At 35.3% G+C, this 54,610-nt stretch carries 54 protein-coding genes, 1 tRNA gene, 1 pseudogene and 2 other annotated features; of the genes and pseudogenes, 8 read left to right on the top strand and 48 right to left on the bottom strand.

Features of this window, described 5'->3' with window-relative positions; genetic code table 11:
- From CBF37_RS08985 to CBF37_RS09070, 19 genes and pseudogenes are all read right to left on the bottom strand, one after another.
- Positions 1–395: helix-turn-helix domain-containing protein (locus CBF37_RS08985; RefSeq protein ID WP_133306820.1), on the bottom strand; the 395-nt coding region annotated here is incomplete at its 3' end.
- Between the two features lie 84 nt (positions 396–479).
- A complete protein-coding gene (ileS, locus tag CBF37_RS08990; protein ID WP_125984417.1) occupies positions 480–3,263 on the bottom strand; it encodes an isoleucine--tRNA ligase in 2,784 nt (927 codons plus the stop codon).
- A gap of 259 nt (positions 3,264–3,522) precedes the next feature.
- Positions 3,523–4,338, bottom strand: coding sequence for a DivIVA domain-containing protein (locus CBF37_RS08995; protein ID WP_125984418.1), 816 nt, complete (start codon positions 4,336–4,338; stop codon positions 3,523–3,525).
- 15 nt (positions 4,339–4,353) lie between these two features.
- Positions 4,354–5,136 (bottom strand): YlmH family RNA-binding protein, encoded by a 783-nt coding sequence (locus tag CBF37_RS09000; protein WP_125984419.1) that lies wholly within the window; start codon positions 5,134–5,136, stop codon positions 4,354–4,356.
- 18 nt (positions 5,137–5,154) lie between these two features.
- Positions 5,155–5,454, bottom strand: a complete 300-nt coding sequence (locus CBF37_RS09005; RefSeq protein WP_240626695.1) for a YggT family protein — start codon at positions 5,452–5,454, stop codon at positions 5,155–5,157.
- Positions 5,455–5,469: 15 nt separating this feature from the next.
- On the bottom strand, positions 5,470–6,054 hold the full coding sequence (locus CBF37_RS11785; RefSeq protein WP_240626696.1) for a cell division protein SepF: 585 nt from the start codon (positions 6,052–6,054) through the stop codon (positions 5,470–5,472).
- A 19-nt stretch (positions 6,055–6,073) separates the two neighbouring features.
- Complete coding sequence (locus CBF37_RS09015; RefSeq protein WP_125984420.1) at positions 6,074–6,754, bottom strand: YggS family pyridoxal phosphate-dependent enzyme; 681 nt, start codon at positions 6,752–6,754, stop codon at positions 6,074–6,076.
- Between the two features lie 12 nt (positions 6,755–6,766).
- Positions 6,767–8,035, bottom strand: a complete 1,269-nt coding sequence (gene ftsZ / locus CBF37_RS09020) for a cell division protein FtsZ (protein ID WP_125984421.1) — start codon at positions 8,033–8,035, stop codon at positions 6,767–6,769.
- 24 nt (positions 8,036–8,059) lie between these two features.
- Entirely contained in the window at positions 8,060–8,248 is a 189-nt protein-coding gene (locus CBF37_RS11975; RefSeq protein ID WP_420824172.1) for a cell division protein FtsA C-terminal domain-containing protein, read from the bottom strand.
- A pseudogene (gene ftsA, locus CBF37_RS09025) lies at positions 8,239–9,385 on the bottom strand (cell division protein FtsA); the annotation flags it as partial. The pseudogene ftsA and the gene CBF37_RS11975, both read right to left, overlap by 10 nt.
- A 118-nt stretch (positions 9,386–9,503) precedes the next feature.
- On the bottom strand, positions 9,504–10,418 hold the full coding sequence (locus CBF37_RS09030) for a cell division protein FtsQ/DivIB (protein WP_125984423.1): 915 nt from the start codon (positions 10,416–10,418) through the stop codon (positions 9,504–9,506).
- Between the two features lie 2 nt (positions 10,419–10,420).
- The gene (murG, locus tag CBF37_RS09035) at positions 10,421–11,515 is read right to left on the bottom strand and encodes an undecaprenyldiphospho-muramoylpentapeptide beta-N-acetylglucosaminyltransferase (protein ID WP_125984424.1); all 1,095 of its coding nucleotides are present in this window, start codon (positions 11,513–11,515) and stop codon (positions 10,421–10,423) included.
- Positions 11,512–12,888 carry a UDP-N-acetylmuramoyl-L-alanine--D-glutamate ligase gene (gene murD, locus CBF37_RS09040; RefSeq protein ID WP_125984425.1) on the bottom strand — a complete coding sequence of 459 codons (1,377 nt, stop codon included), beginning with the start codon at positions 12,886–12,888 and terminating at the stop codon, positions 11,512–11,514. Before murD ends, murG begins: the two co-directional genes overlap by 4 nt.
- Before the next feature lie 24 nt (positions 12,889–12,912).
- Positions 12,913–13,881 carry a phospho-N-acetylmuramoyl-pentapeptide-transferase gene (gene mraY / locus CBF37_RS09045; RefSeq protein ID WP_125984426.1) on the bottom strand — a complete coding sequence of 323 codons (969 nt, stop codon included), beginning with the start codon at positions 13,879–13,881 and terminating at the stop codon, positions 12,913–12,915.
- A 20-nt stretch (positions 13,882–13,901) separates the two neighbouring features.
- Positions 13,902–15,797 (bottom strand): penicillin-binding transpeptidase domain-containing protein, encoded by a 1,896-nt coding sequence (locus CBF37_RS09050; protein ID WP_125984427.1) that lies wholly within the window; start codon positions 15,795–15,797, stop codon positions 13,902–13,904.
- A complete protein-coding gene (gene ftsL, locus CBF37_RS09055) occupies positions 15,797–16,183 on the bottom strand; it encodes a cell division protein FtsL (protein WP_125984428.1) in 387 nt (128 codons plus the stop codon). Before ftsL ends, CBF37_RS09050 begins: the two co-directional genes overlap by 1 nt.
- Position 16,184: 1 nt before the next feature.
- Positions 16,185–17,153 carry a 16S rRNA (cytosine(1402)-N(4))-methyltransferase RsmH gene (gene rsmH, locus CBF37_RS09060; RefSeq protein WP_125984429.1) on the bottom strand — a complete coding sequence of 323 codons (969 nt, stop codon included), beginning with the start codon at positions 17,151–17,153 and terminating at the stop codon, positions 16,185–16,187.
- 26 nt (positions 17,154–17,179) lie between these two features.
- Positions 17,180–17,611 carry a division/cell wall cluster transcriptional repressor MraZ gene (mraZ, locus tag CBF37_RS09065; protein WP_125984430.1) on the bottom strand — a complete coding sequence of 144 codons (432 nt, stop codon included), beginning with the start codon at positions 17,609–17,611 and terminating at the stop codon, positions 17,180–17,182.
- Positions 17,612–17,775: 164 nt separating this feature from the next.
- A complete protein-coding gene (locus CBF37_RS09070; protein WP_125984431.1) occupies positions 17,776–18,144 on the bottom strand; it encodes a DUF3397 domain-containing protein in 369 nt (122 codons plus the stop codon).
- Between the two features lie 178 nt (positions 18,145–18,322).
- Between CBF37_RS09070 and CBF37_RS09075 the strand changes: the two genes are divergently transcribed.
- Positions 18,323–18,436, top strand: a complete 114-nt coding sequence (locus tag CBF37_RS09075) for a DUF4044 domain-containing protein (RefSeq protein WP_125984432.1) — start codon at positions 18,323–18,325, stop codon at positions 18,434–18,436.
- 37 nt (positions 18,437–18,473) lie between these two features.
- Here the strand turns inward: CBF37_RS09075 and recN are convergent, their stop codons facing one another.
- The 13 genes from recN to CBF37_RS09140 form a co-directional block, all read right to left on the bottom strand.
- Entirely contained in the window at positions 18,474–20,156 is a 1,683-nt protein-coding gene (gene recN / locus CBF37_RS09080; RefSeq protein WP_125984433.1) for a DNA repair protein RecN, read from the bottom strand.
- Positions 20,157–20,185: 29 nt separating this feature from the next.
- Positions 20,186–21,004, bottom strand: a complete 819-nt coding sequence (locus CBF37_RS09085) for a TlyA family rRNA (cytidine-2'-O)-methyltransferase (RefSeq protein WP_206168062.1) — start codon at positions 21,002–21,004, stop codon at positions 20,186–20,188.
- 14 nt (positions 21,005–21,018) lie between these two features.
- The gene (locus CBF37_RS09090; protein WP_125984435.1) at positions 21,019–21,909 is read right to left on the bottom strand and encodes a polyprenyl synthetase family protein; all 891 of its coding nucleotides are present in this window, start codon (positions 21,907–21,909) and stop codon (positions 21,019–21,021) included.
- Positions 21,906–22,139: an exodeoxyribonuclease VII small subunit gene (locus tag CBF37_RS09095; protein WP_125984436.1), complete on the bottom strand. Its 234-nt coding sequence runs from the start codon at positions 22,137–22,139 to the stop codon at positions 21,906–21,908. Before CBF37_RS09095 ends, CBF37_RS09090 begins: the two co-directional genes overlap by 4 nt.
- Complete coding sequence (xseA, locus tag CBF37_RS09100; protein WP_125984467.1) at positions 22,129–23,493, bottom strand: exodeoxyribonuclease VII large subunit; 1,365 nt, start codon at positions 23,491–23,493, stop codon at positions 22,129–22,131. Before xseA ends, CBF37_RS09095 begins: the two co-directional genes overlap by 11 nt.
- A gap of 2 nt (positions 23,494–23,495) precedes the next feature.
- Positions 23,496–24,356, bottom strand: coding sequence for a bifunctional methylenetetrahydrofolate dehydrogenase/methenyltetrahydrofolate cyclohydrolase FolD (folD, locus tag CBF37_RS09105; RefSeq protein WP_125984437.1), 861 nt, complete (start codon positions 24,354–24,356; stop codon positions 23,496–23,498).
- A 121-nt stretch (positions 24,357–24,477) separates the two neighbouring features.
- The gene (nusB, locus tag CBF37_RS09110) at positions 24,478–24,924 is read right to left on the bottom strand and encodes a transcription antitermination factor NusB (protein WP_125984438.1); all 447 of its coding nucleotides are present in this window, start codon (positions 24,922–24,924) and stop codon (positions 24,478–24,480) included.
- The gene (locus tag CBF37_RS09115) at positions 24,911–25,339 is read right to left on the bottom strand and encodes an Asp23/Gls24 family envelope stress response protein (RefSeq protein ID WP_125984439.1); all 429 of its coding nucleotides are present in this window, start codon (positions 25,337–25,339) and stop codon (positions 24,911–24,913) included. Before CBF37_RS09115 ends, nusB begins: the two co-directional genes overlap by 14 nt.
- Positions 25,340–25,445: 106 nt before the next feature.
- A complete protein-coding gene (locus CBF37_RS09120; protein WP_206168060.1) occupies positions 25,446–26,510 on the bottom strand; it encodes a M24 family metallopeptidase in 1,065 nt (354 codons plus the stop codon).
- A gap of 282 nt (positions 26,511–26,792) precedes the next feature.
- Complete coding sequence (rpmA, locus tag CBF37_RS09125) at positions 26,793–27,077, bottom strand: 50S ribosomal protein L27 (protein WP_125984441.1); 285 nt, start codon at positions 27,075–27,077, stop codon at positions 26,793–26,795.
- Between the two features lie 13 nt (positions 27,078–27,090).
- Positions 27,091–27,417 carry a ribosomal-processing cysteine protease Prp gene (locus tag CBF37_RS09130; protein ID WP_125984442.1) on the bottom strand — a complete coding sequence of 109 codons (327 nt, stop codon included), beginning with the start codon at positions 27,415–27,417 and terminating at the stop codon, positions 27,091–27,093.
- Positions 27,418–27,440: 23 nt separating this feature from the next.
- Positions 27,441–27,749 carry a 50S ribosomal protein L21 gene (rplU, locus tag CBF37_RS09135; protein ID WP_125984443.1) on the bottom strand — a complete coding sequence of 103 codons (309 nt, stop codon included), beginning with the start codon at positions 27,747–27,749 and terminating at the stop codon, positions 27,441–27,443.
- A 19-nt stretch (positions 27,750–27,768) separates the two neighbouring features.
- Positions 27,769–27,841 (bottom strand) — a sequence feature (ribosomal protein L21 leader region).
- 82 nt (positions 27,842–27,923) lie between these two features.
- Entirely contained in the window at positions 27,924–28,535 is a 612-nt protein-coding gene (locus tag CBF37_RS09140; protein WP_165866681.1) for a TetR/AcrR family transcriptional regulator, read from the bottom strand.
- Positions 28,536–28,800: 265 nt separating this feature from the next.
- Here CBF37_RS09140 and CBF37_RS09145 point away from each other — a divergent pair.
- Positions 28,801–28,874: transfer RNA gene (locus CBF37_RS09145), tRNA-Arg, on the top strand.
- A gap of 330 nt (positions 28,875–29,204) precedes the next feature.
- Here CBF37_RS09145 and CBF37_RS09150 read toward each other — a convergent pair.
- The 4 genes from CBF37_RS09150 to CBF37_RS09165 all read right to left on the bottom strand — a co-directional run bounded on the left by CBF37_RS09150 (position 29,205) and on the right by CBF37_RS09165 (position 35,754).
- On the bottom strand, positions 29,205–31,355 hold the full coding sequence (locus CBF37_RS09150) for a PTS sugar transporter subunit IIABC (protein WP_125984445.1): 2,151 nt from the start codon (positions 31,353–31,355) through the stop codon (positions 29,205–29,207).
- Between the two features lie 450 nt (positions 31,356–31,805).
- Positions 31,806–32,519 carry an acetolactate decarboxylase gene (budA, locus tag CBF37_RS09155; RefSeq protein WP_125984446.1) on the bottom strand — a complete coding sequence of 238 codons (714 nt, stop codon included), beginning with the start codon at positions 32,517–32,519 and terminating at the stop codon, positions 31,806–31,808.
- Positions 32,520–32,535: 16 nt separating this feature from the next.
- Positions 32,536–34,200: an acetolactate synthase AlsS gene (gene alsS, locus CBF37_RS09160; RefSeq protein WP_125984447.1), complete on the bottom strand. Its 1,665-nt coding sequence runs from the start codon at positions 34,198–34,200 to the stop codon at positions 32,536–32,538.
- A 171-nt stretch (positions 34,201–34,371) separates the two neighbouring features.
- On the bottom strand, positions 34,372–35,754 hold the full coding sequence (locus tag CBF37_RS09165) for a TrkH family potassium uptake protein (protein ID WP_125984448.1): 1,383 nt from the start codon (positions 35,752–35,754) through the stop codon (positions 34,372–34,374).
- Between the two features lie 347 nt (positions 35,755–36,101).
- On the opposite strand from CBF37_RS09165, the gene CBF37_RS09170 reads away from it, so the two are divergent.
- From CBF37_RS09170 to CBF37_RS09175, 3 genes are all read left to right on the top strand, one after another.
- Complete coding sequence (locus tag CBF37_RS09170) at positions 36,102–36,293, top strand: alpha/beta hydrolase fold domain-containing protein (protein WP_125984449.1); 192 nt, start codon at positions 36,102–36,104, stop codon at positions 36,291–36,293.
- A complete protein-coding gene (locus tag CBF37_RS11790; RefSeq protein WP_165866682.1) occupies positions 36,286–36,420 on the top strand; it encodes an alpha/beta hydrolase in 135 nt (44 codons plus the stop codon). Before CBF37_RS09170 ends, CBF37_RS11790 begins: the two co-directional genes overlap by 8 nt.
- A gap of 292 nt (positions 36,421–36,712) precedes the next feature.
- Complete coding sequence (locus tag CBF37_RS09175) at positions 36,713–37,459, top strand: tyrosine-protein phosphatase (protein ID WP_125984450.1); 747 nt, start codon at positions 36,713–36,715, stop codon at positions 37,457–37,459.
- A 91-nt stretch (positions 37,460–37,550) separates the two neighbouring features.
- Here CBF37_RS09175 and CBF37_RS09180 read toward each other — a convergent pair whose 3' ends face one another.
- The 10 genes from CBF37_RS09180 to CBF37_RS09225 all read right to left on the bottom strand — a co-directional run bounded on the left by CBF37_RS09180 (position 37,551) and on the right by CBF37_RS09225 (position 49,886).
- The gene (locus CBF37_RS09180) at positions 37,551–37,751 is read right to left on the bottom strand and encodes a cold-shock protein (RefSeq protein ID WP_125984451.1); all 201 of its coding nucleotides are present in this window, start codon (positions 37,749–37,751) and stop codon (positions 37,551–37,553) included.
- A gap of 162 nt (positions 37,752–37,913) precedes the next feature.
- Complete coding sequence (radC, locus tag CBF37_RS09185; RefSeq protein ID WP_125984452.1) at positions 37,914–38,591, bottom strand: RadC family protein; 678 nt, start codon at positions 38,589–38,591, stop codon at positions 37,914–37,916.
- 57 nt (positions 38,592–38,648) lie between these two features.
- Positions 38,649–39,314 carry an HAD family hydrolase gene (locus CBF37_RS09190; RefSeq protein WP_125984453.1) on the bottom strand — a complete coding sequence of 222 codons (666 nt, stop codon included), beginning with the start codon at positions 39,312–39,314 and terminating at the stop codon, positions 38,649–38,651.
- Positions 39,301–40,605, bottom strand: coding sequence for a bifunctional folylpolyglutamate synthase/dihydrofolate synthase (locus tag CBF37_RS09195; protein WP_125984454.1), 1,305 nt, complete (start codon positions 40,603–40,605; stop codon positions 39,301–39,303). Before CBF37_RS09195 ends, CBF37_RS09190 begins: the two co-directional genes overlap by 14 nt.
- A 17-nt stretch (positions 40,606–40,622) precedes the next feature.
- Complete coding sequence (locus CBF37_RS09200) at positions 40,623–43,268, bottom strand: valine--tRNA ligase (protein ID WP_125984455.1); 2,646 nt, start codon at positions 43,266–43,268, stop codon at positions 40,623–40,625.
- A 56-nt stretch (positions 43,269–43,324) separates the two neighbouring features.
- Positions 43,325–43,536, bottom strand: a binding site (T-box leader).
- A gap of 641 nt (positions 43,537–44,177) precedes the next feature.
- Positions 44,178–44,660 (bottom strand): thiol peroxidase, encoded by a 483-nt coding sequence (tpx, locus tag CBF37_RS09205; RefSeq protein ID WP_125984456.1) that lies wholly within the window; start codon positions 44,658–44,660, stop codon positions 44,178–44,180.
- 71 nt (positions 44,661–44,731) lie between these two features.
- Positions 44,732–45,397, bottom strand: a complete 666-nt coding sequence (locus tag CBF37_RS09210) for a redox-sensing transcriptional repressor Rex (protein ID WP_125984457.1) — start codon at positions 45,395–45,397, stop codon at positions 44,732–44,734.
- A 279-nt stretch (positions 45,398–45,676) separates the two neighbouring features.
- On the bottom strand, positions 45,677–47,518 hold the full coding sequence (locus CBF37_RS09215) for an ABC transporter ATP-binding protein (RefSeq protein WP_125984458.1): 1,842 nt from the start codon (positions 47,516–47,518) through the stop codon (positions 45,677–45,679).
- Positions 47,515–49,233, bottom strand: a complete 1,719-nt coding sequence (locus tag CBF37_RS09220) for an ABC transporter ATP-binding protein (RefSeq protein WP_125984459.1) — start codon at positions 49,231–49,233, stop codon at positions 47,515–47,517. Before CBF37_RS09220 ends, CBF37_RS09215 begins: the two co-directional genes overlap by 4 nt.
- 2 nt (positions 49,234–49,235) lie before the next feature.
- Entirely contained in the window at positions 49,236–49,886 is a 651-nt protein-coding gene (locus CBF37_RS09225; protein WP_125984460.1) for a TetR/AcrR family transcriptional regulator, read from the bottom strand.
- Positions 49,887–50,061: 175 nt separating this feature from the next.
- On the opposite strand from CBF37_RS09225, the gene CBF37_RS09230 reads away from it, so the two are divergent.
- Positions 50,062–51,066 carry an NAD(P)/FAD-dependent oxidoreductase gene (locus CBF37_RS09230; protein WP_125984461.1) on the top strand — a complete coding sequence of 335 codons (1,005 nt, stop codon included), beginning with the start codon at positions 50,062–50,064 and terminating at the stop codon, positions 51,064–51,066.
- Between the two features lie 21 nt (positions 51,067–51,087).
- Entirely contained in the window at positions 51,088–51,576 is a 489-nt protein-coding gene (locus CBF37_RS09235) for a phosphatidylglycerophosphatase A family protein (RefSeq protein WP_125984462.1), read from the top strand.
- Between the two features lie 73 nt (positions 51,577–51,649).
- Here the strand turns inward: CBF37_RS09235 and thiI are convergent, their stop codons facing one another.
- Positions 51,650–52,867, bottom strand: coding sequence for a tRNA uracil 4-sulfurtransferase ThiI (thiI, locus tag CBF37_RS09240; RefSeq protein WP_125984463.1), 1,218 nt, complete (start codon positions 52,865–52,867; stop codon positions 51,650–51,652).
- 9 nt (positions 52,868–52,876) lie between these two features.
- Positions 52,877–54,031, bottom strand: a complete 1,155-nt coding sequence (locus tag CBF37_RS09245; protein ID WP_125984464.1) for a cysteine desulfurase family protein — start codon at positions 54,029–54,031, stop codon at positions 52,877–52,879.
- A gap of 176 nt (positions 54,032–54,207) precedes the next feature.
- On the opposite strand from CBF37_RS09245, the gene CBF37_RS11725 reads away from it, so the two are divergent.
- Positions 54,208–54,610, top strand: a 403-nt coding sequence (locus CBF37_RS11725; protein ID WP_206168061.1) for a hypothetical protein, incomplete at its 3' end; no start/stop codon positions are given.

Below are 54,610 nucleotides of genomic sequence, written 5' to 3' on the forward strand. Positions count from 1 at the left end.
ATTTTTTTCTTTACCACTTTATTTTTCTTAGCCATATTAGACGGACGTCCTTTCGGGTTTGAAAGTCCCTCAATACCATCATCACGAAACTTGCGCACCCAAGTAGCAATCATCGGAGAATTATTGACGCCTAAGACATTAGCCACCTCGCGATAGGACATTTCACTCGTTTGATGTAACTCTATCGCATCTAACTTGAATTGAACAGAGTATTTTTGATTTTGCCTCTTTCGAAAGAGTCCTTCGTCACCAAATTCTTTATAGGCGTTAACCCAATTTATTAGCTGTGATTCACTACCGACTCCATACTTTTTGGTTAGATATGCGTATCCTCCTTCTCCATCAAGGTATTTTTGAACAATTTTTATTTTAAATTCTAAATTATATTTTGCCATAAAAATAGCGACCTCTAAAAGTTAGATTTTTGGTCTAACTTTTGGGGGTCGCTTCAAAAATTAAATCGGCAACTCTTTTTTTATTTATTCTAAGCCTTCTTTAACAGCTTCAGGATAATATTTTTCAACAATAGTAGCACAGCGATGACATAACGTTGGAAATTCTTCATGACTTCCTACGTCTTCTTTAATCGCTCGACAACGTTGACATGTTTCACCTGATGCTTTTTCAACTACTATTGATACATCATCGAATGTCATTGCTTCATTCGGAGCATCGACACTAGCAGGTTTCATTTCAAATTGAGAAACAATTAAAATCTGCTCTAAATTGGCATTCAGTGATTTTAACAATGTACCTAGCGGTTCTGACGGATAAATAGTCACTTTTGCTTCAAAAGATTTTCCAATTAACTTATCTGTACGTGAAACTTCTAAAGCTTTAAGTACTTTGTCTCTGAAAGACATAAACTCATTCCACATATCTAAAATATCAGCTTCATCAGCATATGATTCATATCCTGGCAACTCAGATAATTGGACATACTCTTCTTCTTCTTGTAGATAAGACCAAATTTCTTCTGCTGTATGTGGTAAAATCGGCGTCATCAATTTTGTTAAAGCAACTAAGATATCATAAAATACTGTTTGCATGCAGCGACGATTATAATTATCTTCTGCTTCAATATAAACAACATCCTTCGCAAAATCTAAGTAAAATGCAGATAAATCAGATGTACAGAAATTAACTAACTCTTTATACACAGTTGAGAATGAATATTTTTCATAGCCATCTCTGATAGCCTTTATTTCTTGATTTAATCGGACCATCATGTACTTATCAACTGACCTTAAATCAGCATAGGCAACTCGATTAGCCACTGTATCAAAATCAGATGTGTTTGCTAATAAGAAGCGCATTGTATTTCTTATTTTACGGTAAACTTCTGAAATTTGTTTCAATGTATTCATGTCAACACGAACATCTGATTCATAATCTACACTAGCAACCCAAAGACGTAAAATATCAGCACCCATTTGATTAATGACTTTATTAGGTTCAATTGTATTGCCTAAAGATTTACTTTGTTTTCTTCCTTGAGGATCAAGTGTGAATCCTTGTGAAAGGACAGCTTTATATGGTGCTACACCATTAATTGCAACACTTGTTGTGATACTAGAGTTAAACCAGCCACGATATTGATCAGATCCTTCTAAATATAAATCAGCTGGAAACGTTAAATAATCTCTCCCTTTTAATACTGCTTCATGTGATGAACCAGAATCAAACCAAACATCCATAATATCTGTTTCCTTAGTGAACTCACCATTTGGACTACCTACGTGTGTAAATCCATCTGGTAATAAATCCTTAGCTTCCCATTCAAACCAAATTTTAGAGCCATGTTCTGCAAATAAATCGGCAATATGTTCAGTTACTTCACTTGTCAGAACAGCCTCTCCATTTTCTGCATAAAAAATCGGTAATGGTACTCCCCATTGCCGCTGACGTGAAATAACCCAATCACCGCGATCACGAATCATGTTATATAAACGAGTCTTACCCCATGGAATAATCCAGTCAACTCTTTCAACTTCAGATAATATATCTTCTCTAAACAAATCAATAGATGCAAACCATTGTGGTGTTGCTCTATAAATAACTGGTTTTTTTGTACGCCAATCATGTGGATAACTATGTGTGAAGAAATCAAGTTTTAACAACAAACCTTTTTCTTCTAATAAATCCGTCACCATAGGGTTTGCTTTATCATAGAAGATCCCTTCAAAACCTGGTGCTTCATCAGTCAAGCAGCCTCGACCATCAACAGGTGATAATACCTCTAAATTATATTTTTTCCCAACTATATAATCGTCTTCACCATGTCCAGGGGCTGTATGAACCAAACCAGTACCAGCATCTAATGTAACGTGATCTCCTAAAACAACACGCGAATCTCTATCATAGAATGGATGGCGAGCAGTCATATTCTCTAGCTCTGTACCTTTAAATGTCTTGATAATTTCTGGATTAGTCCACCCGATTGTCTCAGCAACTGTTTTTAATAATTCTTTTGCCAACACATATTTTTTTCCGTCTGCATCAACTAAAACATATTCAAAGTCAGGATTAGCTGAAATACCAGTATTTGCTGGTAAAGTCCATGGTGTAGTTGTCCAAATGACAAAACTCGTATCATTATCCAAGACTCCCATACCATCATTGACAGGGAAAGCAACAAAAATAGATGGCGATTTAACATCTTTATATTCGATTTCAGCTTCTGCTAAAGACGATTCACTTGATGGTGACCAGTAAATCGGTTTTAACCCTTTATAAATATAACCTTTCTCAGCCATTTTACCGAATACTCTGATTTGAGCAGCTTCATAATCCGGTGTTAACGTTATATAAGGATTGTTCCACTCACCGGCAACACCTAATCTTTTAAAATCTTCACGCTGCTTATCAACTTGACTTAAAGCATATTCTTTACACTTTTCTAAATAATCGGCACGACTCATTTCCTTACGTTTAATGCCTTTATTTGACAAAACCTGCTCAATAGGCAAGCCGTGAGTGTCCCAACCCGGTACGTAAGGTGAACGGAAGCCTGACATTGACTTAAAACGAACAATGATATCCTTACTAATTTTATTTAAGGCATGTCCCAAATGAATATTACCATTTGCATAAGGAGGCCCATCATGTAGTACAAAGGTTGGCTTGCCTTCGTTTAATTCTTGTCTTTTTTCATAAATCCTATTTTCTTCCCACTCTTTTTGCCACTCAACTTCTTTAACCGGTAGATTACCGCGCATCGGAAATTTAGTTTTACCTAAATGCAATGTTTCTTTTGTTTTCATAATAAACTCCTTTTCTTCTCTTCATAAATATAAAAAAAGACTTCTCCCTATATAAGGGACGAAGTCTTCGTGTTACCACCCAAGTTTAACTGTAGAAATAAACAGTTTTCTCTCTCATGATAACGGTATTTAACCGGAAAAACCTACTGATTTCAATTTTTCATAAATAACGAAGGATCTTTATGCTGTAAGTGTCTTGCCGCTTTTCACCATTGACGGCTCTCTGTAAAGAATTACAACATCTTTTCTGTTTCGTCTTTTAAACTCGACCACGAGAAGAACGTTCTGAACGTCCTTGAGGCTTCTTATTGCCTCGTGTTTCACCATTTTTTCCCGCTGATGTTTGCGACTGTGTTTTTGGTTTTGGAGCTTGCTTAGGTACAGCCTTAGTTTCAGAATTTTCATCTGATTCGCTAGGACCATTAGTAAAATTAGGCTTAACTTCGATTGCAACACTTGAACCTGGTTTTTTAGTGCCATCAGACAACTCGACAGCATCTAAAACTTCCTTAAATGCTTGGTGAGTATTATCCACATATGCACCAAATGGTTTCAATAGTTCATCCCATTCGTCGCTTTGAACAATTTGTAATTGTGATTCTAATAAAACCGAAAGATTTCTATGGAAAACACGTGTTTTTTTCTTTAAATCGTCTGTTTCAACAGCTAATTCACGTGCACGTTCACTTGAATCTGTTAAAATAGCGTTGGCTTTGTTTGTTGCTGCAGTAATTAATTCATCAGACATTTTATTAGCATGTGCTAAAATATCTTCAGCTTGTGCCTGTGCCTGCTGTACTGCTAAATCTGATTCTTTTGTCGCATTTTCTTTTAATTTATCGGCAGTATCTTGTGCGACTATAATTGATTGATTCAATGAATCTTTTAATTCACTGAAGTAACTTAATTTCTCGGTAACTTGCTTAACCTCTTTGTCTAAATCACGATTTTCTTGAATTAATTTTTCAAAATCAACTGCTAATTGATCTAAAAAATCATCTACTTCATCACGGTCATAACCTTTAAATTTTGAAGAAAAACTTTTATTTGTAATATCGATTGGTTTTAAACCCATTTCTCCACCCCACTATTACTTTCTTAAACATCTAATTGATAAACGAATTTTTTCTTTTTTCGTTTTACCTTCTAATTCTCTCAATTGAATCCGTCCAAAACCACGTACCGAGATAATATCGTTGTAGTCCAATACAATATCTGGACGTTCAATTGGACGCCAATTCAACTTGACTTTTCCGGATTCTATCATCTTTTTAGAACGCTGTCTAGATACATTATATACTGATGAAATAATATTATCAATTCTTAACGAACTTATGGTCAAACTTTCATCGTTCCAATCTTCTGTAGGTATGATAATATCAGATAAGTCTTTGATAAGCAACCTAACCCCAACATTACCGATTTTTATGACTTGCTGACAAACAAAATTTGCAATCGATTTTTTTAATAAAACTTGCCACATAGAACCATCCGTGATAATATCACCAATACACTCTCTTTCAATACCTGTACTTAAAATTGTCCCTAATACTTTTCCATGAGATATATCAGCAAATTTTTGTGGGTATTTTATTTCAACCAGTTCAATGCCGTAATCATCTTGTAAAACTGAATAATAATCAGGATACAAAACTGCACAGCACCTTTCAGAATTCAAGTACCCACCATAAAATGATAATTTAATATCCGTATTTTTGCCAACTAGTGATTCAACGATATACATCTGTCGCGGATCTAAAAAATCCGTTACATAAGGTGCATACTGTTCCTCTACTTGCTTCATCCAGTCAAGCACACTATTAATAAAAGGGTGCTCGTCCTTGCGAAAATGTTGATACACATTAGCTAGCAAAAACTCACACCCTTTCTTTTAATATAATAAAATAGTAACTAATTTGTTATAAATCAATTGTAATGCTTGAGTCGATAAATTCAAAGCAAGAATCGCCACTAGTATCGTGAAATCAATCATCCCAACATTTAATTTTAATCGACTGAATAAATTTAAATACGGATTAGAAATGTTAATAATAAACTGCCCAATTTTTGTATCATAAGCACCTGGAAACCATGACATAAGTGCATAGGCAACCAACACAAACGAATAAATCTCCGCAGCTTTAATAATTAATACTACAAGCTTACCTAAAATCACCAGTAATCCTATCAAATTAACAGCACATCCTTAATATCCACCTAAGTGTGTTTTTACCAAACTTTGCGCGATAGTTGATGTCACCTCAACATTTTCTGGAGTACATAAAAAAATCTCCTCACCAATGCGCTGTATATCACCATCTAACGCATAAACAGTCCCCGTCAAAAAATCAACAACACGCCGTGCCTGATACTCCTCCATCGAAGCAAATGTTAGTATAACTACTTCTTTTCTGAATAATGCCTGTGCAATCGTTCGACACTCGATATAATTACTTGGTTCAAACACGCTTACCTTTTTTGATAGTCTTTTATTTTCTACTCTTTTATTTCGTTCCAAAGGTGGTTGATAAGAATTCATCGCAACAACTTTCTTTTCATTAACTGGTTCCGATTTAATTGATGTATGAGTATTTTGAATCGTCTCATCAAAATACGGTGGTACCGAATCAATTTCTGACTCATAAATCGAGCGTTCAGCCAAATCATCAGAAACAACTGAGTCAACAGATGATACTTCATCTTCATAGTCGTCATTTTCTGTATTTTCATTATGATCATCATAACTATCCAGACCAAAAAATTCAGTAAAATTCTTCTTGAATTTGTTCATATAATCCACCTCATTCCTATCAGTTAAAAAAAGCTGTGCCTATTCTGACGAAAGTACTGCCCTCTTCAACAGCTATTTTATAATCTTGGGACATACCCATACTCAATTCTGTGCAAGGAGCATGACTCATTTCCCTTTTTTGAATGCTGTCTCGTAAATCTCTAAGTTCAGAGAAATAATGATGAAGTTCAGGAACAACCGCATCAATAGGAGCCATCGTCATCAAACCTACTACTTTAATATTTACCAGAGGCTGCACGTCTTTTAAAAACTGCACTGCTTCATTAGGCTTTATTCCACGCTTTGACTCCTCACCGGATACGTTAATTTGTAAAAAACACTTAATCGTATGATTTGCTCTTTTTTGAATCTCTTCAGCCAATCGTAAAGAATCCAATGCATGAAAATAATCTACTTCATTAATGACATTTTTCACTTTTCTTCGTTGTAAATTACCGATAAAATGCCAAACCAAATCTGTACGGTTCTTAAAGTAAGCTTTTTTTTCCAGAAAAGGTTCAATTCTGTTCTCAGCAAAGTTAGTAATACCGGACAACACAACCTCTTCAGTTGTCTCAATGCCGACTGACTTACTGACACAAATTAACGTAACATCCTCAGGATTTCTAGAACTTGCGCAACAAACATCACTAATTGACTTCTCAATTTTATGAACCCGCAACTCTACATTTTTATCCATTAGCTGATACTCTTATCTTTTTCTACGGAAAAACGGCGGTGTACTTAATTCATCACCTTCGTCAGCTGAATCAGTTTCTGGAGAAAAAGCTTCAAAATCTTTTTTCTCAATCGATTCAATTTGTGAATCATCAACAACGTTTCTTGTTGGAATTTCACGACGAATATCCCAATCACCAAATGCACTTGTTTCATTTGCAGCAGATTGCTGTTGCGGAACATTTTGGTCTAATGGTTCAGTAATATTTGTACGTCCAGTATTTTGATTCATTGTTTGTTGAGGTGTGTTGGTCATTGGACGTTGAGAACTGAAACGTTCTTTTTTGCCTGGATCAATACCTGTTGCAATAACTGTTACGATGATTTCATCGCCTAATTGTTCATTAACTGACGTTCCTAAAATAATATTCACATCGCCACCAGTTGCACTACCCACGATTTCTGAAGCATCTTGCGCTTCAAATAAAGTCATATCTAGACCACCAGTAATATTTAATAAGACTTGTTCTGCGCCTTCAATTGATGTTTCTAGTAATGGTGAAGCTATAGCTTTACGTGTTGCTTCAATTACACGGTCTTCACCGTTAGCTACACCGATACCCATTAAAGCAGTACCTTGATTTTCCATAACTGTCTTCACATCAGCAAAGTCCAAGTTAACATAACCAGGAGATGTAATTAAGTCTGAAATACCTTGAACACCTTGACGTAAAACGTTATCCGCCTCACGAAAGGCTTCTAACATTGGTGTCTTTTTATCAACTATTTCCAACAAGCGATTATTAGAGATAATAACAAGCGTGTCCACATTATCTTTTAGTTCTGAGATACCTTCTGATGCAAAGCGACTTCTTTTAGGACCTTCAAAACTAAATGGACGCGTAATAACACCCACCGTTAAAGCACCTTGTTCTTTAGCGATACCTGCTACGATTGGTGCTGCACCAGTACCTGTACCGCCACCCATTCCAGCAGTTATAAATACTAAATCAGCACCTTTTAGCGCTTCAGCAATTTGGTCTTCACTTTCGTTAGCTGCTTTCTCACCAATATCCGGTAAGGAGCCCGCACCTAAACCTTTTGTAAATTTTGGACCTAATTGAATAACTGTTTCAGCTTTTGAGTGTTGTAAGGCTTGAACATCTGTATTAGCTACGATAAATTCAACACCTTTAACACCCTCATCAATCATACGATTAACAGCATTACCGCCAGCACCGCCGACACCAATCACTTTAATGACAGCGCCGGTATTTACTGTGTTATCTAAAGAAAATTCCATTACGTAGTTCCTCCTACATTGATATTAGTCGAAGATATTTGATAAGAAACCTTTTATTTTCCCGCCAAAGCCTTCTTTTTCTGTTTCTTCTGGTTCAATTTCATTAACTGGTTCTTGTTGTGGTTGAATAGGTTCTTGCTCCACTTTAGGTAGTTCAACAATCTCGCGATTTTTTTTAGCCGGCTTATTTCCATAAATAGCTAATTTAGTCACGTGGTAAACTTCGTCAAGATGCGTCACATATTCAACTATTGCGATTGCATTAGCAAATACTGGATTACGCAACCCCATATGGTTTGGAACATATAATTTAACATTTGTTCCAAAAATATCTGCAGCTAATTCAACAACACCTGGTAAACTGGCTGCACCACCTGTTAAAATAACTCCACCAGGTAAATTTAAGCCATCAATATTATCTAAAACAAATTTAGATTTACTAAAAATCTGTTCGACACGTGCCTCAATAATTTCTGACAAATATCTTTCATCTATTTTTACTGGTTCATTCTGTCCAATCACATCTACAGGGAATTCTTCACTTGATGAAGCTTTTTCTGGATATGCATAACCATAATTAATTTTTAAAGCCTCGGCATTATTTAAGGATGTGTTCAGCACAACTGAAATATCCTTAGTAACAAACTCGCCACCTTCTTGCTCTACGTGAGAAAATTTTAATTCACGTTCATACATAACTGAAGTTGTTGTTTGTCCACCGCCCATATCGATAATAATCGTACCAAAGTCTTTTTCACCATCTGACAAAATTGAGTCAGCCAATGCTAAAGGTGTGATAACCATTTCCTCAATTGATAATCCAGCTTTTTCCACACACTTACGAATATTGTGAACAATCGTCTTAGGTCCTGTGAATAATAAACCTTTCATATCTAATCTAACGCCGATCATCCCACGTGGATCTTTAATTCCTTCAAAACCGTCTACTTTAAATTCTTGGGGAATTAACGTAATTACTTGTCGTTCAGGCGGAGTCGAACGAACAACGGCTGCAGCTGCAACGTTTTTCACATCATTTGAAGTGATTTCTTGCGACTCTGAATTAACCGCAATCATTCCCTCACACTTTTCTACTTCAAGTAGATTAGCTGGAATACCGACACTGACACTTCTGATCTGAACTCCAGATTTTTCTTCTGCTTGTTTTATTGCTCTTTGGATAGATTGAACAGCCTTATCAATATCAATGACAATTCCTCTGTCTAATCCTTTTGATTTTGCATTTCCTACACCGATAATATTAATTTGATTTTCTATGTATTCAGCAACAACAACCTTTACACTTGTCGTACCGATATCAAGACTCACATGTATTCCTGTTTTTGCCATGAAAGGTGTTCCCTCCTATTTTCTAACAGAGTCTTCCTCTATTATTGCATAATATCACACATCATTCTATCATAAAATAAGGTATGAAATAAAGAATATTCCTTTATTTCTTTTATTTTTATTGACCATTTTGATTATTTACAGAATCTTGACCTTGAGACTGACCTTCAATTTGACCAGATGTTGTAGAATTACTTGCGGTGTCCTCTGTCTTTTTATAAGGATATGAATAAATACCACTAGCTCCTGCTTCCATATCTATGACACCTTTTTCTTTCATTTCTTTAGCAATTTTCTCATAAAACGGCATCTTGCTTGCTAAAGTATTCGACAGACCTATAATTTCATTGCCGTCTTTTAATTTCATTTTTACTTTATACGGATTTTTTTTATTTCCTATCGTTTCTACTTGTTGAATCTTTAATTGAGTTTTCTTATCAAATTGATTATAAGCAGCAGTGAATTCCTTAAGTACTTTGTCCTTTTTAAAATTAATAAAAATCGGCAACTGACTATCTTTTTGTTTAGCCGGCTGGTCAATCACATTACCATCTGACAATACCTCATAAAATTGATTATTCTGTTTAAAATAGCCAATAGTTAGATACTCAGAAACAGTTACTTTTAATCTATCAATACCTGCCAAAGAAATACTTGCTGTTTTAATACGTTTATCATTTTTTAACATGTCTTTTTCTAGATCAGTTTTTTCAAAATACTGAGTCCATATTGATGTACCGATTTTAATTTTCGAATTTTTCAAGAGTTCTTCTTCAGTACTGTTTTTTTGTCCAGAAAAAATTACTTTTTGAACTTTACTTATCGGGGAAATAAAATAAAGATTAATAAAAACTGCCACTGTGAGTATCCCTAAAAACCAGGTTAATTTTCGATTTATTTTTTTTTGAGGATGGTTCTTATCTTTTTTTTGTTTCTTACTATCATTATCTTTTAATGTTTTTGTTTCTTTAACATCAGCAACTTCATTTTTTGTATTCGGAAATTGTTCACTAATCTTTTTGTTTTTTGCCAATGTTAATCCTCCTTAACCAAAGACTGTACTAACTCATAAAATCTGTCTGTCGCATCCTGTATCCCTTCCGATGCTGACGCTTGCGACATTTCTATTCTTAAACTATCATTTAACATGACCTTGTCTATTTCTTCAATCAGTTTGACCTCAGATGTATCTTTATCAGCCAACATAATTGCAGCTCCTTTATCCACTAAACTTTGCGCATTTTTGGTTTGATGATCGTTTGTAACATTTGGGCTAGGGATGAGTATAGATGGCAACCCTAATGAGGTAATTTCTGCCATTGACGTTGCTCCTGCGCGTCCTACAACTAAATCAATGTTTGCAAGAACATGTTCCATATCGTCAATATAAGGTACTACTTTTACGTTGTTACTTTGAGCATTATCCCAAACCTTTTCAATATCAGGGTAATAAATGCGTCCAGAGGCATATAGTACTTGATACGGTTTTTCCTTAAAATTCGATAAACTTTCCAACATAGCTTCATTAATTGTCAAAGCACCGCGGCTGCCACCAAAAATTAAAACAGTCGGTTTATCTGATTTAAGATCGTAATTTTCCAACACATCAGATGGAGCTATTCCGGCGACCTCTTGTGCACGCGGATTACCAATAAGTACAGTTTTATCTGCTGGAAAATCCTTAGCAACATCAGTAAAACAAATTGCAATTTTATCAACATAACGCGCTAAAAATTTATTAGTCATACCAGCAACACTATTTTGTTCATGAATGATAGTCGGTACACCTAATCGATGTGCTGCATACACAACTGAACCACAAACATAACCACCGGTACCAATAACTACGTCCGGCTTAAAATCCTTAATAATTTTTTTTGATTGACGAACACTTTTCAAAAATAAGTAAACTGTTTTAAGATTATCCAATGATAACGAGCGCTTAAACCCTTGAATTTCTATTGCCGCAAAAGAAATATTTTCTTTAGGAACAATACTGCTTTCTAGACCTGTATCTGTCCCAACATACATAAATTCTACATTTGGATTATTTTTTCTAATGTGTTTGACTAGTGATACTGCCGGATAGATATGTCCTCCGGTACCACCTCCAGAAACTAATATTCTCATTTATCAGACCCGCCTACATATTTTTTTACCTCTTCGACAAATAAATCTCCGCGCTCTTCAAATGTACGATACTGATCCCAACTTGCACAGGCAGGAGACAATAAGACACTATCTCCCTCAATACTTAATTTCATTGCCTGGTTGACTGCTTCCTTCATATCTTCAACAATACTAATAGTTTTGATACCAGCTTCTTTACAAGTTTTTTCGAGCATTTTTTTTGTCTCACCTGTTAAAACGACCGCTTTGATTCCTTTCAAATGAGGGAGTAAGTCATCAAAACTATTACCTCTGTCTAAACCGCCTGCTATTAATACTAGTTTAGACTTATCAAAACCACTTAAAGCTTTCTCAGTCGCCAACATGTTCGTCGCTTTTGAATCATTGTACACTTTTCTGCCATCATAAATACCAATATATTCTGTGCGGTATTTTACACCGGAAAAATGTATCAATGCTGCTCGAATTGATTGATTACTTGTGTTAAGCTGTTTAGTCACAGCAATTGCTGTTAAGGCATTTTCAATATTATGCATACCTGGAACACCCACTTCGTCAGCTTCCATAATGTACTCATCACGATAGTACAACTTTCCTGAATCAAGATACGCACCCTCTTTTGTCAACCCGTTCGTACAAAAAGGGACAACCCTAGCTGACGTCTTAAGGGACAATTCACGCACTTCCTCTTGATTAAAATTCAAAATAATCGTCTCTGCGGCTGTCATATTCTTTTGAATACTCCATTTAGCTGCAACATAAGCAGTTCGTGTCCCGTGATAATCTATATGAGCTTCAAACAGATTGGTAATAACTGCTATTTGAGGTTTAAACTCTTCCACACCCATTAATTGGAAGCTCGACAACTCGGTAACCATGACATCATCTTTTGTTGCTCTAGTTGCTACATCACTTGCAGGAAAACCAATATTACCGGCAAGTAGTGCTTTACCTTTAAGACGGTGATAATTTAAAATATTTGCAATCATCGTTGTTGTCGTTGTCTTTCCATTAGTGCCTGTTATACCAATTAATGGTGCATCAGATACTTGATAAGCTAACTCGACTTCTGTAATTATCGGAATATTGCGTTTTACTGCTTTCTCGAGAATAGGATTACTGTATGGAATTCCTGGGTTTTTAACGATTAGTGAAAATCCTTCGTCAAGTAGTTCTATCGGATGGCTACCAGTTATAACTGTCATACCTAATGCTAACAACTCTTGAGCTTCCGGATTTTCTTCAATACGTTTACCATCGTTAACTGTAACAAAGGCACCTAGACTGTGTAACAATCTAGCTGCCGCTACTCCACTTTTGGCCAAACCTAAAACTAGGACTTTTTTATTTTCATACTTTGTTGATGCTCTCATTTCTTCAAGACTCCCTTATTTGTATTAGTAATATAAAATAACCATCGTCAGACCGGCCATAATTAATCCTACTATCCAAAAAACAATATCTATTTTCCATTCTGACCAACCGCTTAATTCAAAATGATGATGGATTGGCGACATTTTGAAAATTCGTTTCTTTCTTAATTTAAATGAACCAACTTGTAACATAACACTAGCCGTTTCAATGACATATACTAAACCAATCAATAACAATGTCCATGCTTGGTCTAATAATATTGAAATAGTTGCTAACATACCGCCTAATGCTAAAGAGCCGACATCACCCATAAAAATTTTGGCAGGTTTTTTATTATAAATAAAGAATCCTATTAATGCACCGACTGTAGTTAAACAGATAATCATAATATCGTGCTGATTTTGCATATAAGCTATATAAGCATAAGCAAAAAATGAAATAGCTCCTAACCCAGATACTAATCCATCTATTCCATCAGTTAAATTAACCGCATTTGAAAAGCCGACAAGCCAAAAAACAACTAAGACGGCATAAAAAATACCCAACGGTATCTCACCAATAAAAGGTACATATAAACCGTTACTGATACCATTTAACTTTAAGGTAAAGTAAACGATAATTCCGCCGATAATTTGTCCTACTAGCTTCTGCTTTGAATTTAACCCCATATTTCTTTTTAAAAATATCTTTAAGAAATCATCTAGAAATCCTAGAGCACCGTATAATACTAAAATAAACAAAATAACCCAAAATGATGCAGTTAATTCATTTTGCCAAACCCCAACAATAATCGAAGCTAAGATTGTACTTCCTAGAAAAACGACCCCTCCCATTGTAGGTGTACCTGTTTTGGCTAAATGGGCTTGCGGACCTTCCTCGCGAATTGCCTGACCCATTTTTTTTGCTTTAAAAAAACCAATAAACAGCGGCATCACCATTAAAACAAAAGCGAAACCAAGCGAGAGGGGGATTAAAGATTCACTGACTAACATAATAATTCATTCTCCTAACATTACTTATCTTTTTCTTCTTGCACATTGCCTGCATCTACTTTAAATGCATGCTTTAATACACTATTTGAGACTTTGGCAATCATCTCAGGAGCATTGCCGACTTTCGGCTGCTTCATTGTTACATACATAATATACTCTGGATCTTCCGTTGGTGCCATTTGAACGACAGAATAGAGGTAATCCGTTCCGCCAGTTAAGAGAACACCGTTATCAAAAATCTGAGCTGTCCCTGTTTTAGCTGATACATTAAGTCCATCGATATTGTATATCTTATATCCGGTTCCATAGATGGGATCAGTAACGACGTCTTGCATGTATTCTAAAACCTTATCAGCAGTTGCTGGTTTAATAGGATGACCAACAACTTTTGGTTCAAATTCTTTTTTTTCTTTTTTATTACTTTGACTAATTTCTTTAATAAATTGCGGTTTTAGCATTGTTCCTTTATTAGCAATTGCTGAAAATCCCTGCATCATTTGAAAATTTGTCACACCAATTGCTTGACCGAATGCAGTCATCGCAGTATCTACAACTGTTGCATCAGAAATATTTCCAGCAACTTCAAAAGGTAAACCGGATTTCGTCGACTTGCTGAAACCAAAACGTTGTAAATATTCTTGCCATGTTGTTCCCATTTTTTGTTCTAGATGAACCATCCCAACATTACTAGACCAAGCTAGCGCTTGACGGTATGTCAATGGCCCTTTACCAACCCCACCATTCCAATCGCTAATGGTTCGATCTGCAACTTGAATCTTACCAGAATTAAACGTTTCATTCTCATTGAAATTCCCAGAGTCAATGGCTGCTGCTACAGTAAATACTTTCATTGTTGACCCTGGTTCATACGCTGTTTGAACTAAAAGATTTTCCCAAACCGGTTTCGGCTGACCTTTTTCTTGATACAAACCCTCTAAAGTTTGCGGATCAAAAGTTGGACGCTGTGATGCAGCGAGTATTTCTCCCGTTTTAGCACTCATTAAAACGGCAGTCATATTAACTGGTTCAGAATCCTTAAACACTTCATCCATCGCATCTTCCATACGTACTTGTAAATTTGTATCGATTGTAGTGTATACATCTTTACCATCAACCGATTTTTTATCAACAACTGCTGTATCAGGCAATTCATTTCCCTTACTGTCTTTTTGGTAATATTTATGACCATTAGTCCCTTTTAAAATAGCATCAAACGCATTTTCAATCCCCATACCTTTTTTACCGCTCAAAGCACTTTTTCCATCATCTTTGTCTGGTGTTGCGTAGCCAATTAAATATGATGCAAAGCGTCCATTTGGATACATTCGGTCTGGATGCTCAGTAAAATAAATACCCGTAATTTTCTTTTTATTTAAGGCTTTTTCAATATTTGTTTTTGTCTCTAATGAAAGGTTTTTTCCTTTTGAACCAAATTCTACTGTTGTTATTTCCTTGCCATCCACATTTTTTTTCGTTTTCAGCTGTTCTAATGTTGTTTTTTCTTCAACACCAGCATATTCTTTCAGCACCTTAGCAATTGTTCCTTTGTCTTTATCATGTACAAACAATTCTTTGCCGTTTAATCCCTTATAGTCTTTTCCAAGTTCTGCATATAATGAATAAGAAGTAGCATCCTCAGCAATAGGCAAGCCATTTCGATCATAAATGGTTCCTCTTTTTGCTTTTATGACACTACTCCCTTGATAGAGACTTTGTCTCTCTTTATCCAAACTATAAGATCCAATTTTTCCTACTGTAATAATGTACATAAATCGCAGTGCAAACACACTAAAAACAAAAACAGCAGTATAACACAAAATAACTCCAACTTTTTTTCGATTTCGAGCAGGAGTTAAATTTTTTGATTGTATTTTTTTATGTAATTCTTTAAAAAACTTTTTTATTTTAATAATCATTAGCGAATCGTCCTTATATTGTCTTCGTGCAACTCAACACCTTTGTCAGCAGCGATTCCTTTCACTCTGTCTTGTCTAAGCAATTCATTACGCTCTTGTTCCAATCGATTGACATCTTTTTTACCTTGAACCGTCTCTTGTTGAACAGTAGTAATAGCTTCTTCTTCACGATTAATTGCTGTTGTTAATTTTATTGTAGCAATTGCTAAACATAATAAAGTAACGATAAAGCTTGCAAACACAATTTTTTCTAGTCGGCTGATTTTTTTAAGTTTATTTGTCGGCATCATTTCCGGCATAGCTGCTAATTCTAAATTTTGCTTTTCAGATGGTTTAGTTACGTCATATTTTTCTAGCGCATATTCTTCTTTTTCAACTGCCGGCATCCTAAACCACCCTTTCTTGATTTATTTTTTCTGCCACTCTAAGTTTGGCACTTCTTGAGCGATTGTTTTCTATTAGTTCTTCTGCTGAAGCTAAAATCGGTTTACGATTAATTAATCGTAAAACAGGTTGGTATTCTTGGGGAATGATAGGCAAACCTGGTGGCAAATCCGGATGTGCTTGACTATATTCTTTAAATATATTTTTTACTATTTTATCTTCTAATGAATGAAATGTAATAACGCTAATACAGCCACCAATTTTCAACATATCAATAGCTTGTTCAAGAGATTCATTAATTACATCTAGTTCACTATTAACTTCAATTCTAATAGCTTGAAAAACTCTTTTTGCAGGATGTCCGCCCTTTCTTCTAGCAGGTGCGGGAATGGCATCTTTAATAATTTCCACTAATTCACCAGTTGTTTCAATCGATGCTGTTTCTCTTTTTTTCTCTATTAATCGCGCAATCTGTTTTGAAAACTTCTCTTCACCATATCGATAAAATATTTTTACTAGCTGTTCATATGGATATTCATTCACCACATCCCGTGCCGTTATACCGCATGACTGATCCATTCTCATATCCAGAGGAGCATCTTGATGATAGCTGAAACCTCGCTCAGCCACATCTAACTGAGGCGATGATACACCTAAATCATATAGAATGCCATCAATTTTACTAACATTTAAATTATTTAACTCTTCCTTTAAAAATCTAAAATTACTTTGTATAAAAGTCACCATATTTTTTTCTATATATGGTGCTAATTTAACTTTTGCGTGTTCAATTGCTGTAGAATCTTGGTCAAACGCGTACAAATGACCTTTTTCGTCAAGCTGAGACAACAGATACTCGCTATGTCCTGCTCCGCCTAACGTACAATCTACATATATTCCATTAGGTTTTACAGCTAAATTATCAACCGTTTCTTTTAACAAAACAGTCGTGTGGTTAAACATTTCTGCCATTCTTTTGTCTCACTCTCTAAATCATTTTAAAAATCAAAATCAATCATATTTTCAGCAATTTCATCAAAATTTTCTTCAGCTTCTTCCGAAAAGATTTGCCATCGATCACTAGACCAAATCTCAATTCGATTTGATACACCTACGATGCAGCACTCTTTCACTAAATCCGCGAATGCTCTTAAATTACTTGGTACATTTATTCGTCCTTGTTTATCTATTTCGCATTCTGTTGCAGCTGAATAGAAAAAACGGACAAACGTCCGAGCATCTTTTTTAGATAGCGGCATATTTTGAAGCTTTTCTTCAAGTGCAGACCATTCTTCCAAAGGATAACCAAATAAACATCCATCCATTCCTCGTGTAACTACAAAGCGGTCACCTAAACTATCACGTAACTTAGCCGGAATAATTAAACGTCCTTTTGTGTCTATGTTATGCTTGAATTCACCCATAAACATAAAAGCTACCCCCATCTGCTACTCAATAAGATTAGTCTACCACATTCCCCCACTTTCTACCACATTATCTCCAAGTTTTTTTCGTTAAAAGTTTGTTTTTTATTTTGATTTTCTATAGATCATCAAAAAATAACCAATTCTTAAAAGAATTGGTTATTTTACTATTAGAGTGATAATACTAGACTAGTAATCATCAAAACAAAATATATAAAGAAACTGATTAAAAAAGTAATTCGCCAAAACATTTTAATAAACTTTTTGAAATGCAATTCTTTAAATTGATACACTTGGAACACACCAACAAGCATCGCCGTTAATAAAAGCATTAATGTCACATAAGGAAAAAAGCTCTCATCTAAAGCTGATTTTGAGATATAATGAATGCTGATCAGCAGAAACGGCGTAATTAGGTCAGGTGTCTTCAACCCATATTTTTTCTCCAATTGTAATCTTTTTCCATAGTGACCAAATAAAACAAAAAGTGCTATCGGTATCACATACCATAACAATGTAACCACGCTGATAGTTTTCATAATATTAATTCTCCTCAATCCAAACTGTTTATCGTTAACTAGCAATTATTCATAATTATATGATAGTTTAGGCTTTCATTCAATTTTTATTTCATTTATATTTTTTTATCATTTTCTTGTCTTTTTAGTATAAAACAGTGTAAACTAATTCTAACAGAATAAGAAAGGTGTGTTTTTTATGGATAATAAACCTAAAAGTACATTTAGCAAAGTTACTAAAGTTGTTATTTGGATTATGTTAATCGCCATCATCGGCAGTGCTGTTTTTACGGTGCTCGGACAATTTGGTTAAAAAATAAGCTGACAGCTCCAGACTGTCAGCTTATTTTTTATGAATTTTGATGCGCAAGCGACAACAATTCTTCGGCATGTTTCAAAGTTAAAGAGGTTACTTCACTTCCAGATAGCATACGCGCAATTTCTTTCGTTCTTTCTTGGTATGTTAATTCTCTAACAGCTGTCTCTGTTCGATTGCCAACGACCTTTTTCTCAATAAAATATTGCATGTCAGCAACAGCGGCTACTTGCGGCAGATGCGTGATACACAATACTTGAGAGTTTTTTCCTACTTGGTGAATTTTTTCTGCAATTGCTTGAGCAACGCGACCGCTAACTCCTGTATCGACTTCATCAAAAATAATACTCGTAATTGATTGACTTTGAGAAAAAATCGTCTTCAGCGCCAGCATCAATCGTGACAATTCACCGCCCGACGCTACTTTAGCTAAGGGTCTTAAAGGTTCTCCAACATTAGTTGAAATATAGAACTCTACTTTGTCACATCCATTAGCTAAATACTTCGGTAATGTCGACTCAAAGCTTACTTCAAATTTTGTATTTTCCATGTACAAACCTTTAAGTTGATTTAAAATCGCCCGCTCTAATTTTTTTGCAACTTCATGTCGCACTGAAGATAATTCTTCAGCTGCTTGCTTCAAAGTTTCCTCTAATGATGCCTTCTCAAGAATTAAAGATTCCAAGTCGACTTGCTCGCCTGTTGTATAACCTAATTCACGGTTGATTACCTCAACATAAGCTAAAATATCATCTATTGTGTCCCCGTATTTTCTTTTTAACTGTCGCAACTGATCTAGACGACCTTCAACTTCATTCAATCGTTCTTCATCCATTTCCAAAAGATCCAGCTGATTTGACAACCGTCCAGCAGCTTCTTGCAATAAATAATAACTATTTCTAATCAATTCAGTTACATCGGCATACTCTTGATCAAGCGATTCTACTTGTTCCATCTCGCTCATCACTCGACCAACTAAATCAACAACGGAGCTTTCATCACCTTCTAAAGCACTATAACTTATACTAAGCGACTGAACAATTTTTTGATAGTTTATTAATTTATTACGTTCCTCACTCAATACTTTATCTTCACCGATTTGAAGATCTGCATTTATGATTTCATCATATTGGAATTGTAGCATATCCATTCTTTGTGCAAACTCTTTTTCATGCATTTGATAGGTATTAATCTGGTCGCTCACTAATTGATAACGTTGATAAGTTTCGTGATAACGTGATAATAACGGCTGTATCTTATCTTTTTCGAAACTATCCAATAAGTGAATATGTCGTGCAGGATCCATTAATTCTTGGTGTTCGTTTTGTCCATGTATATCCACCAAACGATGACCCAACTCGCGTAAAATTTTCGTATTTACTAATTGACCGTTAATTCGACAGTTATTTCGTCCTGATTTAAAAATTTCACGTTGTAGAATTAATAAATTATCTGACATATCAATGCCGCATTCATCTAAAAAAACGGCAATATTTTTTTTATCCGGCACATAAAAAGACCCCTCAATACGGCATTTTTCTGCGCCCTCTCGAATAAAATCACTTGAACCTCTACCACCAACCAATAATCCCATGGCATCAATAATAATTGACTTTCCGGCTCCAGTTTCACCTGTTAATACTGTCATACCGTCTTTAAATTGAACGGTTAATTGAGAAATAATTGCAAAATCTTGAACGGATAATTCTTGAATCATCTTTTACACCTGCCCATAACTAAAATTAATTACTGATGTGTCAACTGTTCATGTGCCTTAGAAACAATAGTTTCTGGTGTCTCTTGAACGAGATAGCTGCCTAAACCATCAGTTGGTTTTAAGTAAGCCAAAAATTCGATATTCCCATCGCCTCCGGTAATCGGTGAGTAATCTAACGCTTCAATATTATACCCAAATGATTGGATAAAACCCAGCACGGTCTCCAAAACTGATAAATGAATTTTTTTATCACGAATAATTCCTTTTTTCCCGACTTGTTCACGACCAGCTTCAAATTGCGGTTTAATTAATGCAACAACCTGACCATGCGGTTTTAAGATATCTTTTAAAACTGGTAGAATTAGTTTCAATGAGATAAACGATACATCAATCGAAGCCATATCAGGCTGACCGAATTTAAAATCAGACAACACTGAATATCTAAAATTAGTCTTTTCCATTACGTGTACCCGCTCATCTTGGCGTAATTTCCAAGCAAGTTGATTTGATCCTACGTCCAAAGCATAGCTCATTCTAGCACCATTTTGGAGTGCACAGTCCGTGAACCCTCCAGTTGACGAACCAATATCCAATAATATCTTCCCAGTAAAATCAATATTAAACACTTTCATGGCTTTTTCTAATTTTAGACCACCGCGAGAAACATACGGTATTGTTTTACCTTTTATTTTAAGTTCTGTATTTTGCGATATTTTCTCACCAGGTTTATCATAGCGCAAATTATTCATATCATAAACTAATCCAGCCATAATAGCTCGCTTCGCTTTTTCTCTTGTTTCTGTTAATCCTTGCTGTGTAACCAGCACATCAACGCGCTCTTTTTTTATTTTATCACTCATGATTAAATTACCATCAATTCTTCTAAGATATCATCCAGCATAGTTTTACCCACTATCCCAGCTCTTTTTTTAGCATAATTCAACTGCGTTTGTGCCGCTTGGCATTTTAGTTCAAACGCTTCTTTCGCCTTTGACAAACCCAACAGCGAAACATACGTGCTTTTTTGATGCTCAAGGTCAGCACCTATTCTTTTGCCTAAGGCTTTCTCATTACCGACAACATCAAGTAAATCATCACGAATTTGAAAAGCAATACCTATTTCAACAGAAAAATCAGTTAGAAATTGATATAACTCTGAATCGGCATCTGCTAATTGACATCCAGCAGATACAGCGTATTCTATCAATGCACCCGTTTTACGACGGTGCATTAATTGCAAAGTGTTCAACTCAATTTTTTTATCTTCGTTCTCCATATCCATGACTTGACCAGAGATCATCCCGTTTATCCCGCTGGCTTTAGCTAATTTAGCAAGAAGCACAGTTTTTGTTACAGGTTCAATACCGCTGACAGCCAATAAGTGAAAGGCTTCTGTCAAAAGACCATCCCCTGCCAATATTGCTACTGCTTCACCATAAACTTTATGATTCGTGGGTTTACCTCTTCGTAAATCATCATCATCCATTGCCGGCAAATCATCATGAATCAGCGAATAGCAGTGAATCATCTCTAGTGATGCTGCTAATTGATATGACTCTTTGTTGATTGAGTAATTCAAAAAATCGAGCGTTGACAATAAAAGTAAGGGCCTAAATCTTTTTCCCCCTGCATTAATAGAATACAGCATCGCTTTTAATAATTTTTCTTCAGTAGTTTCTACAGTCAAAAATTGATTAATAGTCTTATCAATTTCAGGTACATGTAGTTGTGAGAATTCTTTAAAGGTTGTCATTTTTCCATTTCCTCAGTCTCAAACTCAACTTCTTTATCATCATCCGTCATCATTTTAGTCAATGTTGTCTCGGCAGAAGCCAGTGTTTTCTGACAAGACTGACTTAACTCGATACCTTTTTTAAATTCGGCTAACGCTTCCTCTAAGGGAACATCACCCGATTCAAGACGTTGGACAATTTCCTCTAATTCACCTAAAGACTGCTCAAATGTTTTCTTTTTATTCACCATCAATATTTACCATCTCTTTCTTCTCAATTGTTCTTACAGTAGCTCTTGCTTCGCCATCTTTCAAAACTAAGTAAATCTCATCATCTGGCTTAAGCGTCTCAACTGAACGTATTATCTGATTCTCTTTTTTCACTAATGAATATCCGCGCGTTATTGTCCGCAGTGGGCTCAAGATATCTAATTGATTGGTCGCATCACTGAAACGATCCTGCTGCATAGTCATATATTTATTCATTCCGTTAATTAATCGCTGATTTAAATATTCAACCGTCTGTACTGCTTGATTCAAACGATGTGCTGGCGAATTCAAATGCAGTTGCTGATTTAAATTAGTGTACCCTTGTTTATCTAGCGTAATTTTTTGTGTTAATTGTTTTTCCAACTCTTTTTTTAAATTATCCACTTTTAATGCATAAGGCTCATATAAACGTTGCGGCTGACGAAAGATAAACGACGCATTTAATCGATCTAACACCGCACGTTTTTTTTGAATTTCTCTTGTCATCACCTGTAGTAAGCGTCTTTTTCTATCTGATATTTTAACCAGTTCTTCTGTCAATACAGGAACAGCTAATTCAGCTGCTGCTGTAGGTGTAGCTGCACGAACATCGGCAGCCAAATCAGATAGAGTAACATCAGTCTCATGACCAACTGAAGAAATAATCGGTGTATGTGCTTCAAAAATTGCTCGCACTACAGCCTCCTCATTAAATGGCCATAAATCTTCAATTGATCCGCCTCCGCGGCCAACTATCAGTGTGTCAAATTCACTTGACTCATCGGCGCGTTTAATTTGCTTTACAATGTCAGCAGCTGCTTGATCACCTTGTACTACAGTCGGATATAATACTAATTGAACTATTGGATAGCGTCGACGTACTGTTGTAATTATATCCCGAATAACTGCACCGCTTGGGCTAGTAACGATACCTATCTTTTTAGGAAATTTAGGCAGTGATTGTTTGAAGTCCGGATTAAAAAGACCCTCTTTCAGCAATTCGGCTTTTCGCTGTTCTAGTGCTTGATACAATGCGCCTTTTCCATCAGGTTCCATATGTTCTACATAGATTTGATAATTACCGCTCGCCTCATACAGTGAGACGCGTCCAACAACCAGTACTTTCATGCCTTCCTCTGGTTTAAATTTCAGCTGCCCCGCCGCTTGTTTAAACATTACGGCTGACAATTTCGCTTTGTCATCTTTTAAACTAAAATATTGATGAGCGTTAGGGCGATATCTGAAATTTGAAATTTCACCGGTTAAAAAAACACGTTCCAAATAAGGATCTGCATCAAATTTACGCTTTAAATACTTAGTCAGAGCAGTTACAGTTAAATAGTCCGCTTGCTTCATCATCATTTTCCTTTCAATAATGCTTTACGGCCATTCATCATTGTCTGCTCCATCAGCATTGTAATTGTCATTGGACCGACACCTCCAGGGACAGGTGTAATGTATGCAGCTTTTTCACTGACAGATACAAAGTCAACATCTCCTACTAACTTACCGTCGCTATTCCGATTCATGCCAACATCTATTACAACAGCTCCTGTTTTTACATAATCAGCTGAAACCATCTCTGCACGTCCGATAGCAACCACAAGAATGTCAGCTGTTTGTGCTAATTCTTTTAGATTTCTTGTTTTAGAATGCGTCATAGTAACTGTTGCATCATTCATTAACATTAACTGCCCCATTGGTTTTCCCACAATGTTGCTTCGACCAATAATTACAACCTGCTTACCTGAAATATTGATATCATATGCTTTTAATAATTCTATAATACCATAAGGTGTGCAGGCAATTTTGTCTGGTTCACCCATAAGTAGTTTCCCCATATTCATCGGGTGAAAACCATCAACATCTTTTTCAGGATCAACAGCCAATAAAATAGCCTCTTCATTAATATGCTTAGGCAGCGGCAGTTGAACTAATATACCATCAACTGTATCATCATCGTTATACACATTAATTTTATTAAGTAATTCAGCTTCTGTAGTTGCTTCAGGCAGCTTATCAACAATTGAATGAAACCCTATTTTTTTCACAGCTCTTTCTTTATTCCTTACATAAACTTGGCTTGCAGAGTCATCTCCAACTAAAATAACAACAAGTGTCGGCAACCTTTTCCCCGCCTCTTGCCATTGGGCAACCTCTTGCGACAGCTTATTCTGCATGTTATCAGCCAATTGACGGCCATTTAATATAATCGACAATTTAAAAACCCCCTACACTCATTTACTGATATTATCTTATCATATAATTTAAAAATAATAATACTCCGTCCCTTTATAAAAAAATCGCATATCCCAAATTCTGAGATATGCGACCAACTGACTATTTGTTTTCGTTAATTTCTAACATTGCTGCCGAAAGAACTCCGTTTACAAAACGACGTGATTCATCATCACTAAATTCCTTTGTTAATTCCAATGCCTCATTCAACGATACTTTCGTCGGTACGTCTTCTAAATACAGCATTTCATAAATCGCTAAACGTAAAATAGCTAAATCTGTTTTAGCAATACGATTGATTTTCCAATTTTTTAAATACTTGACGATAACTGCATCGATTTCTGTTTCTTTTTCAGTTATTCCAGGAACAACGATAGTTAAGTATTCCGGTATTTCCGCACCATCGTTGAATTGTCTTGGAAACAACGCTAATGCATGATCTACTGCATCCTCAGCTGTCAGGTCTTCATCAAATAACTGAATAAAAATACTTTGAAACGCTAACTGTCTTAATTGATGTCTTGTTAAATCCAATTTATACTTCCTCATCTTCCGAATCAAATAACTCATCTAAATCTGGTAATGTTGTTTTTTCGGGTACGACACCAACTACATGCACGTTTACCTCAGACAATTCTAAATCTGTCATATAAAGAACTTGTTGTTTAACTTTTTCCTGCATGTCAATTGCTACTTTCGGAACCGATACACCATAATTTAAATAGCAATATAAATCAATTTTTATATTACCATTATCATTTTTTAGCGTCACACCTTTATCATGTACCGAACCGCCAAATAGTTCTGTAACATTAGATGCTAAGTTGCCGCGCATTGTGTAGACGCCTGAAACTTTAGATGCAGCGATACCTACGATTATTTCTAGTACTTCCGGCGCAACGACAATATCACCTTGAACATCATTGCCGTTACTATTCAACACTAAGTTTTTACTTTCAGCCATGTGTCTTCCTCCTTAACTTTTTTTGAGAGACATATGAACGTCTTACAGAATTATGCCTTTGTCTTTCATCTTACCTTGATATGAAAAATTAGTCCATTCTTATATTCTATAAAATAATAAGCTCTTTTGGCGAGTGTGTCAATCGTTCCATACCATTTTCAGTAATTAACATATCATCTTCAATACGAACTCCGCCAATTCCTGGCAAGTAAATTCCAGGTTCGTTTGTTATAATATTTCCTGGAACAAATGCTTTATCGGCCACTTTTGAGACATTTGGACCTTCATGAATTTCTAATCCGATACCATGACCTGTCGAATGACCGAACGCTTCACCGTATCCATGTTCTGTGATATAATCTCTGGCAACCGCATCCAGCTCTATTCCTGTCATACCTGGCTTAGCAGCTTCTAAAACGCGTTCTTGAGCGCCTAATACTATCTGATAAATTTCTTTTAATTTTTCTGATGGTTCACCAAGTGAGATTGTTCGTGTCATATCAGATACATACCCATTGTAATAACAGCCAAAGTCTATAGTAATGAAATCCCCTTGTTCAATAACTTTATCGCTTGCCACCCCATGAGGCATTGCAGAGCGCAACCCGCTCGCAACGATTGTTGTAAATGATACACCGCTAGCACCTTTTGAACGCATGAAAAAATCTAGTTCATTAGCCACTTCAATTTCCGTCAAACCAGGTTTAATATAAGTTAAAATGTGTTCAAATGCTTGATCGGCAATTTGACATGCTTGTTTCGTAATAGCAATTTCATCTGCATCTTTAACTTCACGTAATTCTTCAATCATTCCAGAAACAGGAATTAATTCTTGCTCTAACAATGTTTCCAAAACGACAAATTTATCAAATGTTAGATGACTTTCTTCAAAAGCTAAATTTTTTACAGCAGCACTTTCAACTATTTCTCCTGCTTTATTCAAAATAGGTCCGATATTTTTTTCTATTTGATATCCTTTACATTGCGCTACTGCTTGTTCTGTATAACGAAAATCTGTAATAAAATAAGCATTGTCTAAAGTAATTAAAGCTAAACCTGTTGTTCCTGTAAACCCTGTTAAATAACGCAAATTGTAAGGATTGGTGATTAAAAAGGCTTCAATTCCATCGATTTTCATTTGACTTCTTAAATTTTCAACACGCTTCATCATACTGCATCCTTCTTTCCGTTTCTTTGTTAACTCTCTCTCATTATAACAAATGGACTGCTTAAATAAAATACCAAAAAAATTAGGTGAAAAGTACTATTTTTAATTTATCAGAGTTATTAAGTATTTTAATTTTACTAAAAATTTCCCAAAACTCGCTTCAAAGTTATTTTGTATCATAGTATTAAAATAAATATTATTATTCAAAACTTTCTAACAATCATTTATACAATAAAAAAGCCTAATCCCTTAACTAGAAAGGGTTTAGGCTTATCTTTTAAAGCATTATTTAGCTACTGGATACACAGAAACTTGTGTTTTATCGCGTCCTTTACGTTCAAAACGTACAACGCCTTCCACTTTAGCATATAATGTATCGTCGCCTCCGCGACCTACGTTAGCGCCTGGATAGATTTTTGTTCCACGTTGGCGGTATAAAATTGAACCTCCAGAAACTGTTTGACCGTCAGCACGTTTAGCACCAAGACGTTTAGATTCTGAATCACGACCGTTAGTAGTTGAACCTCCACCTTTTTTATGGGCGAATAATTGTAAATTCATTTTCAACATGAGATACACCTCCTCATTTTTTTGTTAGTTGTATAAATTTTGGATACTCTTTTTCAATTTCACTTAGTCCAATAAACAGACTAGACAATAAGATTTGTGTAATATCATTTTGACGATCAGTTAAATCCTCAGGCAAAGCTGCGAATAAATAACCTTCATCTAATTCAACTATCAAATCATAACCAGCTAGTCGGCTGATACTGTTAACAGAGTTAATTGATAAAGCCGAACAAGCTGCACAAACAATGTCATACCCATAAGGTCCTGAACCTGCATGACCGCTCATCTCAAACGACACAATTCGTTTTTGTTCATCACAAAAAAACGAAACACTTATCATTTAGTACCCCACCGTTCAATTAATTATGCGTTGATAGCATCAATCATAATTTTTGTATATGGTTGACGGTGACCTTGCTTACGATGACTATCTTTTTTAGGTTTGTATTTAAAAGTAACAACTTTCTTTTGTTTTCCTTGTTTTTCAACAGTTCCTTCAACAGTTGCACCTTCGATAATTGGAGTACCAACTTTTGTTGATTCGCCACCTACTAAAATAACTTCATCAAACACAACTTTTTCACCCGCTGCTACGTCTAATTTTTCAACGTAAATAGCTTGACCTACTTCTACTTTTACTTGTTTTCCACCAGTTTTAACAATAGCGTACATGTTTGTTCCGCACCTCCTTTTCTTTACTTAGACTCGCCGGCATAAGCGACATAAATGTTCTTAAGACTTACTTCGAGCGGTTGTAGCTGTGGTGCACACAATTACAACATTAACATCATACCAAATCAAAAAAGCAAGGTCAACAACTTTCTTGCTAACTTTGCTTTTTAATATCTAATATTCGATAACATCAATGAAAAAGTCGTTTAAGCTTACTTCTTCAAAGAGTTCAGATCTCATTAATTTAGCAACATTTGCTGCCATGTAATGATTTGCATAAATCTTACCTTCTACCACCCAAGCCTCGGTAATGCCTAATAATGCATACACTAAGTAATTAGTTATTAATTCCTTAGGTAGCTTTCTAACCGGTATTGGATTAAAGTGAGACACGTGTTCCAAAATAAAGTCGTATAGGCGATCACTGAAAAGAACACGGTACATATCAGCATCATTTTCTTTTAATAGTGCAATAAAAAACTCAGGTGCTTCACCAACATATTTAAATACATTATCTAAAACCATTTGTGGAACATTCTCTTCACCATTAATTGTTGAGTAAATAATAACGTTATTATAGAAGTCCTCTATAATTTCTTCCATTATTGTTTCAATAAAAGTATCCTTGTCTTTATAGTGCAGATAAAATGTTCCTCGGGTAACCCCTGCTTGATTAGTTAAATCTTTAATGTTCATTTCACTTAACGTACGTGTTTTGAGCAACTCAAGAAAAGAGCCTCTCAATTTTTTACGAGTTTTAATAACTCGTGGATCTATTTTCCCCATTTGTGTCCTTCCCCTCAATATCATATTTTCAGATAAGTTTCCCAAACAAATCTGTTTAATCTATTATAATAGAGTATACATAAGATTATATACCAAATATGAAAAATTGTCTACTTCATTATTTCTTTTTTGTAAGATATTTTTTTAATCATTTTTTTATTTTTTAAATTTTTTAATTTTTTTAATTTTTTCTATTGACTATTGGCAGAATATTTTATATTATGTTATTTGTGCTTAAGGCAATAGGAAACCTACTTACGCTACTGTCGCAGTAGCTCAGCCGGATAGAGCATTCGCCTTCTAAGCGAACGGTCGGGGGTTCGAATCCCTCCTGCGACGTTATGAAACACTCACTAATTTCACTAGTGAGTGTTTTTTCTTGATGAGCAAAATATATAATGTAAAAAAATATTAATTACTTTTCAATTAATTATATTTTTATTTTTTTCTTTTAACTAATAGACTATTTTTCGGAAAAATGTTACAAAGAACTTACTCATTCGTTATACCTTATAACATATATTTATAAATTGTTGATCTATTAAATAAATGTAATTTTCATTTTAAAAGTATAAACCTAAATAAACGCATCTATCTTTTACTTTATTAAATAAATGTAAAAAAAATAGTCGACCCATAAAAAACGGATCGACTATTTTTATACTTATTTTATTTTTTTAATTGTCCTATTTCATCAGAGTGATGATGAGAACCAAGATTCGTTAAATCTAATTCAGTCAAATCATTCATATTTGTAATAACTACAATCATATCCAGTCCTTTACCAGCATCTAAAATACCTTGTAAATCAACTTTAGCTAATTGCGTTGCCTCAGTTACTTCTTGACCTTCTTCTACAAGCAATTCAAACGGTTTACCTTCTAATTGAACCGTATCTAACCCCATATGAAGTAATAGTTCTAAGCCAGCAGGGGTTTTAATCCCCATAGCATGTTTTGTCGGGAAGATACTCATTATTTCACCGCGAACTGGAGAATAAATATCACCTGATGTTGGTAAGACAGCAAAACCATCTCCCATCATCTTTTGTGAAAAGACTTGATCTGCAACTGCTGAAATAGGAATGACACGGCCTTCAGACACTGAATATATAGCTTCCGATATCATCTCAACATCCGTTGATACTGCTGAAATAGTTTCTTTACTATCTACAGTTGGCACACCTTCAGAATTTGAACCTGATTCTTCACCAATAACTACTTTAGGTCCTGCAGCAATAAATTCATCAATGTTCGTTTTAATATTAGCTACTTTAGGTCCAAAAATAACTTGAACTCCATTACCATTTACAACAACACCTGCTGCTCCAGCATCTTTCAGAAGAGATTGATTAACTTGCAATCCATCTTTTACATTTACTCGTAAACGTGTCGCACAGTTATCTACGTCAACTAAATTACCATTACCACCTAATCCTAATATGATTTGATACGATAACTTTTCTTCTTCTGTATACTCTTTACCATCTTTACTGTTCAGGTAGTCTTGTTTTGAGTGCAACTTAGTTTCAACATCATCGTCTTCACGACCTGGTGTTTTAATATCATATTTCTTAATAAAAAATGTAAAAACAAAATAGTAAACAAATGCATAAATGATGCCAACAAAGATAACTGGTATCCAATTTGTCATTTCTTGACCAGGTAGGATGCCATATAAAACAAAATCAAGCAAACCTCCTGAGAATGTTACACCTACTCCCACTTGCAGTATGTTCATAATAGCAAACGATAACGCTGCAAGTACACAATGTACACCAAAATACAAGAATGGCGATGCAAATAAGAATGAAAACTCTAAAGGTTCAGTGATTCCAGTGAAAATTGATGTTAACGATGCTGAAAAAAGTAATCCCTTCGTTTTCTCTTTTTTATTCGGCTTAGCTTGACGATACATTGCGTATGCCGCTGCCGGATATCCAAAAATCATAAATGGAAACATTCCCGAGAAAAACTTAGAATATTCCGGACTAATCGGAATACCTGCTCCCAATTGAGCAAACAGAATATTTTGTGCACCTTCAACTGTTTGACCATCAATCGTTGCAACTCCGCCTAAAGCTGTTTGCCAAAACGGTAAGTAAAATACATGATGCAAACCTAACGGAATCAATGCACGATAAGCAAAACCGTAGATAAATGTTCCCACAACGCCTAAATTAGCAACAAGTACACCTAGTGCGGCAATCCCAGCTGCCACAAACGGCCAAATAAAAGCAAAAATAAAACCTAACGCCACACCTGCTAATGCTGAAATAATCGGCACAAAACGAGTACCACTGAAAAACGATAGAGCATCCGGTAAATCAATCTTATAAAATTTATTGTGCAACCATGCCACAATTAAACCAACAACAATTCCACCAAAAACGCCTGTATTCATTGTATGTTCGAATCCTAATACTTGACCAATCAAACCACTTGTCTGCTCTAATTTTTTTAAATCTAAAAAATTGTCAATAACACTTGTTAATGAAGCATACATCATAATATATGCAACTACAGCAGACAAAGCTGCCACTTCTTTAACTGCTTTTGCCATACCTAATGCAACAGATACTGCAAATAGTAGTGGTAGATTGGCAAAGATAATATCTCCACAATCTTTTAAAACCGACAAAAATTTGAAAATTAGTGTCTTTTCATTTAATATATCTTGCAGATTATACGTTTTAATAAAAGCATCTCCTGTAAAAGACGCACCGACACCTAATAACAACCCTGCAACCGGTAACAGCGCAATTGGTAACATAAACGTTTTACCTATTTTTTGCAAGACTTCAAAACCTTTACCCTTCAAAAAAAAACCCCCTGATTATTCTATAATTTAAGCATATTTATAGTTGTTTTACATCAACTATAAATACTTTTATCACTTTATCATATTTACTCCTTCACTCCAATTATTCAACCGTTTTCATTACTGAAAATTTCAATGATTTTATCAAATGTTATAAATAACGATAGATAAAAACAGCCGCACTTTATGTCTATTATGCATACATTAGCGAAAATTCCATACACCAACTTACTAAGCCAAAAATTTCAGTGAGAACTAGAGATTTAAAATTAAAGTAGTCTTTTTTATACCATGTTGAAAATATTTAAAATAACACGAATAGTAGATAGTTTTCAAAAACATATAAAAAAGTCCCGTTTTTCAATTAAGAAAATCAGGACGTCATTTTGATGATTTCTATTAAATAATAATAACTAACATAAAAAAATAACTTAGTCTTCTAATTAATTATTATGATTCAGCTTCTTCTATCTCAGCAGCAACGTTAGAATAATCTATTTTTGTAGATAAAAAAGTAGCATCATTAATAGGAAAGTGCTGTTGCAATGTTTCAATATTACTTATTTCCACGATTCCTTCAGACATATCGAAATCAAGGATATGTCCACCAAAGTCATGTGAGTCGCTCAAAAAATGAAGATGGAACCCAGCAGCAGACATCCCTTGAAAAAGTGTAGGTGTATAAAATCCGACAATAGTTCCTTTAATCTCCGTTCTTTCAAACTCTGGTTGGACTTTTGAAACATCCACTAACTTTTTAAACGGTGGGAACTGCTTTGGCATGACACGAACATGCATTTTTTTAAATGTTCCAGATATTTTAACTGCTGCAAATAAGTTTTGGCTTTTTAAGTAGGTTACAACTTTTTCTTTTAATTCTTTACTTGTCATCATTTTATCAACTGGAAAAGAATTATCTACATTGAACATTGTTACTGCAGCGTATGGTGTTAACTCTTCTCCTGACAATTCAACAAGCGCCCCATTAGATTTAGCTTGGTAAGCGTGTTTATCAAGAATAATCACCTCGCCATCTAATCCATCAAGCGTACCAATACCTAAATCACCGTGTTGCAAAAGCGTCGATATTTTTTCATTTCCTTCCATCAAACCAGCCATAAGAGCACCTAAAGTTCCATGTTGAAATAAATATTTATCGTTCATACTACTTCACTCCTTATTAATAAAATTGATCTGGCAATATCGTTTTTCCAAGTTCAGCATTATCACTGTAATCAATCGGCACATCTATAACTACTGGTCCTTCTGTCGCAAAGGCGTTTTTTAAAGCTTGATCAAGTTCTATTGCCGTTGTTGCTCTTATTCCTTTGGCTCCAAAAGCTTCTGCATATTTCACGAAGTCAACAGGACCAAAATCAACACCAGATGATCGTTGATATTTCATAACTTCTTGGAATTCTACCATATTATAGTGACCATCATTCCAAATAATATGTACTATTTTTAATTTTCTTCTGACAGCTGTTTCCAGATCTTGTGCAGAGAATAGAAATCCACCATCACCTGAAACTGAAATAATTTGTGCCTCAGGGCGTACTAATGCTGCACCTATTGCCCAAGGTAGAGCAACCCCTAACGTCTGCATACCATTGCTGAATAGCAAACGTCTTGGTTCATAACTTCTAAAATGTCGTGCCATCCAGATATAATGACTACCTACGTCAACTGTTACTGTCATTTCATCTGTCACATTTGATTGTAGGACATTAATTGCTTCTAACGGATGAACTAAACCAGAATCACCCTTTTTCGTTGCTACATCACGTTCAGTTAAACGATTTTGTAAGTATATCAAATATTTTTTTGATTCCTCAGCCACTTGTTCACCACTTAATTCATCAGTTAATAAATCTAATGTTGCAGCAATATTTCCAATAAGTTCACGCTTAGGTTGCATATACGCATCAATTTCTGCAAAAGTTTCATCTATAACAATAACTTGTGCATCTTTTTCAGCATTCCAATTCCTAGCTTCATATTCAATTGGATCATAGCCGACCGCAATCACTAGATCACTTTTTTTCAGCAACATATCCCCAGGTTGATTTCTGAACAACCCGACGCGTCCAAAGAAACTGTCTTCCAAACTTCTTGAAACAACTCCAGCTGCCTGATATGTTTCTACTACTGGCAACTTAGTTTTTTCAACCAATCGACGAATCGCATTTACTTCTTTATGTCCTGAACCACGCATACCGACTAGCAGTACTGGAAGTTCGGCTTGTTCAAGTAAATCAGCTAAATATTTAATATCTGCATTTGATGCTGAACCAAGTTCAGGATCTTTTAATGGTTTAATCACATTCGTACTAACGGGTGAATCGACAACATCCTGCGGAATACTGATAAAACTGGCTCCTTTTTTCCCGCTTTTCGATAAGCGATAAGCATTAGCGATAACCTCAGAAATTGTTTCGGGATCTTGAATTTCAGCACTATACTTCGTGATAGGTTCGAATAATGCCGCATTGTCCATACTTTGATGTGTTAATTTCAATAAATCTGACCGTTTTACTTGCCCTGCTATCGCCAATACTGGATCGCCTTCAGCTGTTGCTGTCACTAAGCCCGTTGCTAAATTACTGGCTCCAGGACCACTTGTCGCTATAACAACACCTGGATTTCCAGTAATACGACCGATAGCTTGTGCCATAAATGCAGCATTTTGTTCATGCCTTGTAACAATTAATTCCGGCCCATCATCCTTTAGCGAATCAAACACACCATCAATTTTTGCACCGGGGATACCAAATACATAATCTACCTGATGATTTTTCAAACTCTGAACAATATTATCCGCGCCTTTGTTATACTCTTTTGACATGTGTACCATTCCCCCTGAACGTTTATTTTAAAGGTTTAACAATAATATATACACTTGATATATAATACAGTTTTCAAATCTGTTTTATATTATAACTCTAATTATTTAATTTGTTAAGCCATTTACTGAAAAAAATAAAAAAAGCTGATAAATTAATATCAGCTTTCCTAATTACCCTACCAGAACGTTCTCTTTAGGGTACGAAATATTCTTAATAGATGCTTTACGTGATCGGTTTATTAAAGAAAAACTAACTGTATATAATCCGACTCGACCAATGAACATCAAAAAAATAATTAATATTTTACCAAAATAAGTCAAATCCGGGGTCAACCCCATCGTCAACCCTACTGTTGCAAAAGCTGACACAACCTCAAATAAGACATACTCAATACCGGAGTTTTGTGGAATTGTTTCTGTTAATGATAGGACAAGTGAACTTACAAAGCAAAGCATACTTGCAAAAAAAACTAAAACAAAAGATTTTAAAACTGTAGCTGTTGGGACTGTTCTCTCAAATCCTTCCGCAGATTCTCGGCCCTTAAATAAACTGATAACCTGCAATCCCAAAACACCAATTGTAGTTGTTTTAACACCACCGGCTGTCGAACCAGAAGTCCCTCCAATAAACATTAGAACAATCGTCAACATAATACCAGCATAACTAAAATCACCATAATCAATTGAGACAAACCCTGCAGTCCTTGGTGTCACACTTAGAAAGAAGCTGTTAGCTAATCTGGCAATTATAGATCCGTTCTTTTGCACATCGGTAAAGTAAAAAATAATAAAACCAATTGCTAACAATGATCCTGTCACAATTAATGCTAAACGTGTGTGCAAACTTAATCGTTTGGTTTCTTTAAAATGAATCAAATCATACCAGACAATAAACCCAAATCCACCAGCAACAATCAATAACGAGATGATCACTAGAATATACGGATTATCTCGGTAACTGATTAAACTATTGCCAAACAAATCAAAACCGGCATTACAAAAAGCTGAAATAGAGTGAAAAATGCTGAAAAAAACACCTTTCTTCACACCGTATTCAGGAATAAATTGAAACGACAATAGTAAAGCACCAACGGCTTGAACGGTCAAAGAAAACTTTAAAACAAAAGTTAATAAGCGAATAATACCGCCATGACTATCCGCATTTAGCATATCTTTAATAACAAGTCTGGACTGAAATGACACTCGCTTCTTCAATAAAATAGCTATCATTAAGAAAACTGACATAAATCCCAATCCGCCAAGTTCAATTAAAATCATCATAATCGTATGACCCATAGAATTAAAAACCTCAGAAACATTGACAGGAGTTAATCCAGTCACACAAACAGATGAGGTTGCAATAAATAATGCATCAATAAAACTAATGGTCTGACCTGGCTTTTGAGAAAAAGGCAACCATAATAAAAAAGCCCCTAGAAAAATAATTACAACAAACATAAGTGTAATAAATTGAACCGTACTCATCCTCGGAACTAACGATTCTTTTCGTTTAAACATAGTTGTTCTCCTTAAATTTATAATAGATATAGCCATTGTACACGGGTAACGAACACTGTTCAATCTTTTATAAGAATATTGCTATCCATATAAATCGACAACTACTGATTTTTAATTGTACAATATGAAGAACGGCAATTAAAAAAGGAGAAATGCTGTGAAAATTACTAACAATATAATTCATTTTGAACTAAAGATGTCTGGTGATATTTATCGATGAATCCTTAATATCGAACTAGAAAAGTCACCGTTTTTTAAGAAGAAACGATTAATAACCAAAAGCAGAATGAGCAAAGATAATGTTATATTCATCAAAAGAAAAGATCACACGTTTCTAAAACTGCTTATCTTAAAACAAAAATATAAATTTAGCCAGCCTGTACTTGGATTATCGTGGTGTCACGGTTAATTTTTTTCTTTCTAGAGATATGATTAATGCTGAAGATTGTATCATGGTCCGTCCTGATTACATTCTCTCCACTGAAGATCCTTACCTAGCTGTGATTAATGATTGCTATACTGCATTACTTTTGATGAAAGAAAATGTTGAGCAATTAGGTATTAGTGATGATTAATTATTCGTCGATGTCTAAAAATGCTGGCGGTAGTTTAATGGCCAGAGACAACAAGCAGGTTAAGATTGCTTTTCAAATTCCTATTTATCCGATGATTGATGATCGAATGACAACTAAATCAATGTAGTACAACGATGCACCTGTTTAGAATGAAAACAAAATAAAATAGCTAGGAATTTAGGTAAACCGATAAGCCATAACCAAATGTTCGACTCTCGCAAGAGAAACGAATTACCTAGAATTTCCACTCATACTAACTTTTGTCGGAAATATTAATCCCTTTAAAGATGACACTGTCATTTGATCTTTAAAATTAACTTTAGAGGACTTTTAATTTATTTCTATGTATCATTTACCTTTTTATTTTAATTTCATATAATATACTTGTGGTTTTAATTTGATACAGGAGGATATCATATATGATTACAAATTTTAGAGACTTAGGTGGCTTAAAAACTAGAAATAACCAAACAGTTAAGAGCAATCGTTTACTACGATCTGGAGAACTTTATCAGTTAAACGAAAATGATATTAAACTTTTACGAAAACATCAATTGACAAAAATCGTTGATTTTAGAAGTGAGCGTGAAATTAGTGAGCATCCCGATACACAATTAGAAGGTACATCCTACCTTCACATTGATTTATTAGGAAGTACAGATACTGGTAGCGCAAGTCTAGATGATTTTGTGAAATTAGATGATTTTTCTCAAGTATCTTCATATATGGAAACAATTTACAAAGAATTAATTTTAGACGAATCAGTTCAAAATGGATATAAAAGATTTTTAAACACATTAATGTTTGAGCACGGCAGTACTATTTTTCACTGCTTTGCTGGTAAAGATCGTACAGGCATTGGTGCTATGCTGATTTTAGAGATACTAGGAGTCTCTAGAGAGGATATCTATACGGATTATTTAAAAACCAATACTTCTCGAAAACAAGCAAACGAACAAATGATTGCTGAAATCAATAAACAACATTCACTATCTGATTCCCAAAAATCTACATTGCTGATTGCGCTAGAAGTAAAAAAAGAGTACTTAGACAGTGCTTATCAAATCATTGATTCTCAATTTGGTGGCATCGATAATTATATTAAAGAAATCATCGGTTGGTCTAAGGAAGATATCGATCAATTTAAAACATACTATTTAAATTAATTAACAAAACACCGCTCATCTAAATCATGAACGGTGTTTTGTTATAAAAAAAAGAACCAACGATTGCTCGCTGATTCTTGTTAAGTTTTAATTAGTCTTTAGTTACGTTAGCTGCTTGAGGTCCACGGTCAGTTTCTTCCACTTCAAAAGTAACTGCTTGTCCTTCTTCTAAAGTTTTAAATCCGTCACCTTCAATTGCTGAGAAATGTACAAATACGTCATTTCCTTCTTCTTGTTGGATAAATCCAAAACCTTTTTCAGCGTTAAACCATTTAACTGTTCCTTGAGCCATGTTATTTTCCTCCTCGTGCCTTAAGCACATAATGATATTTGTAATTCTTGCTTTCGGTCGATAGAGGTGCTACCTTTTTGAAACAACTTCTATTGAAATCCAAAATCAAATTACACACTAATCATAACGCATACTTTTAGCAAATGCAAGGGCTATCTTAGTTTAAATACGCTTCGTTTCTTTAAAACTGACATACCCTTCTGCAGCTATAATCAAATGATCCAACACTTCAATTCCCAGCATTTCTCCGCATTTAACAAGTCTCTCAGTAAACAGAATGTCCTGTTTTGATGGGACTGGATTTCCAGAAGGATGATTATGGGCAATAACAATCTTTGCTGCTGATGATTTGACAGCTAGACGAAAAATTTCCCGTGGATGTGCAATTGATTGATTAACACTGCCAATAAAAATTGTCTTTTTTTTAATCAACTCATTTTTTGTATTTAAATATAATGCTAGGAGATGTTCTTGCTGTAAATCTTTCATTTCTATTATCAGTTGATGAGCTAAATCATAACTCGACACAACTTGACCTAGTTTGATTTGCGAAGACATAGCTAAGCGCATCCCAAATTCTGCAACTGCTAACAATTCAATTGCTTTAACTGGACCCACCCCTTCAATTACGATTAATTCTTCGATACTGGCAGATTTTAAATCATATAAATTTTCAAAATGAAGTAAAATTGTCTGTGCTAAATCAAGTACATCTTTATTTTTTGTTCCAGTTCGTAAAAGAATTGCAAGCAGTTCTTGATGAGATAACGTTGATGCACCATACTTCATCAACCTTTCCCTTGGTCGATATTCCTCATTACATTCCTGAATAAATGTCATTAAAAAACCTCCATTCACCTATCTAATAGTAAGATAAGTAAATGGAAGAATTTAAAATTATCGTGTTTTAATAAACTCTTTAACAGCAAAAAGATCTGGTTCAATAGCATACGCTTTTTCTCTCACTTCATCATCTGGAGGCAGAATATCTGGCACCATGATAACTGGTACACTTGCTGCGTAAGCAGCACGTACACCATTCAGCGCATCTTCAAGCATTAAAGTCTCTTCAGATTTAGTTCCTAAAGCAGCAACTGCCTTTTCAACAATTTCAGGATGCGGCTTTGCGTGAGTTACATCATCACCGCTGACCACAGCATCAAACTCTTTAAGGATGCCTGCTTTCGTCAATAAATTATCGACTGCCACACGATTATTACTTGATGCAACGGCAATAGGAATTTTATTTTCTTTCAAATAATTAATTAATTCTACAACCCCCGGTTTTAGTGGCGCCCCATCTCTATCAAACTCTTTTTGAATAGCACCACGTGTTTCGTTAAAGAAATTTTCGATGGCTTCTCTGGGCAGTTCAGAATAATCATTAAAATACTTTTCATACACTGCCTTCTCTCCCAACCCAATTTCCTCACGATACGCATGCTCGTCATAACCGGTTAGTCCCCATTTTTTTGCATACTTTATATTGTATTCACAATAAATTGCTTCCGTATCGAGCAACAGCCCATCCATATCAAATATAACACCGCTAATTTTCTTCATCCATTGTGCCTCCTATTAGTGTCTGCCTAACTTGGGAAATAAAGTACAGCGACCCTGTTATTAAAATCAAATCGTTCTCTTCCATTTCACTCAAGACATCTGCTAAAGCTTCTTGCCAACTTAAGTAGGCAGTCTTGCTGATTGCCTCATAATCTTCTTGACGCATCGCACTAGGAAAATCAAATTCAGTTACTTTCAATGTTAAATTAGGTACCGTCTCCAAATCTATCAACATACTGCTGACGTCCTTTGTCGTTAGCGCTCCGAAAATAACATGACATACGACAGTTGAGAATTCTTTTATTAAATTATCACGCAATACATCCATCGCGTGCTCATTGTGAGCCCCATCAATCACAATCAGCGGACTATCTGACAACTTTTCCATACGACCTGGCCAATTCGTTTGCAGTAATGACTGTTTAACAATTTTTGACTGACTGCGTAAGCTTAACTTTTCACAGATAATTTCATACAGTTTAATTGCCACTGATGCATTATCAACTTGATGTTTGCCCATTAAGCCGGTTCGAATCATATCATATTTGTTGTTTTCTGATATATAATCAAATGACTCACCCCATTGACCATCAGGTTGATGATAGCGGCTATTAAAATCATGACCATATTGGTAAACCGGTGCTTGATTAGCTACAGCCGTCTTAATAATGACTTTTTCAGCCTCTTTTGGCACTTTACCGACAACCACCGGAATCTTTGGTTTAATAATCCCAGCTTTTTGTGCTGCAATTTCAGCTAAAGAATCGCCTAAAATAGCAACATGATCTAAACCAATCGTTGTGATTGCAGATGCTATGGGAGTTATGACATTTGTTGCGTCAAGCAAACCGCCTAACCCAACTTCCACTATCACAATATCAACTTCTTGTTCAACAAAGTATTGAAGCATCATAGCTGTCAAAATTTCAAATTCAACCATATCTTTTAAAGATTCATCTTGATCCATCTCAATTACGAGCGGCTGAATTTTTTTTAATAATGCTACTAAATCGTCGTCAGGAATTGGTACACCATCAATGGAAATTCGTTCATTAAACCGCTCAACATAAGGTGAGGTAAAGGTACCAACTGTCAAGCCGGTTTCTTCTAAAAGATTACGCAAAAATGCCGTTGTTGACCCTTTACCGTTTGTCCCCGCAATATGAACAGTTCGCAGCTTATTTTGAGGATTATCTAATTTTTCCAATAAAGCACTGATTCGTAACAATCCCGGACGAATACCGAATTTCAAACGATCATGAATCCAGTTTACTGTTTGTTCATATGTCACACCGGTCACACCTATTCTTAATTATTTTTTAGATTGTTGATTCGTTCGGTCACTGAAGCTTGTTTTTCCAAATATTCCTTCTCTTTAACTTTCTCGCCTGCAACCACTGCTTCCGGTGCATTGGAAACAAAACGCTCATTAGCTAATTTTTTCTGTACTCGTGATACTTCATCAGTCCATTTAGCTAGTTCTTTTTCAAGACGAATAATTTCTTCATCAATATTAATTAGACCTTCTAATGGTAGATAAATTTCAGCACCCGTAATGACAGCACTCATTGCAGTGTCCGGAGCTTGCACTGATTCTGATAAGACAATTTCTTCAGGATTACAGAAACGTTCAATATAGTTTGTGTTAGTTGCTAAGAAAGTGGCTACAGAGTCTTTCGTTGGTTTGATTAAAAGTGTAATTGGTTTAGATAACGGTGTATTGACTTCCGCACGAATATTACGAACGGCACGAATCAATTCTTTTAAAACCTCCATACCTTCTGCAGCTGAATGATTCGTAAACGTCTCATTCACTTCAGGATAGCTGGCAACAACAATTGATTCACCTTGATGCGGAATTTTTTCCCAGATTTCTTCCGTCACAAACGGCATAATCGGATGCAACAGACGTAAAATATTATCTAAAACATGCGTCAAAATACTGCGAGTCATTTGTTTTTGTACTTCATCAGCACCATATAATACTTCTTTACTCATCTCAATATACCAGTCACAGAAATCATCCCAGATAAAGTTATATAAGTAACGACCTGCTTCACCAAACTCAAATTTATCAAAGAAATAAGTTACTCTTTCGATGGTTTCATTTAGACGAGTTAAAATCCATTCATCCGCAACAGTCTTTTTACCTTCAAGGTTAATATCTTCGTAGTTGAATCCTTCGATATTCATTAACACAAAACGAGAGGCATTCCATATTTTATTAATAAAGTTCCAGGCAGCATCCATTTTTTCATAACTGAAACGCATATCCTGACCTGGTGTTGAACCATTAGATAAGAACCAGCGCAATGCATCAGCACCATATTTATCAATAACTTCCATTGGATCAATGCCGTTGCCAAGCGACTTACTCATTTTACGTCCATCTTCCGCACGGATTAACCCATGAATCAAGACATTTTCAAACGGTCGTTCATTTGTAAACTCCAAACTTTGGAAAATCATCCGGCTTACCCAGAAAAAGATGATATCATAACCGGTTACCAATGTACTAGTTGGAAAATAACGTTTAAAGTCATCGCTGTCAGTATCCGGCCAGCCCATTGTTGAAAATGGCCATAAAGCTGAACTGAACCACGTATCAAGTACGTCCTCATCCTGTGTCCAATTTTCAAGGTCCTTAGGTGCCTCTTCTCCGACATACATTTCTCCTGTTTCTTTATGGTACCAAGCAGGAATTTGATGTCCCCACCATAATTGACGTGAAACAACCCAATCATGAACGTTTTCCATCCAAGTTAAGAATGTTTGATTAAAACGTGGCGGATAAAAATCAACGGCATCATCAGTTTCCTGATTTTTAATTGCCATTTCTGCCAGTGGTTGCATTTTTACAAACCACTGTGTTGAAAGGCGAGGTTCTACTACTACGCCCGTACGTTCTGAGTGACCAACGCTGTGTGTCATTTTTTCGATTTTCTTTAATAGACCTAATTCATCTAAATCCGCAATCACAGCTTTACGTGCGGCAAAACGATCCATGCCGGCATATTTGCCAGACAACTCATTCATTGTAGCATCTGCATCCATTACGTTAACACGTGGTAAATTATGACGATTGCCGACCTCAAAATCATTTGGATCATGCGCAGGTGTAATTTTAACTACTCCGGTTCCAAATTCCATATCCACGTATTCGTCACCGACGATTGGAATCTCTTTATTCACTAACGGTAATATAACCTTCTCCCCAATCAGATGCTGGTAGCGAACATCTGATGGGTGAACCGCGACTGCCGTATCACCAAGCATTGTTTCCGGACGAGTTGTTGCAATTTCAAGTTGACCGCTACCATCAGCTAACGGATAATACATATGATAAAAAGCACCCTCAACATCTTGGTGAATAACCTCAATATCAGATAATGCTGTCTTGGCTTGCGGATCCCAATTAATGATGTACTCACCGCGATAAATCAATCCTTTATTATAAAGTTTCACAAAGACTTTGCGAACCGCATCAGATAAACCACCATCCAAAGTAAAACGTTCGCGAGAATAATCTACAGATAAACCGAGTTTTGCCCATTGCTCACGAATGTGGTCAGCATACTCTTCTTTCCATTCTTGTGTTTTCTCAATAAATTTTTCACGGCCCAAATCATACCGGGTGATTCCTTCACCTCGAAGTTTTTCTTCAACTTTTGCTTGTGTCGCAATTCCTGCGTGGTCCATCCCTGGTAACCACAGCGTATCAAAACCTTGCATTCTTTTTTGACGGATAATCATGTCTTGTAATGTTGTATCCCAAGCATGACCTAAGTGTAGTTTACCCGTAACATTTGGCGGCGGAATAACAATAGAATATGCGGGCGCTGTTTCGTCACCGCTTGGTTTAAATAAATCTTGTGTCAGCCATTTTTCATAACGACCGGCTTCAACAGCATGAGGATCAAACTTTGAAGCTAAATTATTTGTTTCTTCTGACATAATAGATGTCTCCCTTTCTTTTTTAAAAAATAAAAAAAAGCCCTAAAATATTTCTATTTTAGGACGAATTAATAAGTTTCGCGGTACCACCTAGATTATAGCATAGTTTAACACTAATGCTATCACTCATTTAGTAAGATAACGATTACTAATCGGATATATATCTGCTCCTAAGCAACCTTCATATCGTTTAAAGGAAAATGTCTCAGCACATCATTTTCTCTCTTTAACTTCTCTCGATATTACTCCTCTTAATCAACGCATAAGTTATTACTTAGTATTCTACAATTAATCAGAACTCAGGTCAAATTTTATGAAAGTTAACTTAAAATAAAAAATTACAATTATTTTAAAGCAGCACTGATTGCTGCTGCATAATTCGGTTCACTAGTAATTTCTGAAACAATTTCAGCATGTTTTACAGTACCTCTTGTCCAACAACAAAAATAGCACGTGCTAAACGATTACTTTCTGGAATAAACACGCCATAACTTTTAGCAAACCCTATATCTGTGTCACGGATCATTGTCATTGTTACACTCTCAGCAGCACACCAATCCGCTTATTTTTTTAGTATTATTAAAAATTGTGACAAAGCAATCATTTCATCTTGTTAGTTTAACAAAGTAAAGCCCTTTGCTTTCCACCCTGCTAGAATTTGCTGACCCTCTAAAACTAATTCTTTTTTAAAAACATTAATTTCATATTCATTAACCTTTCATTTTATGTCATTTATTATACTGAACACAAAAATAAATACTATTATAACCTGCGTTTTTTACAATATAAAAAAGAATTTATAAAATATTAAAATAGTTTTTTATATGCCTTTTCAAAGATTTTTAAAATCATTGTTGCACAAAAAAAGCCGTCACTAACGCGAAGGCTTTCGTAATTAATTCTTATTGATTAATTTAATACGGACAAAGCTGATTTAAAATCTGGTTCTGAAGCAACTTCTGAAACAATTTCTTCGTAGGCAATTTTCCCACTAACATCAACAATAAAAATTGCTCTAGCTAATTTATCAATTTTGGGAATATATACTCCATATTTTTTAGCAAAATCTAAATCACTATCCCGAAGCATTGTCATAGTAACGCCTTCAGCACCGCACCAATCAGCTTGCTGCTCCTTAGTGTTATTTGAGATTGTTAAGAAATGAACCCCTGTTAATTTTGCTGCTTCTTGATTAAATCGCTTCGTTTGAATCTGACAAATACTGGTATCAATATCTGGGACAACACTGATTAAAACAGGTTTATCTGATAAATTTGATAATGACACATTATTATCACCTAGGTCTTTTAAACTAAAATCAGGTGCTTGATCTCCAACCTTTGGTTGATTTCCTTCAAGTAATACTGTTTCGCCTTTTAATTTGATCTCCATAAAAAAACACCTCTCATTTATTATATCTTGATTGTATAATAAACGCGAAGTGCTGACAAAAAAACTGCCTATTAATTTAATAATTGTAAATCAGCATCATTATAATTTTCATCATAATAAATTAACGTTTGAAGTTCAGTCGTCAAATCGATATACTGAACTTGAACATGGTGTGGGACTTTTAGTCGTCTAGGAGCAAAGTTTAAAACCGCCGTCACACCTGATTCAACTAATTGATCAATAACAATTTGAGCTTTATCACTTGGTACCGTCATAATCGCCGTTGTAATGCCTTCTTTTTTTACTATTGCTTCAATATCTTCCATTGAATATGTTGTCACGCCATTAATTGTTTCACCGATAATTTCAGGATTTGCATCAAATGCTGCAACAATATTTAAATTGCGATTTTTTCTGAAATTATTTTTAATTAGGGCACGCCCTAAGTTTCCTACCCCAATCAGAGCAATTCGTTTTTCAATGTCTGTATTTAGAATCTGACTAAAGACCTCAATTAGATATGGTACATCATAACCGTAACCACTGCGACCAAGTTCACCGAAATGTGAAAAATCACGTCGAATTGTCGCAGAAGGTATCTGAATCATTTGGCTGAATTCTTTTGATTTAATTCGTTTTACACCACTTTGGTCTAACGTTTTTAAGTAACGAAAATAGAGTGGTATTCTTTTCGCTGTTGCTTTAGGTATCGACTTAGGCTTTTTTGTTGACTCCACTTTTTTTATCCTCCTTTTTGTTACACTTTTCACATTAGTCTAGCATGAATTTCATGATATTTCAATTACTTTGTGAAACAAGCTAATAAAGTATTCACAAAGAGTCAGAAAATATTAGAAAATTTTAATTAAAATGCAAGATTGTCAAAAGGCTATTTTATTTTTGTTCAAACCGCTTACACAATTATTATTTTACCGGTTATTGAGCATTTAAACAATATCGTTTTTGAAAGAAAAAAGACTTAGTTATTTTTATTAATCAACTAAGTCTTCATCTTATTATTCAATAATTGGATTTCCTGAAAATTGACTATTATATAAGTCAGCGTAGAAACCTGCTTTTTCCATTAGAGAATCATGATTCCCAGACTCAACAATGTTTCCTTTATCCATAACTAAAATTTTATCAGCATCTCTTATTGTCGATAATCTATGAGCAACTACGAAACTGGTTCGATTTTTCAAGAGCTGATCCATTGCGTGTTGAATTAATACTTCTGTTCGCGTATCAACACTTGAAGTCGCTTCATCTAGGATTAATATCTCAGGATCTGCTAAAAATGCTCGAGCTATAGTTATCAACTGACGCTGTCCTTGAGAGATATTAGAAGCCTCTTCGTTTAAAATTGTGTCGTATCCTTCTGGTAACCTACGTACAAATTCATCCACGTGAGCTGCTTTGGCTGCTGTATATATATCTTCATTCGAAGCTTTCTTATTGCCATATTTAATATTATCAAAAATAGTTCCTGTGAATAACCACGTATCTTGTAAAACCATTGAGAACTGTTGTCTTAATTTTTCACGACTCATATTACGTATTTCTTGGTTTTTATAAAAGATATGACCCGAACTTACTTCATAAAAACGTTCCAATAAGTTAATCATGGTTGTTTTACCTGCGCCGGTAGGCCCAACGATTGCAACTTTTTGTCCCTGCTCAACGGATACAGTTACATCTTCCATGAGTAGTTTATCTGCTTCATAACCAAAGGCCACGTGTTGAAAGTCTATAATGTTATCTGTATTCGGATGCTGACTGACTTGAACTTTTTCATCAGTCATCTCCAGTTCATCTAGTACTTCAAAAACACGTTCTGCTGAAGCAATTGTCGCTTGTATAGTATTGACAATATTAGCTAGCTGGCTGATTGGCTGTGCAAATTGGTTAGTATATTGCATAAAAGCCTGAACATCACCTAACGGCATACGCCCTTGAGCAACTTGAATTCCTCCGATTATAGCAACAAAAACGTATCCTATATTTTTAATAAAATTCATCAAAGGCATAATAATATTTGAGATAAACTGAGCTTTCCAACCCGCTTCATATAAATCTGAGTTCTGCTTTTCAAATACTGCTATATCATTTTCTTCATAACTGAAACTCTTAATAACAGCGTGTGCACCGTAAGTTTCCTCTACCTGATTATTCAATAAGCCCAAACTTTTTTGCTGTTTTGCAAAATATTTTTGTGACTTAGGTGCAATAAACATCGTAATGATAAGACTCAACGGAACTGTGGCTATTGCCACTAACGCTAATTTCCAGCTAATTGTCAGCATCATCCAAAGTATCCCGACCAACATCACAATACTAGTAATAAATTGTGTTACGTTCTGTTGAAGTGTAGTTGCAATATTATCCATATCATTAATCGCCCGAGACATAATGTCACCATTTGAATGTGTGTCATAATAAGATATCGGCAGACGACTCATTTTGTCTTTCATGTCACGACGCAGTTGATAGACTGTCTTTTGTGTGACTTTAGTCATAATAAATTGCTGAATAAAACTAAAGATAGTAGAAGCAAGATAAAGTGAGAATACAATAATTAAAATATGCGCAATTTTATCAAAATTAATCGGTATTTTACCAACTTTTATTCCTTCTTGCATCATACCTTTAGCTTTCATTAGACCTGAAAAAATTTCTGTCGTTGCTTCCCCCAATATTTTAGGAGTTTGAATTTGAAAAACAGTTGAAGCAATTGCTAAAATAAAGACGAGTGCGATTAAATAAACTTTACTCGACATATAACTGAACAAGCGTTTTGTAGTTCCCCAGAAATTTTTAGGTTTACTTTTAGGCCCTGTTGAACCATGTCCTGGTCTCATTTAATCTCCTCCTTCTTCATTTGAGATTCAAGTATAGCCTGATACACACCATTATTTTCTTTCAACATTTGATGTGTTCCTTTTTCCACCATGGCCCCATCTTCCAAAACAATTATAGTATCAGCATCAACTACTGTACTGATGCGCTGAGCTACTATTACGATAACCGCATCCGTTACTTCTTTTCTTAACGCCTGACGCAATGCAGCATCAGTTTTAAAATCTAACGCTGAAAAAGAATCATCAAACACATATACGTCAGCGGGCTTTATCAACGCCCGCGCAATACATAAACGTTGCCTTTGACCGCCAGAAAAATTATTTCCACCTTGTTCGACAACACTGTCTAAGCCTTCTGGTAACTCCTCAACAAAGTCTTTAGCTTGTGCAATAGTAAGAGCAGTCCAAATCTCGTCCTCTGTCGCATCTTCTTTACCATACTGCATGTTGCTACGAATCGTTCCAGTAAACAATGTTGCTTTTTGAGGAACAAAACCGATTCGTTGGCGTAATTCCTTTTGTTTTTGTTCTTTTACATCTACTTGGTTTAATCTAACGCTGCCCTTTTCTGCATCATAAAAACGCGGAATCATATTAATTAAAGTAGATTTTCCTGACCCCGTTCCGCCAATAACTGCAACGATATCCCCCGCATTGCTGCTAAAATCAATTCCTTTCAATGCTAAGTTTTCTGCACCTTGATAGCGAAAATCAACTTTTTCAAAAATCAATTCACTTTTGTTTGATGGTTCTAAAGGATGATTGCTGTCCTTAATATCATTTTCCATGGATAATACTTCATTTATCCTGGATGCAGATACTTGTGCACGGGGAACAAAAATAAAGATCATTGTCATCATCATGAAACTCATCAATATTTGCATAGCATATGTCATAAATGCCATCATATTTCCAACTTCAAGCGTACCCGCAGCGACTCCATGACCGCCAAACCAGATAATCGCAATGTTTGTTATGCTGATAATCAACGTAATAACTGGAATTAAAAAGGATAAAATTAAGTTAACTTTGATCGCTGTTTTTGTATAATCTTGGTTGGCTTCGTCAAATCGTTCTTCTTCAAAAGAAGATTGATTGAATGCCCGAATAACCCGTACCCCAGTCAATCCTTCTCTAAAAACTAAATTTAAACGGTCTGTTTTCTTTTGCATACTCTTAAACAAAGGTACGGCAAAATACATTGTTCCACCGACTACAATAATAATTAAAGGGACAATCACCAAAAATATTTTTGTTAAATTATGATCGCGCTGATATGCAAGAATGCTTGCCCCGACTAACGTTATTGGTGCTGTTATCATAATTCTCAAAAATAACTGGCTCACCATTTGAATTTGATTCACATCATTTGTCGTACGTGTGATTAAAGAAGCGGTTCCCAACTTATCAAATTCTGTATTGGATGCATACTCTACTTTTCGGTAAATATCTGAACGCAGATTTTTACCAAGTTTTTGAGATTCTCTAGTAGCTATATAAGTGTTGATAATCGAACCGACAATCCCAATCAAAGAGACACCGAGCATCGTAAATCCGACTTTCCAGATATAATTTATATCACCCTTGCTAACGCCATTGTCAATTATATTTGAAGTCAAGGTCGGTAAGAAAAGATCAGACGCGACTTGAACACAAATAAAAACCAAAGCCCAAAAAATTGCTACATATGACATACGCTTCATCATTTTTATCATATTTAATCATTCTTCCTTTCTACACCGTATCTAAGCCACTGTAAATGTGATGCAAATTGATGCTTTGTCTCTTCAACATCAAAAGGTTCATGTGCTGCCATCTTTTTAAAAGCATGATTAATTGACAGCATTATCATAGATACAACTAATTGAAACAGTGATTTTAGTTCTTCTTCAGAATTTATTTTTAGTTTGGACGTATCGAATTTTTCCGCCAACATCTCATGCGAGACAAGGTGTTTACGTGATTGTTGTTCTTGTCTCTTTTCAGTTGAGAACATCTTCATTGATGATTTATAATCCATATTTAAAAACATATTTTTATAAAAGGCTGAATTATTTCCCATTAAAATATCTTCAGCAAAGTAATTAAAAAATGTTAAATTAACATCAAAAAAATCACCTTTTTTTTCATCTATCAGCTTAAGATAATACGATTCTGATTCCTCTCGCAACATGACTAAACAGTAAAAGAAAATATCTTCCTTATCTTCGAAATACTGATAAAAACTCCCTCTTGATATCCCAGAATTTTTGACAATATTGGAAATAGCTGCGTCATGAAATGGTACTCGCGAAAATTCATCTTTCGCAGCTTTAATAATGACAGCTTGTTTATCCTTATTTAATCGATAAAATGTACCTGTCGGCATTATTTTTTCCTCCCTTCCAAAAATGACACAGCGTCATTTTATGACATAGCGTCATTATATATGACAACATGTCATATATCAATTGATTTTATTCAAATAATTAAAAAAAATTCATTTTTAAATCGAATTAACGTATACTAGCTTATGTAAATGAATTTTAAAGGAGTTTACTAACATGTCTCAAGACGTTTATGATATTACAATTATCGGTGGAGGACCCGCCGGCTTGTTTGCATCATTTTATGCAGGTATGCGTCAAGCAAAAACAAAAATTATTGATACTCTTCCTGAATTGGGTGGACAATTAGCTATACTTTATCCAGAAAAGTATATCTACGATATCGCGGGGTTTCCCACCATCAAAGCCCAAGACTTGGTTGATTCTTTAATTGAACAAGCCGCACCATTCAAACACTCGATTTGCTTAGGTGAGGCTGTTGAGTCAATTAATAAATTAGAATCCGGTTGTTTTGAATTGATAACAAACAAAGCGCGTCATCTATCTAAAACAATCATTATTGCTGCGGGTAACGGATCATTCCAGCCCAGACGATTAAACGTTGATGGACACAAATTATTCGAAAACAAGCAGTTGCACTATCATATTAAAGACAGCCAAATGTTCCAAGATAAAAATGTTGTTATCTTTGGCGGCGGCGATTCTGCCATAGATTGGAGTCTGATGCTCGATGGTATTGCTAAATCAGTTACTGTTGTCCATCGGCGACCGCAGTTTCGTGCACATGAATACAGTATGAAGCAAGTCAAGCAATCAACCGTAAAGCTTAAAACACCCTATGTTGTCCAAACACTGCATCATGAAGCCGGTAAACTTAATGGAGTCACTATCGAAAATCCTAAACAAGGTGAACAAGAAACATTACCGGCAGATCATATCATAGTCAGCTATGGCTTTGCATCTTCATTAGGTCCAATTAAAAAATGGGGTCTAGATTTAAAAGGCAACTCAATTATCGTTAATTCTGATATGTCAACGAATCATGAAGGTATTTTTGCTATAGGTGATATCGCATTTTATCAAGGTAAAGTCGACTTAATTGCTACTGGTTTTGGTGAGGCTCCAATCGCAGTCAATCATGCTATTCATTACATTAATCCGAAAGAACGAGTTCAACCAATGCACAGTACAAGTTTGTATGAGCAATCACCAGATAAATAATCTAAAAAAGAAGGTAATAAAATGATTTTAAATAAGAAAGAATTAGAACAAAGTGCTAAAGATATGCTTTTAAAACGCGGTGTTACGATGGATGACATCGCTGATTTAGTTTATTTTCTTCAAGAAAGCTATGTTCCCGGTCTAACCTTAGACCGGTGCAAGGAAAATATTGAGGCTGTTTTAGCTAAAAGAGAAGTTCAAAACGCCATTATTACAGGTATCCAATTAGATGTTTTAGCTGAACAAAAAAAATTAGTAGCTCCTTTACAAGAGATGCTTGAACACGATGCCGGTCTTTACGGTGTAGATGAAATTTTAGCTTTAGGAATTGTTAATGTCTATGGTTCAATCGGTTTCACTAACTATGGCTACATTGATAAAGTTAAACCAGGAATTCTCGCTAAATTAAATGACCATAACACAGAAATGGTGCACACTTTTTTAGATGATATCGTTGGTGCAATTGCTGCTGCTGCTGCCAGCCGTCTTGCTCACTCGATTCCAGAATAAACAACAGAAACAAATATAAAACAACCTTCAAACGATAGTCAAATAATCTAACGTTTGAAGGTTATTTTTTTGCTTATAATAAATCATCCATCTCGATGATGCTTTGGTTTAAATAAACATCATTTGTCTTAATTTCTTGAATAGAAAGACCGGCTAGAGAACGTTCTATTAAAGCCTCTACATCTAAACGTTCTTCATATTGAACTACCTTTTCCAGTTTGGGTTTCGTTTTGGGCTCTGGTGGTGCAAAAACAGTACAACAGTCTTCAAATGGTTGAATTGCCAATTCAAACGTATCTATCTTTTCAGCAATTTCAATAATTTCACTCTTATCCATAGTTATAACTGGGCGAATAATAGGGGTGGTTGTCACGTCATTAATTGCCGCCATACTTTGCATTGTTTGAGACGCTACTTGACCTAACGACTCTCCATTAATAATAGCTAAACCACCCCGTTGTTCACGAATCCGGTCTGATAAACGCAACATAAAGCGACGAGTAATGGTCATCCAATATCCCGATGGTGTGCAGCGTTTAATTTCTTCTTGGATTTCTGCAAATGGTACGGTAATAAATTGAATGCTTCCGACATAGGGTGTTAATTTAACTGCCAACTGCTGAGCTTTATGCAATGACTGCTCACTGGTATAAGGCGGGCTGTAAAAATGAACAGCTTCTATTTCTACCCCGCGTTTCATTGCTAAGTAGCCTGCAACAGGAGAATCAATTCCGCCTGACAGCATTAACATGCCGCGACCGCTAGATCCCACTGGCAAACCTCCAGGCCCCTGTACAGTAAGACAAGATAGATAAGCTGCTTCTTGTCTTACTTCAACTTCCATTCGAATATCAGGTTGTATCATTTTTACTTCGATACCCTCGATGCCATTATAAATAGCTGAACCGACCTCACGATTCATATCATTACTATCCCAAACAAACGCTTTATCAGAACGCCGGCTTTGGACTTTAAACGTCATTCCAGGTTTCCATATTTCACTTACCATTTCTAAAGCTGTTTCTTGAATGACTTCTGGTGATTTCTTCACACGAATAACAGGTGAAAAACTCTGAATGCCAAAGATAGGACGCAGCTGTTCCATTACTTGCTGACTATCTGCACCATTCAAAATCAAATGCATCCGATCACGATCAGCTCTGATTTTAACATTTGTAAATTCATGCAGACTTTTTTTAACATTATGCGACAACTGACTAATAAACAATCTCCGATTTTTACCTTTAGTTGATAATTCACCGTAGCGAACCATTATTTCTGTATAATCCATAGTTACTCCTTATTTTGAAATTTTTGAAAATTTACCTAACATTTGTTTAAATACAATTAAAAATTGTTCCACTTCACTCATTGTATTTTTTTCATCAAAACTAATTCGAACAGCCGTTTCAGCCTTATCTCCACTTATTCCCATGGCATTTAGTGTGCCACCGCCACTATTTTTTTTCTTACTAGAACAAGCACTCGTCGTTGAAATAAAGATTTCTTTATCTTCCAGTGCATGGACCAAGACCTCACCCTTAATTCCCTGAATACCAAAACAGACAATATGAGGTGCAGACAAATTCTTATCCGCATTTGAATAAATAGACACTTGCGGATACATCGATAAAGAATCCGCAACATATTCTTTAAGACGTCGCATATGTTCTTCTTTCATTAAGAAGTCAGTCATTGCTAATCTGACAGCACGTGACATCGACACAATACCTGCTAAATTTTCAGTCCCGCTACGCTGACCTTTTTCTTGACCGCCTCCAGTTAGTAAGGATGTTAACTTAGTCCCTTTTTTCCAATAAATAAATCCTGTGCCCTTAGGTCCATGAAATTTATGAGCAGAAAAGGTTGCAAAATTAACACGTTCGGTCAACCAGCTGTCAATAGGAACTTTACCGATAGCTTGTACAGCATCAACATGAAAATGAATCGATGGAAATTCTGTCAACATCTCACTGATATCTTTAATCGGTTGACGCGCACCCATCTCATTGTTAACTGCCATAATAGAAACTAATATCGTATCAGGGCGTATTAATGCCCGCAATGCTTCAACATCAACCACACCTTCTTTAGTAACCGGTGCGATACTGATATCAAAACCGAATTTTTCTAATTGCTGAGCTGTTTTCTTAACAGAGCCGTGTTCAACGGAAGAGACTATCATATGTTTTCCAAAAGAACCTTTTTCCATTGCAGTTCCTTTGATTACCCAATTGTTACCTTCAGTACCACCGCTTGTAAAATATATTTCTTCAGGTGACACGCTTAATGAATCCGCAACTTGTAGTCGTGCTTTTTCCAAGAGCACATGCGATTGTTCTCCTAGACGATGCAAACTTGATGGATTTCCGATAAAGCGTTGGCTTGTCTTCATATACGTATCTAATACGCTAGCATCAATTTTAGTTGTGGCACTATTATCAAAATAAATCACTATTATTCACTCTTTTCTTAAAATATCGTCAATTCATTATACTCTCACACATTTAACGCAGCAACTTTATTATCCATACAATTATACCGAAGAAATCATTATAATCCTAATTTATTTTATTTCAATCTATTCGCTCAGATTTTTTTAAAGTACAATTTATAAAAAATAGTGATGCAATGTTCCAAAAGAAATTAATTCACAACTGGACTTTAAAATCTAATAACGACAATATCCAATTGCTTCAAAATGATGACGGTTATTTAGCTGTGATACCGGTGCCGCAAACTTTTAATGACCCACAGCCGCTGTTAATGAAGATTTCCGAAGACTCTTTGGCACTCTTGTCTTATCCTCACTTCATACAAGAATTTTCAATTAATTGTCAATCAAGTACATTAACTAATATGTTTTATGAATATATTTTTACAGAGCAAGATGAATTAACCAATCACAATCAAAACCTCCAGTGTGAACTGGAGGTTTGTTCTTCGGCTGAAAGCCTCTATTGCCGGCCTGAGCCTAAAAGGCTCACTGAAAAAGTCTCCCTTATGCACCACATTCACTCGCTGATCCTAAAAG

This window comes from Vagococcus vulneris, assembly GCF_003950515.1.
Taxonomy (GTDB): domain Bacteria; phylum Bacillota; class Bacilli; order Lactobacillales; family Vagococcaceae; genus Vagococcus; species Vagococcus vulneris.

What these genes read in the sequence shown, in the direction of transcription:
- ileS (WP_125984417.1), bottom strand. Translation starts at nt 3,263, where the DNA reads ATGAAAACAAAAGAAACATTGCATTTAGGTAAAACTAAATTTCCGATG.
- CBF37_RS08995 (WP_125984418.1), bottom strand. Translation starts at nt 4,338, where the DNA reads ATGGGTTTAAAACCAATCGATATTACAAATAAAAGTTTTTCTTCAAAA.
- CBF37_RS11785 (WP_240626696.1), bottom strand. Translation starts at nt 6,054, where the DNA reads ATGAACAAATTCAAGAAGAATTTTACTGAATTTTTTGGTCTGGATAGT.
- CBF37_RS09015 (WP_125984420.1), bottom strand. Translation starts at nt 6,754, where the DNA reads ATGGATAAAAATGTAGAGTTGCGGGTTCATAAAATTGAGAAGTCAATT.
- ftsZ (WP_125984421.1), bottom strand. Translation starts at nt 8,035, where the DNA reads ATGGAATTTTCTTTAGATAACACAGTAAATACCGGCGCTGTCATTAAA.
- murG (WP_125984424.1), bottom strand. Translation starts at nt 11,515, where the DNA reads ATGAGAATATTAGTTTCTGGAGGTGGTACCGGAGGACATATCTATCCG.
- murD (WP_125984425.1), bottom strand. Translation starts at nt 12,888, where the DNA reads ATGAGAGCATCAACAAAGTATGAAAATAAAAAAGTCCTAGTTTTAGGT.
- mraY (WP_125984426.1), bottom strand. Translation starts at nt 13,881, where the DNA reads ATGTTAGTCAGTGAATCTTTAATCCCCCTCTCGCTTGGTTTCGCTTTT.
- CBF37_RS09050 (WP_125984427.1), bottom strand. Translation starts at nt 15,797, where the DNA reads ATGATTATTAAAATAAAAAAGTTTTTTAAAGAATTACATAAAAAAATA.
- ftsL (WP_125984428.1), bottom strand. Translation starts at nt 16,183, where the DNA reads ATGCCGGCAGTTGAAAAAGAAGAATATGCGCTAGAAAAATATGACGTA.
- rsmH (WP_125984429.1), bottom strand. Translation starts at nt 17,153, where the DNA reads ATGGCAGAAATGTTTAACCACACGACTGTTTTGTTAAAAGAAACGGTT.
- mraZ (WP_125984430.1), bottom strand. Translation starts at nt 17,611, where the DNA reads ATGTTTATGGGTGAATTCAAGCATAACATAGACACAAAAGGACGTTTA.
- CBF37_RS09070 (WP_125984431.1), bottom strand. Translation starts at nt 18,144, where the DNA reads ATGAAAACTATCAGCGTGGTTACATTGTTATGGTATGTGATACCGATA.
- CBF37_RS09075 (WP_125984432.1), top strand. Translation starts at nt 18,323, where the DNA reads ATGGATAATAAACCTAAAAGTACATTTAGCAAAGTTACTAAAGTTGTT.
- recN (WP_125984433.1), bottom strand. Translation starts at nt 20,156, where the DNA reads ATGATTCAAGAATTATCCGTTCAAGATTTTGCAATTATTTCTCAATTA.
- CBF37_RS09090 (WP_125984435.1), bottom strand. Translation starts at nt 21,909, where the DNA reads ATGACAACCTTTAAAGAATTCTCACAACTACATGTACCTGAAATTGAT.
- CBF37_RS09095 (WP_125984436.1), bottom strand. Translation starts at nt 22,139, where the DNA reads ATGGTGAATAAAAAGAAAACATTTGAGCAGTCTTTAGGTGAATTAGAG.
- xseA (WP_125984467.1), bottom strand. Translation starts at nt 23,493, where the DNA reads ATGAAGCAAGCGGACTATTTAACTGTAACTGCTCTGACTAAGTATTTA.
- nusB (WP_125984438.1), bottom strand. Translation starts at nt 24,924, where the DNA reads ATGAGGAAGTATAAATTGGATTTAACAAGACATCAATTAAGACAGTTA.
- CBF37_RS09115 (WP_125984439.1), bottom strand. Translation starts at nt 25,339, where the DNA reads ATGGCTGAAAGTAAAAACTTAGTGTTGAATAGTAACGGCAATGATGTT.
- CBF37_RS09120 (WP_206168060.1), bottom strand. Translation starts at nt 26,510, where the DNA reads ATGATGAAGCGTGTTGAAAATTTAAGAAGTCAAATGAAAATCGATGGA.
- rpmA (WP_125984441.1), bottom strand. Translation starts at nt 27,077, where the DNA reads ATGTTGAAAATGAATTTACAATTATTCGCCCATAAAAAAGGTGGAGGT.
- CBF37_RS09130 (WP_125984442.1), bottom strand. Translation starts at nt 27,417, where the DNA reads ATGATAAGTGTTTCGTTTTTTTGTGATGAACAAAAACGAATTGTGTCG.
- rplU (WP_125984443.1), bottom strand. Translation starts at nt 27,749, where the DNA reads ATGTACGCTATTGTTAAAACTGGTGGAAAACAAGTAAAAGTAGAAGTA.
- CBF37_RS09140 (WP_165866681.1), bottom strand. Translation starts at nt 28,535, where the DNA reads ATGGGGAAAATAGATCCACGAGTTATTAAAACTCGTAAAAAATTGAGA.
- budA (WP_125984446.1), bottom strand. Translation starts at nt 32,519, where the DNA reads ATGAACGATAAATATTTATTTCAACATGGAACTTTAGGTGCTCTTATG.
- alsS (WP_125984447.1), bottom strand. Translation starts at nt 34,200, where the DNA reads ATGTCAAAAGAGTATAACAAAGGCGCGGATAATATTGTTCAGAGTTTG.
- CBF37_RS09165 (WP_125984448.1), bottom strand. Translation starts at nt 35,754, where the DNA reads ATGGCTATATCTATTATAAATTTAAGGAGAACAACTATGTTTAAACGA.
- CBF37_RS11790 (WP_165866682.1), top strand. Translation starts at nt 36,286, where the DNA reads ATGATTAATTATTCGTCGATGTCTAAAAATGCTGGCGGTAGTTTAATG.
- CBF37_RS09175 (WP_125984450.1), top strand. Translation starts at nt 36,713, where the DNA reads ATGATTACAAATTTTAGAGACTTAGGTGGCTTAAAAACTAGAAATAAC.
- CBF37_RS09180 (WP_125984451.1), bottom strand. Translation starts at nt 37,751, where the DNA reads ATGGCTCAAGGAACAGTTAAATGGTTTAACGCTGAAAAAGGTTTTGGA.
- radC (WP_125984452.1), bottom strand. Translation starts at nt 38,591, where the DNA reads ATGACATTTATTCAGGAATGTAATGAGGAATATCGACCAAGGGAAAGG.
- CBF37_RS09190 (WP_125984453.1), bottom strand. Translation starts at nt 39,314, where the DNA reads ATGAAGAAAATTAGCGGTGTTATATTTGATATGGATGGGCTGTTGCTC.
- CBF37_RS09200 (WP_125984455.1), bottom strand. Translation starts at nt 43,268, where the DNA reads ATGTCAGAAGAAACAAATAATTTAGCTTCAAAGTTTGATCCTCATGCT.
- tpx (WP_125984456.1), bottom strand. Translation starts at nt 44,660, where the DNA reads ATGGAGATCAAATTAAAAGGCGAAACAGTATTACTTGAAGGAAATCAA.
- CBF37_RS09215 (WP_125984458.1), bottom strand. Translation starts at nt 47,518, where the DNA reads ATGAGACCAGGACATGGTTCAACAGGGCCTAAAAGTAAACCTAAAAAT.
- CBF37_RS09220 (WP_125984459.1), bottom strand. Translation starts at nt 49,233, where the DNA reads ATGATAAAAATGATGAAGCGTATGTCATATGTAGCAATTTTTTGGGCT.
- CBF37_RS09225 (WP_125984460.1), bottom strand. Translation starts at nt 49,886, where the DNA reads ATGCCGACAGGTACATTTTATCGATTAAATAAGGATAAACAAGCTGTC.
- CBF37_RS09230 (WP_125984461.1), top strand. Translation starts at nt 50,062, where the DNA reads ATGTCTCAAGACGTTTATGATATTACAATTATCGGTGGAGGACCCGCC.
- CBF37_RS09235 (WP_125984462.1), top strand. Translation starts at nt 51,088, where the DNA reads ATGATTTTAAATAAGAAAGAATTAGAACAAAGTGCTAAAGATATGCTT.
- thiI (WP_125984463.1), bottom strand. Translation starts at nt 52,867, where the DNA reads ATGGATTATACAGAAATAATGGTTCGCTACGGTGAATTATCAACTAAA.